Below are 56,108 nucleotides of genomic sequence, written 5' to 3' on the forward strand. Positions count from 1 at the left end.
CTGCCGATCGACGATCCGTCCCCCGCCATCGCCGGTGCGGGTCAGGCACCGGCGATGGTTCATCTTCTACCGATGAACCGCCATCTTCATAAGACAAGCGGATCGCGTTTGATCTGTAACGCGCAGCGTTCAGAACAAACCCGTGAATCCGCTCTGAATCAAAGGTGTAGAGCAGATTCACGACTCAAACCGGGTCGCTTCGCGAACCCGATTTGAGTCGATCTGCTCTAATCGCTCGGCTCCTGGCCTTCCGCCTCTTCAATGCCCTGCAGCACCGCCTCGAAGGGCAGCATCACCGAGCCGTGACGGTTGCGCAGTTCGATAGCCGGCTCCAGAAGCTCGAGCTCGGCCCAGTCGCCCTCGGGCGGCGGTCCCTGGCCGGCAAGCATGGCACGCACCGCTTCCGTGATCGCTCGCGCTTCGGCAAAGCTGCGCCCGGGCAAGATCTCCGAGAGTACTGACACCCCCACCTGGCCCAAAGAGCAGGCGCGCACGGCGTATCCCAGGGCCGTCACCCGGTCCTGCTCAACACGGAGATCAAGGGTCACGGTTGAACCGCACAGCGGTGACCGGCGGAACACCGTCACATCGGCATCCTCGAGCCTGCGGTCCTCCGCCACGCGGCGCCCATGCGCCATGAGCCTTGCGCTATAGAGATCGAGCAGATCGTCATCCATGACGCCTATCATAGGCAAAAAAGAAGCCCCCGGGGAGGGGGCTTCCAACTTCGACAGAGCAGGCGGCTTCAATCAGAAACCAGAGACGACTGCTCCCTGAAAACGCTCTTCGACGAAGGCGCGCACCGGGTCGCTGTGATAGGCCGCCAAGAAGCGCTCGAGCCACTCCGCTTCGAGATCCTCGCCGCGCACGGCGATGATATTCATGTAGGGGCTCTCCTGACCTTCGCGCAGGATGGCGTCTTCATTAGGGTCCAGACCGGCTTCCACGGCATAGTTGGTATTCACCGAGGCGACGTCGACATCCTCCAGCGAACGCGGCAGCTGCGCGGCGTCCAGTTCGATGAACTCGAAGTTCTTCGGGTTCTCGGTGATATCGAGGATCGACGGGGTCAAGCCCGTGTCCTCGCCGAGGGTAAGCAGGCCGGCTGACTGGAGCAGCAGCAGGGAACGGCCGCCATTGGTCGGGTCATTCTGAATGGCAATGCTGGCGCCCTCCGGGACCTCGTCAAAGCTGTCGTAGTTGTTGGAATAGAAGCCCATGGGGAAGACGACGGTCGGACCGGCATTGACCAGGTCGAAGCCGCGGTCACGCACTTGGTTGTCGAGGTAGGGCGCATGCTGGAAGGAGTTGAGGTGCAATTCGCCATCTGCCAGCGCCGTATTGGGCACGACATAGTCGGAGAATTCCAGGATCTCGATGGTGAGGCCCTGCTCTTCGGCGGCCACTTCCGCAACCACTTCCATGATTTCGGCATGTGGTCCGGGCGTGACACCGACACGCAGCGTTTCTGCCTGGGCCGTTCCGGCAAGGCCGAGACCGCCGGCCACTGCGGCAGCAAGTGCAAGATGGTTCAATGACTTAACCATTTAGGATTTCCTTTCTTCCTTTAAGGGGTCAGGCGTCGCGCAAGCGCTTGTTCACACGTCGGGCAAGACGATCACCCGCCGTTTGAACCGCCTGGACGAGAACGATGAGAACCAAGACGACCAGCGCCATGATTTCCGGCATGAAACGCTGATAGCCATAGCGAATGCCGAGGTCGCCAAGCCCGCCGCCACCGACGGCGCCGACCATGGCCGAGTAGCCGATGAGGCTGACGATCGCGAGGGTGAGACCGGCCACGACGCCGGGCAGAGCCTCGGGGATCAGGACCTTGCGGATGATCTGCAGCGGTGTGGCGCCCATGGATTTCGCTGCTTCCACCAGACCCTGATCGACCTCCCGGATTGCCGTCTCGACGATGCGCGCGATGAAAGGCACGGCGGCCACGGTCAGCGGCACAATCGCAGCCGTGGTGCCGATCGAGGTCCCAGCCACCAGGCGCGTGAAGGGGATGATCGCCACCACGAGGATGATGAAGGGGGTCGAACGCGTGGCATTCACGATCAGACCCGCCACCCGGTTGAAGGACACACACTGCAGCAGTTCCCCCCGGCCGCTGGTCGCGAGCAGCACCCCGAGCGGCAGGCCGAACAGCGTACCCAGCAGACTGGCAATGGCCGTCATCTGCAGGGTCTGAAGTGTGGCCTCAACCAGCAGCGCGGAGATCTGCGGGGAGATACCCAAGAGGCTCAACAACGACATTTTCACTCTCCAGAAAACGAATGGCCGCGGCGAGGGTGTCGCCGGCAACGGGCAGGGCAACGATCAGGGTGCCGAAGGCGGCATGACGCACGACATCGACTTGGCCATGCAGGATCGAGACGTCGACGCCCTGGGCCTTGGTGAGGCGAGAGATGACGGGAGATTCCGCGTCCGGGCCCGAGAAGCGCAGGCGCAGGAGCGCGGCTCCGCCAATCGGGTGCTCCGACAAGCGCGTGCGCAGGTGCGGCGGTACGTCATCCCCGGTGGCAGCGGCCAGCAGGCTGCGGGTGATCGGAGCCTGCGGTCGGGTGAAGACGGACTCGACCGGCGCCAGTTCCACAACTGCGCCGTCATCAAGCACGGCCACCCGGTGACAGATCTGCTTGATCACCTGCATCTCGTGCGTGATCAGCACGATGGTGATGCCCAGCTTTTCATTGATATCGCCCAGGAGGGCGAGGATCGAGCGGGTGGTTTCAGGGTCGAGGGCCGACGTTGCTTCGTCGCACAGTACAACCTTGGGCTCGGTGGCCAAGGCCCGCGCGATGCCCACACGCTGCTTCTGACCGCCCGAAAGTTCAGCCGGATAGCGGCCGGCCTTGTCGGCGAGCCCGACGAGCTCGAGCAGTGGTTCGACCTTGGCCCTGATTTCCCGGCGCGACAGGCCTTCGAGTTCCAGCGGCAGCGCCACGTTATCGAAGACGGTGCGCGAGGACAGCAGGTTAAAGTGCTGGAAGATCATGCCGATCTGGCGCCGCGCAGCGCGCAGGCGCCGCGCATCCAGGGCGGACAGGTCGACACCATCAACCTCAACACGCCCACTGCTGGGTCGCTCCAGCAGGTTGATCAGTCGAATGAGCGTGGACTTTCCCGCACCGGAGCGGCCGATCACGCCGAAGATCTCTCCCCGGTCAATCGTCAAGTCGGTCTCGGACAAGGCAGTGACGGCCGCGCTATCCTTTCGGGAAGGATAACGCTTCGACACCGCCTCAAGGCGAATCATCGAAGACATGGAAACCTCATGCTCCCGCCGGCCGACTCACGAGGGGCGGCGCGGACTTCGGACATAGAAAAACAACGCCAAGCGCAGCTACAGGCGCAGCGTATCAGGAACTCAAGGGGAGGGGGGACATCGGTGCATCGCGGTGCTCCTTGCGCTCGTAACGAGGGCGGGACCACGAAGACCTTCGTGGCGCTTTAGCTGTTGATGACGCGGTGCAAGCTGCCCTTCAAATCGCCGCGGGCCGGTAACGCCGGCCAGTCGTTTGTGCGTTGCGCCATAGATAACATTGTTGCGCGCAGCGTCAAGTGCCCTTCGAGACGGCGTGAAACTGCTATGCAGTTGCGCTGAGGCTAACCTGTCGGGGTTGGCTTGTCCGGCGAGACCTCGTCTGTACGCACCAGACCCTCGGCAAGCTTGCTCAACGCCGCTTCATCGAGCGTTTCCACTTGCAGCAGTGCTTCGGCACCGCGCTCCAAAAGGCCGCGATTGCGCTCCAGAACGGAAAGGGTGCGCCCAAACACGCGATCAATAATACCGCGCACCGCTTCGTCGATCTGGCGCGCCGTGGCCTCGCTGTAGCTGCGGTCAAGCAGACCTCCCGGCTGACCGCCCGGTTGGCCGAGATAGCTGCTGCGCTCCCGGTCATAGGCGACATGACCCAGGCTGTCCTCCATGCCGTATCGGGTCACCATCGAGCGGGCAATGTCGGTCGCCTTGGCCAGATCGTCCGCCGCTCCCGTCGAGAGGTGGCCGAAGATCAGCCTCTCGGCGGCGCGTCCGCCGAGCAGCACCGCGATCTTGTTCTCCAGTTCCTCTCGGGTCATCAGGTAACGCTCATCGGTGGGGCGCTGGATGGTGTAGCCCAGTGACCCGATACCGCGCGGGATGATGGAGACCTTGTGTACCTTGTCGCTGCCGGGCAGGGCGAGGGCGACGAGGACATGGCCCATCTCATGGTAGGCCACAACCTTGCGCTCCAAGGGGTTGAGCAGTCGGTTGCGCTTTTCGAGTCCGGCGACGATCCGCTCGATTGCCCCGGTGAAATCGGCGAGGGTAACGGCTTCCGCCCTGCGGCGCGTGGCCAGGAGAGCTGCTTCATTGACCAGATTGGCAAGGTCGGCACCGGTAAAGCCCGTGGTCAGGCCGGCAATCGCCTCTTCATCGACATCCTCCGCCAGCCGGATCTTGCGCAGATGCACCCGCAGGATCTGGGCGCGGCCGGTCTTGTCAGGCCGGTCGACCAGAACCTGCCGGTCGAAGCGCCCGGCCCGCAGCAGGGCCGGGTCCAGAATCTCGGGGCGATTCGTGGCTGAGAGCAGCACGACCCCTTCGCGTGGATCGAAACCGTCGAGTTCGGAGAGCAGCTGATTCAGTGTCTGCTCGCGTTCGTCATGACCGCCGCCAGGATTGAAGGCCCCACGTGCACGGCCCAGGGCATCCAGTTCATCGATGAAGATGATGGCCGGGGCGTGCTTGCGCGCCTGCTCGAATAGGTCGCGCACCCGGGCCGCGCCGACGCCGACGAACATCTCCACAAACTCGGAGCCGTTGATCGAAAAGAAGGGCACCGCCGCTTCGCCTGCAACGGCGCGGGCGAGCAGCGTCTTTCCGGTGCCCGGAGGCCCCACCAGGAGGATGCCCTTGGGAATGCGTGCGCCCAGATGTCCGTAGCGCTCGGGGTTCTGCAGGAATTCGACAATCTCCTGAAGCTCGGCCTTCGCTTCATCCACGCCGGCGACATCGTCGAAGCTCACTTTGACGCCGGTTTCCATGTAGATCTTGGCCTTGCTGCGGCCCACGGACATGAAGCCGCCCATGCCCCCGCCCTGACGCTGTAGAATGCCGCGAAACAGCACCAGCCAGATACCGAAGAAGACGAGAATGGGCAGCAGCCAGGAGAAGATCGAGGCCAGGACCGAGGGACCGGGCGCACCGCGGAAAACAACGCCTTCATTCCTGAGCTGCTCGGCGATAGCAGGATCCACACGGCGCGTGGTGAATCGCTCCTGTCCATCCATGGGGGGATTGATCGTCCCGGTAATTCGATCTTCGGCCACCTCGATATCCTGCAGGCGCCCCTCTTCAAGCAGGACCTCAAACTCGCTGTATGGCATGTCGCGAACGGTGCCGCTTTCGACCAGCAAGCTCTGAAGCAGCATCACCGAGAGCAGGATGAGCATCAGATGCCAGAGCTTGAAAGGCGGCTCGCTTCCCTGCTGTTCTCCGCTCTTCCGTCCTGCATCCTTCTTGTCGGTCACCGTGCTTCTACCTCAATCCAAGGTTTGATTTGCGCGCCGTTCGAGTCTTGCCGATGCCCCAACGTCTCCCGCGACACTGGCAGGGGCCTTGATCCCGGTCAAAATCGGCTCAGCAGAATTCACGCGCAGGCCCCAGGCTAGCGCAACTTGACGCAAGGGGCGCCAGCTTTTCCAATCGCGCAAGAATCCGAAGGAGGAGAGCACCACGATGAGCATGGCACAGCTGCTTCGGCGCAGCGTCGGGGCAGGCGCCGGGCGTCCGGCGGTGGCATACGGAACCCAGGTTCTGCAGGACTACGAAATGCTTGCGGCGCGCGCATCAGCGCTGGCCGCCGGCCTGCGGCGGCGCTTCGTGCTCAAGCCCGGGGACCGCGTGGCGCTCGCCATGAAAAACTGCCCCCAGTACCTGGAAGTGCTCTTTGGACTCTGGTGGGGCGGTTTTGCCGCTGTTCCCATGAATGCAAAGCTGCATCCACGGGAGTTTGCCTACATGCTGGAGCACTGCGGGGCGCGGCTGTGCTTCACAACGAAGGATCTGTCGGCGGCAGTCGGTGGCGTGACCGGCGGCCTGGATGATCTTCTGGAGGTCATAGAAGCCGGGAGTGCGGACTACGAGGCGCTGATCGCTGCTGGTGAGCCGTCGCAGCCCCATCCCTCCGGAAGCGACGATCTGGCCTGGTTGTTCTATACCAGCGGCACCACCGGTCGCCCGAAGGGCGCCATGCTGAGCCACGGCAACCTCCTTGCCATGACGGCCTGCTATCTGGCCGATGTGGACAGCATCGCGCCACAGGACACAATCCTGCACGCCGCCCCCATGTCGCACGGTTCGGGCCTCTACCTGGTGCCTCACGTGGCCGCGGGCGCCTGTAATCTGGTGCCGGAGAGCGGCGGCTTCGATGCCGAGGAGGTGCTGCACCTCTTGCAGCAGTATCGCGGTGTCACCGCCTTCTTCGCACCCACGATGATCCGCCGTCTCGTCGAGCACCCGGCAACGGCATCAGCCGACCTCACCAACCTGAAGACCATCGTCTACGGCGGCGCGCCCATGTACGTGGCCGATGTCGAGCGGGCATTGGGCGTGCTTGGCAACCGCCTGGCGCAGATCTACGGGCAGGGGGAAAGCCCGATGTGTATCACCGCCCTGCCGAAGCATCTCTATGCCGACCGGACGCATCCGCGCTGGCGCGAGCGCATTGCGTCGGCCGGTCAAGCGCAGCTGCTCATGGAAGTGGCCGTGGTCGGGGAAGGGGACCAGCCTCTGCCGCCGGGTGAAAGTGGTGAAGTGATCGTGCGCGGCCCGGCCGTGATGCAAGGCTATTGGGCAAATGCAGAAGCCACTGCGACAACTCTGGCAGGCGGATGGCTGCACACTGGGGATCTGGGCGCCCTGGACGAAGAGGGCTTCCTCACGCTCATGGACCGTTCCAAGGATGTAATCATCTCCGGCGGCAGCAACATCTATCCGCGGGAGGTCGAGGAGGTGTTGCTGCGCCACCCCGGCGTCGCGGAATGCTCGGTGATCGGTGCCGCCGATCCGGACTGGGGTGAGATCACTGTCGCCTTCGTGGTCATGCGCGAGGGCGCGGAGCCTGATCCGCAGGCCCTGGATCGTCTCTGCCTGGACGAGATCGCACGCTTCAAGCGACCCAAGCACTATCGATTCATCGATGCCCTGCCGAAGAGCAACTATGGTAAGATCCTCAAGACCGACCTGCGCAAGATGATGGTCTCCGGGGAGGAGACCTGAGCGCCAGCCCGAACGGAACCCTGTGGCGCTCCTGTAGAGTTGGGCCAACAGTCAGTCGTTGTCGGGAGCCCCGCGGACATGGTGAGCCTGCCGTTCAAGGATCGCAGCGAGGCCGGCCGCCAACTGGCCATCGTCTTGAAAGGGCATGCCCCGGCCAAGCCGGTGGTGCTGGCTCTGCCACGGGGTGGCGTCGCCGTCGCGCTGGAGATTGCGTTGGAACTGGCTGCGCCGCTGGAACTGCTGCTGGTGCGGAAGATCGGAGTCCCCTGGCAACCGGAGTTGGCCGCGGGCGCCCTGGTCGACGCCAATCCTCCGGCGCTGGTCTTGAACGAGGATGTCGTGGCTGGGACGGGGATGAGCCGCAGGGACATTGACGCGGCGGTCGAGCGGGAAACCCAGGAGATCCAGCGCCGCCGTGACCTGTACCTTCAGGGCCGAGCGCCACTCGACCTGAAGGGCCGCAGCGTGATCGTGGTGGACGACGGGCTGGCAACTGGGGCGACGGCGCGCGCCGCTTTGCGGGCGTTACGGGGCAGGGGGCTACAGCGTCTGATTGTTGCCGTGCCGGTCGCCCCAGCGGATACGCTCGAACGACTGAAGGCCGAGGCCGACGAGGTGGTGTGCCTGGCAACGCCGAGCCCCTTCGAAGCCATCGGGCTCTATTACCGCGATTTCCACCAGCTCTCCGACCGGGAGGTCACAGACGCGCTCGCCCGGGCACAGGCCACCTGATTGGGAATGGCCGCCTGGCCTCCCCGGCCCTCACTTCACCTTGCCAAGCGCCTGTGGCCTTGCCACCTTCTGCCAACCAACAGCAGACCGTGGGAGGTCCCAATGCCGCAGCCGATCCAGCTCTACACCTGGCCCACGCCCAACGGGCACAAGGTGCACATTCTGCTCGAAGAGCTGGAGCTGCCGTACACGGTTCACCCCATTGACATCGGCAGCGGCGATCAGTTCGACCCCGCGTTCCTCAAAATCAGCCCGAACAACAAGATGCCGGCCATCGTCGATCCCGAGGGGCCGGACGGCGAGCCGATCTCGCTGTTCGAATCAGGTGCGATCCTGCTCTATCTCGCCCAGAAGCATGGGCGTTTCCTACCCGAGGAACCCGCTTCACGCTACACGGCCCTGCAGTGGCTGATGTGGCAGATGGGTGGGCTGGGTCCCATGCTGGGCCAGGCGCACCACTTCCTGCAGTATGCGCCGGAGCCGATTCCCTACGGCCAGCAACGCTACAGCAAGGAGGCCCAGCGTCTCTATGGCGTGCTGGACAAGCGGCTGGCCGAAGCCCCGTATCTTGCCGGTGAGGAGTACAGCATCGCCGACATGGCTGCCTGGCCCTGGACCCGAACGTCGGAGCGCCAAGGGGTTGAGCGCGAGGCCTATCCGCATTTCTGCGACTGGTTCGATCGCATCGCTGCCCGGCCGGCCGTCCAGCAGGGCATCGAGGTTCTCGCTGACAGGCGGCGCCCGGAAATGAGCGCAAAGGAGAAGGAGATTCTCTTTGGCGCGGCCCAGTACGAGCGGCGGGGCTGACCCATGGCCAAGCCTTTTCCCCTGGAGCAGCAGCACCCCGAAACCCTGGCAGCACAGGCCGGCGGCTATCTCGATCCCGCGACCGGCGCGCCTATTCCGCCGATCCAGCCCGCCACGACTTTCGCGCGCGGCGCCGATCACGGGCCGCCGCCGCTGACCGATTATATCCGCACGCACAGTCCAAGCTGGACCTCGACGGAAGAGTTGCTGGCGCGCCTGGAGGGGGGCGCCGAAGCACTGCTCTTCTCCTCCGGTATGGCAGCGGTCCATGCAGCGGTGATGGGGCTTCGGCCCGGCGACCACATCGTGCTGCAGGAAGCGCTCTACTACGGTGTGCGTGGGTGGATCCGCCGCTTCTGTGACGAGTGGGGGCTTGGACTGACGCTGGTGGATGCCACCGACCTGCCGGCGGTCGAAGCAGCACTGCGCCCGGGCGAAACGCGGCTCGTCTGGATCGAGACACCGAGCAACCCGCTCTGGCGTGTCGTGGACATCTCGGCGGTGGCAGGCCTGGCGCATGCGGCCGGAGCACGGCTCGCCGTCGACAACACCGTGGCCACGCCGGTTTTAACCCGCCCACTGGCGCTCGGTGCCGATCTGGTGATGCACTCGGCGACCAAGTACCTGAACGGTCACGGTGACGTGCTGGCAGGCGCCTTGGTGACCGCCCACCACGACGAGCATTGGGCCCGCATCCGCGAGCACCGCAATCAGACCGGTGCCGTTCTGGGGCCCTTCGAAGCCTGGCTGCTGTTGCGCGGTATGCGCACACTGCCACTGCGGGTGCGCCGCCAGTGCGAGACAGCGGGGATGCTGGCGCAGCGCTTCAACGGCCACCCGGCCCTGGAGGCTGTGCTCTATCCCGGTCTGTCGGACCATCCCGGGCACGCCATTGCCGATCGACAGATGACCGGCGGCTTCGGCGGCATGATGAGCCTGCTGGTGAAAGGCGGCGCCGAGGAGGCAATCGAGGTGGTCAAGGCCTGCCGCCTCGTTCTTCCGGCGACCTCCCTGGGAGGCGTGGAGAGCCTGATCGAGCACCGCGCCACGGTCGAAGGCCCCGACAGCCCGGTGCCGAAAAACCTGCTGCGCCTGTCGATCGGCCTGGAGCATCCGGAGGACCTGGCGGCGGACCTGGAGCAGGCACTGCAGGCCGCCGTCTTCGACCGCAGCACCAGCGCCTGACCGACACGCATCATCTGAAAAATTCACGTTGCCCGAAGGCAAGGAAGGGAGACTCATGACCATCGACCTCTACACCTGGAGCACACCCAACGGGTACAAGGTTTCCATTGCTCTCGAGGAACTGGGGCTGCCCTACAACGTGCACCCCATCAACATCACCAAGGACGAGCAGCTCGCGCCGGACTTCCTGAAGATCAGCCCGAACAACAAGATCCCGGCCATCGTTGATCCGGACGGCCCCGAGGGAAAACCACTGGCGCTCTTCGAATCCGGCGCCATCCTGCTCTACCTCGCTGAGAAAACCGGCCAACTCATGCCGCAGGAGCCGCGGGCCTACTGGGAGGCGATACAGTGGCTGATGTGGCAGATGGGCGGTTTCGGTCCCATGCTCGGACAGGCCCACCACTTCTTGCGCTTCGCCAAGGAGGACGTGCCCTACGCCAAGAACCGCTATTCCAATGAAACGCGTCGGCTCTACGGCGTGCTAGACAAGCGGCTCGGCGAGGCAGAATGGCTGGCTGGAAACAGCTACTCCATGGCCGATATCGCGACCTTCCCCTGGGCGGGCCGCCACGAATGGCAGCAGGTCGATCTCGCCGATTTCCCGAACGTGAAACGCTGGTTCGATGCCATGGCGGCACGCCCAGCGGTTCAGCGGGGCAGGGTGGTGCCCAAGTAGGCCAACCGGATCAGTCTGCCTCCTGCTCCGAGAGCGCCTGAAGCTTGCGGGCCAGGAGGCAGAACTCTTCCACTGAAAGTTCTTCCGCGCGGGCGGTTTCAGCGATTCCGCTGTCCTGCAGCAGCAGGGCGGGGGACACACCCAAGCCCTTCAGGGATTGGCGCAGCATTTTGCGCCGCTGCCCGAAGGCAGCCGCCGTCACACGCTCGAGATCCGACAAGCGGCAGGGCGCCAGGGGCTGCGCGCGTGGCCGCAACAAAACAACGCTGGAGACCACTTTCGGCGGCGGCGTGAAGGCGGATGCGGGGATGTCGAAAACGATGTCGGCCTCGCAGAGCCACTGGGTGAACACGGCCAGACGGCCGTAGGCCTTGCTCCTGGGCGCGGCAACGAGCCGCTCGGCCACCTCCTTCTGAAACATCAAGACCAGTCGATCGAGAACCGCCGGGTCCACAGCAATCTGCTGCAGCCACGCGGTGAGCAGTGCCGTCCCGATGTTGTAGGGCAGGTTGCTCACGATCATGCGCGGCGCGGTGCCCAGGTCCGCTAGCGGCAGCCTGAGCGCATCGGCCTCGATGAGGGACAGCCGCTTGTCCGAAGCCTCGACGAGTGACGCCAGCGCCACCTGGCAGCGCCGGTCCTTCTCGACTGCAATCAGACGCTCTGCGCCTTCAAGGAGCAGGGCCCGTGTCAGTCCGCCGGGACCCGGCCCAACCTCGATGACTGTCGCGCCCTGCATCGGGGCGGCCAGGCGCGTGATGCGGCGGGTCAGGTTGAGGTCGAGGAGAAAGTGCTGTCCGAGGCTCTTGCGGGCAGCAAGTTCATGCTGCGCGATCACTTCGCGCAGCGGCGGCAAGGCAGCGACGGGGTCGGACGTCATTTCCGGTGATTGGTCAGTGATCACAACGGCGACGCCCAATCACGCCCATTCGCTATAGGCGAACATCGATGTTCGCGGCACGCCTCAGGTCGCGCATATAGCGGGCCGACAGCATGTCCAGACGTTCGCGGCGCAGGCTTTCCGCTACCGCGTCCCGATCAAAGTTCCCGCCTTCGATCTCCCGGTCGCAGACAAAAAGGACCATGACGCTCTCTCCGGTAAAGATCGGGGGGCTGGGCACACCCTGCGGTAGGTTCAGCGCCAGCGAGCGCAGTTCATCGGACATGTCCTGCGTGTTGATGAAACCCATGTCCCCGGAGCCCGCGGCCCCAATGTCGGCGGCCAGAGCTTCGGCCGCGGCACAGGAGTCGATGGACACGGTCGCTTCCTCAGCCTGGCGCATCACTGCTTCCTCCTGGCCGGGCTCCGCTTCCCAGGCAATCTGGGTCATTCGCACACGGCCTTCGCCCCCGCCGGTACCGCCCATGGCCCCCTGCCGCCGGTCGATGAGAACCAGGATGTAGTAGCCATTGACCGAAGGAATGGGACCGGCGAGATCGCCGGGCTGCATGTCGGCGATGACGCTGGCGATGTCAGGCGCCAGGCGAGATTGGGACACAAAACCGCGATCACCTCCGGCCGCGGCGGTCGGCGACTGCGAAAACTGGGCGGCAAGCTGCTGGAAGCTGGCGCCCTGCGCGAGCTGGTCGATCAGGCGCTCGGAAAGCTGACGCGCTTCGTTCTCCTCCGCCGTGCCCTGGAAGGGGATGAAGATCTCGGCAAAGCGCGCCTGAACCTCTGCGTCCTGGCCGCTCATGCGGTCGACTGCTTGATCGATCTCTTCCTCGGTCACCTGCACATCAGGAACCACCTGCGCCGTCAGGATCTTGTTCCAGGCCACGCTCGCCCGAAGCTGATCCTGGATCGACTGCAGCGGCGCGCCGTTGCCTTCCAGCATGTTAACGAACTGCTCGGGCGTCATATCGTTACGCTGCGCCATCTGCGCCAGTGCCTGGTCGATCTCCTCCTTAGACACCGAGATGGACAGGCGCTCGGCTTCCTGGCGCTGGAGTTGCTCGTCGATCAACTGCCGCAACACCGGACCGGCGATCTGGTTCAGAGTCTCTTCGCTCTCGGGCAGGCCCGACGCCAGCAGGGCCACGCGAATCCGGCCCTCGAAATCCAGTCGCGAAATCACCTCGTCGTTCACCACGGCGGCCGCGGTGAAAACGTCCTGAGCCGCGGATTGCCGTGGACCCGACAGAGGCCAGACGAGGGCAATCAGCAGGGTGAGGACAAGAATTCTCATATCGGCGTTACCCTTTACATGGTCGCACTACAGCCCACCGGGCCAAGCGCCGGCACTATAAGCGGCTGTTACACCGCGAACAACGCGCGAGGACGTTTCGGGCTGTAAGCAATACAAGCACGGCTAATTGGCGCCCGCGCCGCCGAGATAGCGGAAGGTGATGTTGAAGAGGAAGTTGTAGCCTGGCTCGATTTCCCGATCCCGATAGCGGCGCCGCTCGACCCCGGCGCTGAAATTGAAACACTCGCACTCGAATCCCAGTGCCAGCCCGACGCGCGGCGTGTAGTCCTCGGCCAGGTCCCGGGTGGCATAGGCGGAGGCGTACCATCGACGCGAAAGCTGAGCGTTAATCTGGCCGGAAACCTCTTCGCGGCGACCGAAAAAGCTCTGGTCGCTCAAATCCGGCAAGTCCATGTAGCCTAGCTCGACGTTCAGATAGTCAGGTCCCAGCCGCGCTTCCGCTTCCTGCTGCACAGGGCGCAGGCTACTTTGATCGAGTCTGGCGCGGTAGACGAGATCGATCTCGTCGATGGGGCGCAGGCGCAGGCGGGTGACGAAGTCTGAACGGCGATTGCGCAACCCGCTGTCGTTTGGAAAAGAGTTGTTGCTCTCGAAGCGGTAGCTTTGACCAAGGAACAGTTCGCTGTAGAAGCCCTCGCCGGTGGCAAGCGAGTAGTTCATGCCGTAGTCGACGCGCGAACCGCTATCGACGCGATCTAGGCCCGGATAGCGGTTGACGGAGAAGAGGTTGGTGTCGTCGAAGGTTATGTCGACGCTGTCCTCGTTGGGAATGCGACGATGGTTTCCTCCCGAAGGAGCGGCAACGAACTGCACGATTGGTTCCACGGTCTGCTGGAAGCCGTCGCTCTGGATCAGCCAGGGATAACGCACTTCCAGCGAGGCATGCGGGAAGATTCGTCCGGTGGTGATCTGGTCATCGGGATTGGCGGGGTCCGGGTCGGTGGAACCCGGTTGGTGCCCCTGGGTCCAGTAGCCATCCATCTGCACGGCGGCGCGAAACTTGTAGACCTCGCCGAAGCGACCGATGGCAGGAAGCGTGACGCCGGGCGTCACCGACAGGCGGCCCACCTCTCGTCCCTCCCTCCGGGCAATGGAAAGCAGGCTGGCATCGAGTGTCGGATAGGCGCTGCCCCACTGCGGCTCGCCGGCGTGGCTGAACTCCAGGAGCGGCAGGACGATCGGCTGCCGTTTCTCGGAAAGTTCGTCTGTAAGGATCTGGTAGGCGAAGGCGTTGGCGCCGAAGTAACTCCGCCCATCGAAGCGCTCGGCAAAGGCGTGGCTGTCGTAACGGGAATCATCCACGAAATCGTAGGCTCGAAGATAACTCTGGTCTGTCGAGCGGCGCAGGTCGTAGCCAGCTCGCCAGCGATCCGTCAGGGAGAAACGGCCGCTGGCATCGATGTGGCCGCGAAAACTCTCTTCGCGCCAGCGATCGTTGAAGTCGCGCCGCCGTGAATAGGTACCGCTGACTTCCGTGCGCATTTCGCCATAGGGCAGAAGCTGGCGGTGCTCCAGACTGAGCACGGGCAGACGCCTTTGCATCACCCGGGGCGTGATTGTCACATCCGAGGTTTCGTCGATGACGTGGAAGTAGGGCAGGTTGACGTAGGTACCCTGGTATGAGGTGCTGCCAAGGCTGGGAGAGAGCAGGCCGCTCTGACGCGTCACCGTCCAGTCCGCATGCTGAAAGTAGGGGGTATAGGCAACCGGAATGCCAAACATGTTCAGCCGCGCATTGCGATAGCGCAGGGTCTGAGCTTCCTGGTCGTGAGCGACTTCATCGGCCTCCAGGTGCCAGAGCGGTTGCTCGTCTTTCCCGAAGGTGCAGCGGCTGCAGGGGGTGAAGCGGGCCTTGTTGAAAACCGTCAGATTGCCGTCGGTGCGCACCGCATTCGCCGCCGTCATGCGGCTGCTCTCGCGCAGCAACGCGCGAACCTGGTTGACGAAGGCCTCGTCCAGGTCGCTGGTGACCTCGGCGCGCTCGGCGAAGACGACATCACCGTTGTCGTCGATGATCGCCACATTCCCTTCGGCGAGGATCACGTCGCGCTCGGTGTGATAGACAATCCTGTCGGCCCGAAGGGTCCGCGTGCCGTAGGCCACCTCGACATCGCCCTGCGCGGTGATGGTGCCGGCGTCGCGGTCCTGAATCACCTCCCGGGCACTGAGCAATGCATCAGGCTGCTGCGCCAAGGTAGGTCCGGCCATGAAAAGCACGCCGGCGAGCAGGCATGCAAAACCGGCGCACCACGCACGCACCAAGCATTGCCGGCAGCCCCCGATCAGTCTGCGCATCTTACGTTCCCTGCCTGCAGCCCGCCGCGAATCCCGGCCAGCCGACCCTGCGACCTTTAGCGCGGCGGAGGCCTTAATCCTAGGGCCGATCTCCGACTCTCCTTCAACGGCCTGTCCCATGTTGATCAGACGGCGCAGAGCATCGCGTTGACCCTTTCTGCAGCGCGGGGCAGTCTCGGCCGCATGACGCGCGGGAAGTTCATCACCTTGGAAGGCGGAGAAGGGGCGGGCAAGTCGACCCATTGCCGCGCACTTGCGGCGGCCTTGCGCAGCGCGGGCCTGGAGGTGCTGGAAACACGCGAGCCCGGAGGCAGCCCTGGCGCTGAAGAAATCCGCGAACTGCTGGTGCATGGGGCCGCCGGTCGTTGGGATGCGCAGACGGAAGCGCTGTTGGTCTTTGCCGCACGGCGCGACCACTTCGTCACGCGGATCGAGCCGGCGCTCGCGCAAGGTGCCTGGGTCATCTGCGATCGCTTCGCCGATTCGACCTATGCCTATCAGGGCTATGGGCGTGAACTCCCGCTCGAGCCGCTTCGCGCCCTCTATCGCTTTACCGTCGGCGAGAAGCAGCCGGATCTGACTCTGCTGTTCGACTTGCCGGTGGAGTTGGGCCTGGCGCGAGCGGCAGGCCGCCACGGGGCGGCGGAGCGCTTCGAAGGCCTGACGCACGCCTTCCATGAAAGGGTGCGACAAGGTTTTCTGGCCATGGCCGCCGCGGAACCACTTCGTTTTGCCCGCATCGACGCCACGCAGCCTGTCGAAGCGGTGACGCTGCAGGTGCGGCAGAGCGTTGGTACACGCCTGGGGGTGTCGCTGTGAGTCGTGGCAAGGCCCGCCAGGACAGCTCGGCGGAAGCTCCTGCGCATCCTCGCCAAACGGCTGAGCTGCTGGGCCAGCAGGAGGCGGAGCAGAGGCTGCTGCGCGCCTATCAAAGCGGCCGCCTACCGCACGCCTGGCTGCTCACCGGCCCGCGCGGCATAGGCAAGGCCACCCTGGCCTACCGCTTTGCCCGTTTCCTCTTGAGCCGGGACGAAGCTGCAGCGGCCGGTCCGGCGCTGTTTGAAACCGCGCCTACAGAGAGTCTGCCAGACGGTCTGGCTTTGGCGCCCGACCACCCGGTCTTCCGTCGGGTGGCAGCCCAAAGCCACGCCGATCTGCTCAGCATCGAGCGACGCGCGCGCGACGACGGCAAGCTGAAGCGCGATATCGACGTCGAGTCCATACGCCATCTCAACAGCTTTCTGCACATGACAGCCGCCGAAGGTGGCTGGCGCGTGGGCATAGTCGACACCGCCGACGAGATGAACGTCAACGCGGCCAACGCGCTGCTGAAGGTACTGGAAGAGCCGCCGGCCAATGCTGTGCTGCTTCTCGTCAGCCACGCACCCGGCCGCTTGTTGCCGACCATTCGCTCGCGCTGTCGACGGCTGGCTTTGAAGCCTCTGGAGGGGGCAACGGTGCTGGCGTTGTTGGAGCGGGAACTTCCTGAGGCCGACCCGGGGCAACGCCTGCTGCTGGCGCGCCTGGGCGAGGGCAGTATCGGGCGTGCGCTCGAGCTGGCTGAGGAGGGGGGTGCCGACCTGTACGAGGGTCTGCTGACGGTGCTGGCCGATGCGCCGCGCCTTGACCCCGTGACCAGCCATGCCTTTGCCGAGAGCGTTGCCCGCGATGCCAGCGGCCGGCGGTTGCGCACCCTGTCCGACTTGCTGCTCTGGTGGTTGGGGCGCCTGATTCAGACGGCCGCGCGCGGTCAAGAGAACGAAGCCCTGGTCCCGCAAGAGGAGGGGCTGGCGCAGCGCCTGCTCGCCCGAGGTACGCTTGCGCAGTGGTTGACGCTGTGGGAGAACCTTGAGCGCCTATTTTCCCAGGCTGAACGCGCGAGCCTGGATCGGAAGCAGGTAGTCCTCACCGCCCTGGATCGCCTCGCTGCCGTGACCGCGGCGCGCGCCGTTTGATAGCGCCTTCCTGGAGTTGAACTGCACCGATGTCTGTCCGGACAGATAGCTACTACATCACGACGCCGATCTATTACGTCAACGACGTGCCGCACATCGGCCATGCCTACACGACGCTGGCCTGTGATGTCCTGGCGCGCTTCATGCGCCTCGACGGCAAGGAGGTTTTCTTCCTGACCGGCACCGATGAGCACGGACAGAAGGTGGAGAAGTCGGCGCAGAAGGCCGGGGAGGAGCCCCAGGCCTTCACGGATCGGGTGAGCCAGAACTTCCGCGACCTGGCTGCGGTGATGAACTTTTCCTACGACGACTTCATCCGCACCACCGAGGAGCGCCACCACCGCTCCTGCCAGGCGTTGTGGGAGAAACTGGTGGCCTCCGGCGACATCTATCTGGACAAGTATGCCGGCTGGTACGCAGTTCGTGACGAAGCCTTCTATGGCGAGGACGAGCTGACCAAGACCGAGGATGGCCAGCTGGTGGCGCCCTCCGGCGCCGAGGTGGAGTGGGTGGAGGAACCCTCCTACTTTTTCCGCCTGTCCGACTGGCAAGACCGCCTGCTCGATCACTACGACCGCAACCCGGATTTCATTGGGCCGGACAGCCGCCGCAATGAAGTGGTCTCCTTCGTGAAAGGCGGGCTGCGCGACCTCTCGGTCAGCCGCACCACCTTCAACTGGGGCATCCCCGTGCCGGGCGATCCCGAGCACATCATGTACGTCTGGCTCGATGCGCTGACGAACTACATCACTGCTGCGGGCTATCCCGACACCGACAGCGAAACCTTTCAGCGTTTCTGGCCCGCCAATCTGCACATGGTGGGCAAGGACATTCTGCGATTTCATGCCGTCTATTGGCCGGCCTTCCTCATGGCGGCAGAGGTGCCCTTGCCCCGACGGGTCTTTGCCCATGGCTGGCTGATGAACCGCGGCCAGAAGATGTCGAAATCCATCGGCAATGTGCTGCGCCCCCAGGAACTGGTGGACACCTACGGTCTGGACCCGGTGCGCTACTACCTGCTGCGCGAGGTGCCTTTCGGCTCCGACGGCTATATCAGTCACGAGTCGATGGTGGCCCGCATCAACGGCGACCTGGCCAACGACCTCGGCAACCTGGCGCAACGCGTTCTGTCGATGATCGCCAAGAACTGTGGCAGCGCGGTGCCTCAAGCCGGCGCCCTGCAGGAGGGCGACCAGGCGCTGCTCGACAAGGCCGCGGGCTTGCGTAATCGCCTGCGCGAATTCTACGACCAGCAGGCCTTCCATCGCGGCCTGGAGGCAGCCTGGCAGGTGGTCGGCGATGCCAACCGCTATGTGGACGAGCAGGCCCCCTGGGCCCTGCGTAAAACCGATCCCGCCAGAATGCAGACGGTGCTCTGGGTGCTGGCCGAAACGGTGCGCCGGCTGGCTCTGCTGAACCAGCCCGTCATGCCCGACGCTATGGCGGCGATGCTCGATCAGCTCGCTGTGCCGACCGACGCGCGCGACTTCGACCAGATCGAGGCGGCACTCGTCCCAGGCACGCCCTTGCCGAGGCCCGAGGGCGTCTTTCCGCGCTTCGTGGAGGCTGCGGAGGAGGGCGGGGCGTGATGCTGGTCGATTCCCATTGCCACCTCGACTACCTGGAGCGCGAGGGAGAGTCACTCGAAGAGGTAGTGGCGCGCGCGCAAAGAGCCGGCGTCGGACGCCTGGTCACCATCTCCACCAAGCTCAGCGAGTTCGACACCATCCGCGGCATCGCCGAGCGCTTCGAGGCAGTCTACTGCTCCGTCGGCGTGCATCCGCATGAAGCAGGGGAGGAGGGGGTCGAGGATCCCCAGAGCCTGCTGTCGCGCAGCGAGCACCCCAAGGTGGTCGGAATTGGCGAAACCGGCCTGGACTACTTCTATGAGCACAGTCCGCGCGACGCCCAGCAGCGCTCTTTCCGGACGCATATAGCCGCGGCGCGGGAAAGCGGACTGCCGCTCATCGTGCATGCGCGCGATGCCGATGCCGACACAGTGGCTATCCTGCAAGAAGAGCATGCCCGCGGGCCCTTTCCCGGCGTCATTCACTGCTTCACGGCTGGTCCGGAACTGGCGCAGGCCGCCCTGGAGATCGGCTTCTACATTTCCCTGGCTGGCGTGGTGACCTTCAAGAAGGCCGAGGCGCTGCGCGAAACCGTGCAGCAGGTGCCCGTGGAGCGCCTGCTCGTGGAGACGGATGCACCTTATCTCGCTCCGGTGCCCAAGCGCGGAAAGCGCAACGAGCCGGCCTACGTGGTGCACACGGCGGAGAAGATGGCTGAGCTCATGGGCGTATCAGGGGAGGAATTGGCCGAAGCGACAACGGCAAACTTTTTCCGCCTCTTCTCCAAGGTGCCGGCGCCGCAATGAAGGTGACGGTCCTGGGCTGCGGTGGTTCCGCTGGCGTGCCGCTGGCGGAGGGCTCGCCCGGCGGTCACTGGGGACGCTGCGATCCAGAGCACCCGCGCAACCGGCGCCGACGGTGCTCGATCCTGGTGGAATCACAGGGCAGGGCGGTCCTGATCGACACCTCGCCGGATCTGCGCCTCCAGTTGCTGGACAATGCGGTGGAGCAGGTCGACGCGGTGCTCCTGACCCACGCCCATGCGGATCACCTGCACGGCCTGGATGAGTTGCGGTCCATGGCAAACAGGCGCAAGGCCTCCATCCCGGCTTACATTTCCCAGCGCGATCACGCCCAGATCACCGCGCGCTTCGACTATGCCTTCGCGTCGAGTCATACGGCCAGCCGCCTTTATCCGGCGATCTACGACGATCGGACGGTGGACGATGGATCCTTCGATCTGCTCGGGCTGTCGGCCCAGGCCTTTGCGCAGAATCACGGCAATGTCATCAGCACCGGATATCGCATCGGATCAATGGCTTACTCGACCGATGCCAAGGAATTGGATGAAGCTGCCTTTGCGGCCTTGCGCGGCATCGACCTCTGGATCGTTGACTGTCTACGCTATAGAGAACACCCGACCCATTCGCATTTTGAGCAGACGCTGCGCTGGATCGAGCGGGTCAAGCCGAAGCGCGCGCTTTTGACCCACCTCAATCATGAAATGGATTATAAAACCCTGCGCGCAGCCTGTCCGCCGGGGGTCGAACCGGCCTACGATGGGCTGATTGCAGAGATTGCGGATTAGGGCGATGCAGCGGGAACTCAAGCAGTTCAGTTTTACCGACCTGACGGTCCCGGCTTCACCGAACTGGTTTCTAGCCTGTCCGCCGCAGTCCGGTCTGGCCGCCTGCAAGATGGAGGCACCGGTCTATCCCATGCCCATGACGGAACTGCAGGCGCGCTTTTTCGAGGTGGCCAGTGCCGAAGCCCGCGTTGCGCTCATCGCTGATCAGTCAGTTCACAATCGCTATCGGTTCACCCAGAAGAGTAGGCTCTTCAAGTTCGTCGATGAGATCACCGTGGAGTTCGTTGAACTCACAGCGGATACCTCCAGCCTTTACCTTCTCGGCCGCTCACGGGTCGGTTGGTGGGACATGGGGGTGAACGCTCGGCGGGTCCGGCGCTGGTTGCGCAAACTGGGCCGTCGCTGATCGGCAAGAGCCAGCCTCTACCAGATCGACTGGCGTCTCCGAGCTATCGTCCTCACCCGTTCGTTCTTTCCATAATATACATTATGCGTTTTTAACGTTCGGCAGATAGCACCATCGGTAACCGCGCGCTCACTCCCCGTTCGGTTCCAGTAATTCCTCCACACCCACACCATAATCCTCGCGCATCGCCTCGACCCGCTCGGCGTTGTTTTCCAGCCAAAGATCGAACTGAGCGATCAGCTTAGGATGCTTGGTGGTCGAGACATGATAGGTGCCACGGTCGTAAGGCAGATCGTCGCGAAACACCAACCGGTCTGCCGGCAGGCCGTTCTCCGCGGCCACATGCTTCGCCACGGCGACGTTGGCGTAAGCCGCATCGATCCGGCCGGCAAAAAGCTGGCGCAGCACTGGCACAAGATCGGTGCTCTCGATCAGCTCCAAGGAACCGCTTTCCAGGTGATCGAGCCAGGCCCAGGGCGTGAAACCGAGGACGGTTCCGATGAGCTGTACGTCGTCGGCTCCGTCCTGCGCTTCGGTCACGAGGTTGCCGTCGATGTAGGTCATGGCTGGGGCGCTGTAGCTGATGGTCCAGCCCTGTTTGCGATCTTCCGCCCAACGGGGATTGTCCGGGTATTTCAAATCTATGCGGCCGGAGAGCAGCCCGCTGTAGAGCCGGGTGATTGGCAGCGGCCTGTAGATCAGCTCGTATCCATGATCCGCCGCAAAGGCATCCAGCACGGCCCGGCCAAATCCGGCGTATTCGCCATTCTCGTCGCGGCCGTAGGCCGGCAGGTAGTTCAGTTCCTCGACGCCCACGATCAATGGTGAGCCCTTGTCCTGTGCCGCGACCAAGCCGGGCACAGCGACCACGGTCGCCAGAATGCACAGGAAACGCTTAACAGAGTCCATCCCCACACGAGTCCCCTTCCCTGCCGCTCGACCTGGAACCAGGCGAGCTGAATAACGAAGTAAGCGCTGCGGCCGTTCAGACAAGTTTGTAATGCGCTTCCATTGGCGTGCATGCCTCGCCATTGATTGGCAGCATGTCTTGCGGGCAAGCGGACATCACAGCAATACAATCCATCTCGGCGCGCATATCGACATAATCACCGGCCTTCGATACAGGCGCTTCAAAGGCAACATTCCCAGCGGCATCGACCGGAATATTCATCCAGAGGTTCAAGGGGCCAGGACACTCCGGCGCGCGCTGGCCAATGGCACGCATCGCCGCATGCAGGTTGTCGGTGCAATTCTCGTGATAGTCCCGGCACCCCAATCCGGCGTAGCGATGACTGTCGCATGCAGCGATCAGCGTGTCATGAATCCCTGGTGAGGTGTCTTGCGTCAGGGTGAGAATGGGCCGTCGCCGGTTGGTGACAAGGGCGTCTCCGGCCTTGGGAAAGATCCGGCCCAGACCGGCTCGCAGGTGCTCCATTGAGAGGAACTCCAGAGGATCCTCGGCACTGAAAGCCCAGAAGTCCACGACCTGGCTGCCATGGGTGTTGATGATCCGCAACGTCTGTCCCCGGACGAGCCGCTGTGCCCTGCCCCGGCGCGGTGGAATGCGCTCAAGTGCGTCCATGCCCTGTCTCCTCGCTCTCTTCTCAAATCGCCGCTTTGGGAAACTTACGGCGTCCAGCAGCTGTCTTAGCTAAGTGTGGCAGAGGATTACAGACAACACCCTATGTAAAGCGGGCCTGCTTTGTGCACTGCTGCTCCTTCCCGACGAGAGACCGGCGATGGGGCAGGACACGCCGGCAGCGCAAGTCCGGCTGGAACTTCGGGGCGGCGATCGTTTGAGCGGGCATGTCCTGGCCGAGGACGACGAAGTCATTACTATTCTCACCAGTTTCGGCGCGGAAGTGGCCGTTCCCCACGAAGAGATCACGGCGGCCGAGTGGCTGGACGAGGCCCCGCCCGAGCCTGTGCATACCGACCCAACGCAGGCATCACGGCTGGCGGAACCGGAAGAGCCAATCGAGATCACCGGCGAGATGGAGTTGGGCGCGGCACTGGTAGCCTCGGCCCGGGATCGCCGCGACTACCTCTCCCGACTCGACCTCACTTTCCGGCGCGGCGGCGACCACCTTCGTCTGCGCGGACTGGTGGATATTCAGGAAGCCGACGACGTTGCGTTGCGCAATCGCCAGAGTGCTGCCGTTTCCTTTCAGAAGGAACTGACGGCGCCCTGGTTCACGACGCTGTCCGGGCGCTGGCTGCGGGACACGACAACAGGGCTCAGTCACCGCACGACTGCTTTCGCACAAGCAGGCCGGACTATCTTTGACAATGACCTGCACAGTCTCACGGCAAAGGCCGGGCCAGGTTTCGCTGAAGAGCATCGCACGGATGGAACCGATTGGATCACGCCCCTGCTGGCATGGGGAATCGAGTACGAATTCTACTTCACCGGTTTCTGGGAGCGCTTCTCCCTGCGCCACGAGCAGGAGGGCAGCGTCGATCCCCGGGGCAGTCCCTTGCGTCTGCTGCTGGAAAGTGACACCGCTCTGCGCTATCGCATCACGGACGACCTCTATATCGCGTTGAGCGGCACCGTCGATCTCGACAGCCTGTCCCCGGACACGGCACGGACCTTGGATCGAAGGCTGCAGCTGCGCCTGGGCTATGCCTGGTAGGCGTTGCTGTCCTTGCGGGCCAAGGCTTAACGATTAAACTTGCCGCATGTCTGAGCCCCCTTCCCCGCACAAGCCCGCAATTGATCGCCTGCTCGCGGTTATGGCGCGACTGCGCGATCCCCAGGATGGCTGCCCCTGGGACGTGGCCCAGACATTCGAGACCATTGCGCCCTTCACCATCGAGGAAGCCTATGAGGTCCACGATGCCATCGAGCGTGGTGACCGGGCGGCGCTGTGTGACGAGCTGGGCGACCTGCTGCTCCAGGTCGTTTTTCATGCCCGCATGGCGGAGGAAGAAGGCAGCTTCGACTTCGATGACGTTGCCGAAGCGATCGAGCGCAAGATGCTGGATCGCCACCCCCACGTGTTCGGAGATAGGACTTACGAAACGCCCAGGGCCCAGAAGCTGGGATGGGAAGCGATCAAGGCACAGGAACGCGCCGCCAAGGGAGAGAAGGGCGTCCTCGACGGTGTGCCGCCTGCCCTGCCCGCGCTGCTGCGCGCCTGGAAACTGCAGCGCCGTGCAGCCCGAGTGGGCTTTGACTGGCCAACCGTGGAGCCGGTGCTGGCAAAGGTGAGGGAAGAGCTGGACGAACTCGAGGCCGAACTCGCCGGCACCGTCGACAGAACGCGCGTCGAGGAAGAGCTGGGCGACTTGCTGTTTTCCATTGTCAACCTGGCACGGCACCTCGACGTCGAGCCGGAAACGGCTCTGCGCCGCGGGAATGCGAAGTTCGAACGGCGCTTCCGCCAGGTGGAAGCCGAAGTGGCGGACGCCGGCGCGCCCCCGTCGGCATGCTCTTTGGAGCAGCTTGAAGCGGCCTGGCAGAACGCCAAGAGTCGCGAAGCATCAACTGACCCGTCCAAGGATACAAAAGGAGATAGACAGGGATGATCACGCAAACCGACCCTTCCAGCCTCACGGTCTTCATCACCGGTGCAACCGCCGGCTTCGGAGCCGCCGCCGTGCGCCGCTACGCAAAGGCGGGCGCAAAGGTGATTGCCACCGGCCGCCGGCAGGACCGCCTTGACGCGCTGCGGGACGAGCTGGGCGCCAATGTGCACGTCAGCCGCCTCGACATTCGCGACAAGGCGGACATTGATCGCTGCCTGGATGGACTTCCCGACGGGTTCAAGGACATCGATGTCCTGGTGAACAACGCCGGCCTGGCCTTGGGGCTCGAGCCGGCGCATAAGGCCATCCTCGACGACTGGACCACGATGATCGAGACCAACGTGACGGGGCTTGTCTATGCCACCCGCGCCATTCTGCCGGGCATGGTGGCGCGTGACCGAGGCCATGTGGTGAACATCAGCTCCGTGGCGGCCAACTACCCCTACCCCGGCGGCAATGTCTACGGAGCGACCAAGGCTTTCGTGAAGCAGTTCTCGCTCAACCTGCGCGCCGATCTTTTGGGCAAGCAGGTGCGGGTGACCAACATCGAGCCGGGCATGGCCGAGACCGAGTTCTCAGAGGTGCGCTTCAAGGGCGACAAGGGCCAGGCCTCCAAACCCTATCAGGGCCTGCAGCCCATGACGGCAGACGACATCGCCGAGGCAATCTTCTGGGTCACCACCCTGCCCCGGCACGTGAACATCAATCGATTGGAGATGATGCCTGTGATGCAGGCCTTCTCGCCCTTCTCGGTGCACCGCGAAAGCGAGTAGCTCTATTCGCCCAGCAGCGTCGTCTGCAGGGCATCCCAGTGCGCCGCATCCGCTGCCAGGAGCAGCCCCGGCGCGCGATAATCCCTGGCCGTGTAGGGCCGCCCGTTCAGGAGGCGGCCCTGCCCGCCGGCCTCTTCGAGGATCAACACACCCGGACAGTGGTCCCAGGGTTTGGTCTTGGTGAAGAGTGCGAAGTCGCTGTCGCCTGTCGTCAGGCGCAAATACTCCTGGCCCGCGCAGCGCAAGCTCTTGAGGCGCCCCACTTTCGACTCGTTGCGGGACAAGAGGCGAGCCACCTGGGGATCGCTTGTCGAACCGAAGTGCAGCGTCCCGTGCAAAGCGGCTCCCGCCCTGCCGAGAGTCGAGCGCAGGCGTTCGCCGTTCAGGTAGGCCCCCTCCCCTTGCTCGGCGATGGCCATGCGCTCGCCGACCGGATCGTAGATCCAGCCACCAAGTGTTTCGGTGCCCCGGGTCAGAGCTACCATAACCGCAAAGGTCGCGCTGCCGCGTGCGAAGTTACCCGTTCCGTCAATTGGGTCGATGATCCAGACATAGCGATCGCCCTCCAGGCGATCGAGCACCGTGGGGTCGTCTTCGACCGCCTCTTCGCCCACGACCAGTGAGTCGGGCAGGAAATCGGGCAGGCGCCGCTCGAGTTGCCGTTCCACTGCAATATCCGCAACGGTCACCAGGTCACCTGCCGCCTTGCGGCGCACATCCTCATCAGCCAGGGCGCGAAAGCGCGGCATGGCCTCTTCCGCGGCCACTTCGCGCAAGACCGCACCAATGCGCTCAAAATCCGGAAGCATCACCAATCCGCTTACAGTGGTCGAGTTCAATCAGGCTTTGATACACAAAGGGCCGCGGGTTTCCCCGCGGCCCCAGTGTTCGCTTTGAACGGTCCGAGTGACGGGGCTTAGAAGCCCATGCCACCCATGCCGCCCATACCACCCATGCCGCCCATATCGGGGGCACCGCCGCCGGCGCCGTCCTTCGGCTCCGGCTTCTCGGCAATCATGGCCTCGGTGGTGATCATCAGGCCGGCGACCGAAGCCGCGTCCTGCAGGGCCGTGCGCACGACCTTGGTCGGGTCGATGATGCCAGCCTTCACGAGGTTGGTATACTCGCCGTTCTGGGCGTCGTAGCCCCACTCGACGTCAGTGCTCTCCAGCAGCTTGCCAGCGACCACAGCGCCGTCAGTACCGGCGTTCTCGGCGATCTGACGGACCGGAGCCTGGATGGCACGGCGCACGATCTCCACGCCCACCTTCTGGTCGGCATTCTCGACGGAGACGCTCTCCAGTGCCTTCAGCGCGTACAGCAGTGCCGTACCGCCGCCCGGGACGATGCCTTCCTCGACCGCCGCGCGGGTGGCGTGGAGGGCGTCGTCAACGCGGTCCTTCTTTTCCTTCACCTCGACCTCGGAGCCGCCGCCGACGCGGATCACCGCAACGCCGCCGGCGAGCTTCGCCAGCCGCTCCTGCAGCTTCTCACGGTCGTAGTCGGAGGTGGTCTCCTCGATCTGCGCCTTGATCTGGGCGACCCGAGCTTCGATGTCCTGCTTCTGGCCCGCACCATCGACGATGGTGGTCTCTTCCTTGGTGATGTCGATCTTCTTCGCTTCACCAAGCATGTCGAGAGTGACGTTTTCGAGCTTAATGCCGATGTCCTCGCTCACGACCTGACCGCCGGTCAGAACAGCGATGTCCTCGAGCATGGCCTTGCGGCGATCGCCGAAGCCCGGAGCCTTCACGGCCGCGACCTTCAGGCCGCCGCGCAGCTTGTTGACCACCAGGGTCGCCAGGGCTTCGCCCTCGACATCCTCGGAGATGATCAGCAGCGGACGAGACGACTGAACCACGGCCTCGAGCACCGGCAACATGGCCTGCAGGTTCGAGAGCTTCTTCTCGTGCAGCAGGATGTAGGGGTTCTCGAGCTCGCAGATCATCTTCTCGGAGTTGGTCACGAAGTACGGCGAGAGGTAGCCGCGATCGAACTGCATGCCCTCGACGACTTCGAGCTCGGTCTCGAGGCTCTTGGCCTCCTCGACGGTGATGACACCCTCGTTGCCGACCTTCTGCATGGCCTCTGCGATCATCTCGCCGACCGTACGATCGCCGTTGGCGGAGATGGTGCCAACCTGAGCAACTTCCTCCGGCTTGGAGATCTTGCGCGAACGGCTGCGCAGATCCTCGACCACCACGGCCACGGCAGCATCGATGCCGCGCTTCAGGTCCATGGGGTTCATGCCGGCGGCCACCGACTTGGAGCCTTCGCGCACGATGGCCTGGGCCAGAACGGTCGCGGTCGTCGTGCCGTCGCCGGCGGTGTCGTTGGTCCGGGAAGCGACCTCACGCACCATTTGGGCGCCCATGTTCTCGAACTTGTCGGAAAGTTCGATCTCCTTGGCGACCGTCACACCGTCCTTGGTGATGCGCGGGGCGCCGAAGGACTTATCGAGAACCACGTTGCGGCCCTTGGGACCCAGGGTCACCTTCACTGCGTCGGCGAGGGTATCCACGCCGCGCAGCATGCGCTGACGCGCATCCGTGCTAAATTTAACTTCTTTCGCAGCCATGCGTTCGCTCCTTGCTGCTGGAATTCTTCAATGATCGAGGGCGCTTCGCGCTTACACTCAGGCGAGCACACCCATGATGTCGGACTCGCGCATGATCAGCAGCGTCTTGCCGTCGATCTTCACTTCGGTACCGGACCACTTTCCGTAGAGGACGGTGTCGCCTTCCTTGACGTCAAGCGGGTTAACCTTGCCGTCATCGCCCCGGGCACCCGGGCCCACGGCAACGATCTTGCCCTGCTGCGGCTTTTCCTTGGCGGTGTCCGGGATGATGATGCCGCCGGCGGTCTTCTCTTCGGCGTCAAGCGCCTCCACCACCACGCGGTCGTGCAACGGGCGGAACTTCATTCTCGTCCTGCTCCCTTTATCCGGAGGTCTGTATCTATTGTCGGGGACGGAGCCCCTTCTGGCACTCACCTGTCGTGAGTGCTAACGATCCCGGAGATAGGCAGTCGGACCGGCGAAGTCAACCTTAGTGAACAGCCGTACCGCCGGGACGTGGTTGCGATGTCAGGGCGTCGCGATGTCAGGGCGTCGTGATGTCGGGCTTCGCGATGCTGGTCAGTGTTCCGCGGGAACGGAGGGACCCGACCCGTCCTCCTGCATGGGCAGGCGGTCGAAGCGTGCGCGCTCGATGGGAGAGAGGCTGACACGCAGCCACGTGTGGCCGTCGCCTTCTTCCCGGTCCAGGACCTGGCCATGCTGATAGAGCCAGGCCAGCGTCTTGCCGTCGGCCGCGTCCACTTCCAGTTCCAGGACTTCATGGTCGCGCTGCAGCCCCTGACGCACCGCTTTGAGCAAGTCAGGCAGGCCTTCGCCGGTGAGCGCGGATACGGCCACCAGATGGTCTTCGCGCGCGCACTGCGCCTGCAATGCAGCGCGCGCCTCGGGCTCCAGAAGATCGATCTTGTTGAAGACCTCGATGACCGGCCGTTCACCGGACTCGCCCGGACCGAGTCCGAGATCGTGCATGATCGCGTCCACCGACGCCTTCTGCTCTTCATGCTCCGGATCGCTTACATCGCGCACGTGCACGATGACATCAGCAGAGATCACTTCCTCCAGCGTGGCCCGGAAGGCCGCGACCAGATGCACCGGCAGATCGGTGATGAAGCCGACTGTATCCGAGAGAATGATGGTCTCGCCCGACGCCAGCTCCAGCCGCCGCATGGTGGGGTCGAGCGTGGCGAAGAGCATATCTTCGGCCATGACGTCGGCCCGGGTCAGCGTGTTGAAGAGCGTGGATTTTCCGGCGTTGGTGTAGCCCACCAAAGCCACGACCGGATAGGGCACCTTCTGTCGTGCGCTGCGATGCAGGCCGCGCGTGCGCTTGACCTGTTCGAGATCCTTCTTCAGCCGGAGGATCTTCTCATCCAACATGCGCCGGTCGAGTTCGATTTGGCGTTCACCCGGACCGCCCATGAAGGCGCCACCGCTGCGCTGACGCTCCAAGTGAGTCCAGGAGCGCACCAGACGCGAACGCTGATAGGTCAGCGCTGCGAGATCGACTTGCAGTCGCCCTTCCTTGGTCCGGGCGCGTGCCCCGAAGATCTCCAGGATCAGGCCCGTGCGGTCGATGACCTTGCGATCCAGTGCGCGCTCCAGATTGCGCTGCTGGCCAGGGGAGAGCGTGCAGTCGAAAACCACGAGATCGGCTTCCGTCCCCTCGGCCTGGGACGCCAAGCGCTCGACGACCCCTCCGCCAACAAAGGTCGCCGGATAGGGGCGGTCGATCGGGGCGATATCCGTGCCCACAACCTCCAGCCCGATGGCCTGGGCGAGGCCGATGGCCTCCTGCAAGCGGGCATCGGCCGAACGCTCCGATTGCCCAGGCCCAGGCTTCACTGCTGGATGCAGCACCAGGGCGCGCCCCGCACTCCCTTCGGTAGTAGGGGTGGTCGCGCTCTGCTTAGAAGTCTCTTGCGTCAGTCCTCGGCTCCTTCCTTGTCGGTGACCTCGAACAGCTGAATCGGTGCCGATGGCATGATCGTGGAGATCGCATGCTTGTAGACGAGCTGCGAGTGCGCGTCGCGACGCAGCAGCACGCAGAAATTATCAAACCAAGTGACAATACCCTGCAGCTTCACCCCATTGACCAAGAAAATCGTGACCGGAATCTTGTTCTTGCGGATGTGGTTGAGGAAGACATCTTGTACGTTTTGCGACTTTTCACCGGCCATTGCGTTAGACCCTCTTCTTTCTCTTTCGCTTCATTATTGGCGCTTCGTTATTCGTATGGGCCATTCGAACCAAGCGCAGCAATGCCTGGTCGGCTCCAATCCATTTCGCTGGCGCATCGGCCGCCATCATGCCGGATGCATCGCTTCTCCGGAAAACCTTGCCTGGGACGCCGTCTCCACCAACGCCAACAACGCTGAGAAGTCCGGCAGGTGCGCCGCCACACGCACCCCCGCGAACTCGCCATCGGCGGGTGCTTCCTGGCGCAACAGCACGCCCGTGCAGCCGGCATTGGCCGCACATAGCAGATCGACATCGGTATCGCCGATAAACCACACAGCAGAGGTGGGTTCCACCTGCATCGAACGCAAGGCCATCCGGACCGGTTCTGCGTCAGGCTTGTCCCGGGTGGCATCGTTGGCCCCCACGACGGCACCAAAGTAGTCGGACCAAGCCAATGCCTCGACTTCCCGCCGTAAATAGGGCCCAGCCTTGTTGCTGACCACCCCCATCGGCACGGACAACTGCGCCAAGGTTGCAAGGCAGGCCTGCGCGCCCGGCAGGCTTCGCAGGCCTTCCAGATGCCGTTGCGCGAAGCTGTCGTAGAAAATCGTCATCGCCTCGTCGGCCTGCGCGCCGAACAGCTTGGGGAAGGCTTCGCGCGCCGACTCGCGCACGCGCTCGCGTGCTTCCTGCAAGGTCCAGGGGGTCATGCCGAACGCGAGAAACGTGTCCTTCAGGGCCAGATGAATTGTGCCCCAACTATCGATCAGGGTGTTATCCCAGTCGAAGAGGATCGCCGCAGGCGCCGGCAATGTGGCTTGCGCTTCCGTCAAGCCGCCTGCTCCTGCTTTTGACGAGTGGCCGGATCGGCGGTTACGTAGTCGATGTAGAGCTGACGCAGGCGCATGGTCAGCATGCCGGGGTGCCCGTTGCCCACCGGCTTGCCGTCGATCTCGACGATGGGCATGACCAGATTGGTGCTCGATGTGAGAAAGGCTTCGCGCGCGGCATAAGCCTCCTCCACCGTGAACGGCCGCTCCTCGAACTCCATGCCGGCAGCTTTTGCCGCCTCGATCAGGGAGTGCCGCGTTATGCCGCTCAGGATCAAGTGATCGGCCTTGCGCGTGACCAGCTTGCCGTCGGCCGTGACGATCCAGGCGTTGGTGGCCGAGCCCTCACTGACCGTACCATCGCCTTCCACCAGCCATGCTTCCGCCGCGCCGGCCTCCACCGCCTCCTGCTTTGCCAGGCAATTGGGCAAGAGTGATATGGACTTGATGTCCCGCCTTTGCCACCGGATGTCGGGCGTGGTGATGACCTTGATGCCCTTCTCCAACTGCTCAGGCGTGTGCGGCTTGGTCTGCCGCACGGTCATCACCAGCGCGGGTTTGGCCGCTTTCGGAAACTTGTGGTCTCGCGGCGCCACGCCGCGCGTCACCTGCATGTAGAGAAAGCCGTAGGTCAGTTGGTTGCGGCGCATCACCTCGGCGCTGATCATCTTTAGCACCTGGCGCGACTTCGGCATAGCGATGCGCAACTCAGAAAGTGAGCGCTCCAGCCGGTCCAGATGCGCTTCCTCATCGATCAGCTGCGAGTAAAACACGGGAACGACTTCATATACGCCGTCCGCAAACTGATAGCCGCGATCCTCGATGTGAACCGCAGCATCGCGATGCGGAACGAAGCGACCGTTGACGTAGGCAATGCGCGGCATGGTCATCCCTTTGGTAAACAATGGTCCGTGGGTACAGGCGCAGAATAGCTTTCGGTCAGAAGAATTCCAGCTTAACGGAAAAGAGGCGCTCAACCTTTTTCACCGCGCCCGGCTTGGCGAAGAGCACGACCAGATCGCCCGCCTGGATCACCGTTCCGCCGCGTGGCACCACGAAGGCTCCGTTGCGCACCAGCGCTCCGATCACCACCCCTTCGGGCAGCCCAGCCTCGCGAATGCTGCTGCCTGCAAGCCCCGATGTTTCAAGCACCTCGGCCTCGATCACCTCCCCCACGCCGTCGGCCAGGGAATGGGCGGCCCGGATTCTCCCACGCCGCACATGCTGCAGGATGGTGGAAACGGTGATCGCTCTTGGGCTGACAACCGTGTCCACACCCAGTCCGGGCAGGAGCTGGGCGTAGGAGGTGGAGTTGATCAGGGTGATCGCGCGGCCACAGCCCTGCTTCTTGGCAAGCAGCGCGGCCAGGATGTTCACCTCGTCTTCATTGGTGACAGTGATGACCGTTTCGGCAGTACCGACGTTGGCTTCCGCCAGAATATCCTGCTCCAGCGCGTCTCCATGGATCACGACTGAACGTCGTAGGGTCTGAGCCACGCGCTCCGCGCGCACCTTGTCGAACTCGATGACCTTCAGCTGCACGTAGCTGTGCCGCTCCTCAATGGAGCGCGCCAGTTCCAGACCGATATTGCCGCCACCGATCAACACCAGGCGCCGCGCCTCCTTCTCGGCATAGCCGAAGGAGAGCATCGCGCGCTCCAGGTGCGCGGTCTCACACATGAAGTAAACGTCGTCGCCGGGCTGCAGCTCGTCGTCACCGCCCGGCGCGATAACACTGTCGCCGCGTCTGATGGTGACCAGGTAGATGTGCAGGTCGGGAAACAGGTCAGTCAGTTGCCGCAGTGGCGTGGAGATGATCGGCGTTTCCTCGCGGACGTGCACGCCCACGAGCGTTACCTTGCCGCCTGCCAGGGTGATCGCATCGAAAGCGCCGGGAATCATCAACCGGCGTTCGATCGCACGCGAAACCTCGACCTCGGGCGAGATGATCACGTCTATCGGCAAGTTCGATGCCGAGAAAAGATCGGACCATAAGGGATTGAGATAACTTTGGTTTCTTATGCGTGCGATCTTCGTCGGCACTTCGAACAGCGAGTGGCCAACCTGACAGGCAACCATATTGACTTCGTCCGCATAGGTCACCGCGATCAGCATGTCCGCGTCCTGGGCCCCTGCCCGTTCCAGCACGTCCGGGTGCGAGGCGAAGCCCACCACGCCGTTGACATCCAGCAGGTCGGTAATCTTCTGGATAAGCTCCGGCGACTGGTCGACGACTGTGACGTCCGCCGATTCTCCAGCCAGATAGCGGGCGATATTGAAGCCGACCTGCCCTGCCCCGCAGATGATGAATTTCATGCGGCCCTACCGTTCCGAGGTCGAGATGCCCAGCAGGCGCAGTTTGCGATGCAGCGCGGAGCGCTCCATTCCAACGAACGCTGCCGTGCGCGAGATGTTGCCGCCGAAGCGGTTGACCTGGGCGTCGAGGTACTGCTTTTCGAAGCGCTCGCGAGCCTGGCGTAGCGGCAGCGCCAGAAGGTCGGCGGCACCATTGCCGCTGAGCGCCGGCGTCTGCGAGGTGATTTCCGGCGGGAGCATGTCCGCGCCGATCGGATCCCCGGGCCCGCCGGGCGCCATGATCAACAGCCAGTCGACCACGTTGCGCAACTGACGGACATTCCCTGGCCAGTCGTAGCTCTGCAGCCCCACCAGGGCATCCTCCCCCAGCTTGCGCGACGGCATGCCTGCGTTGTTCGCCGCGCGCTGCATGAAGTGCGCGACAAGGTCCGGGATATCCTCGCGGCGCTCTCGCAAGGCAGGCACGCGGATGGGCACGACATTCAAGCGGTAGAAGAGATCTTCGCGGAAACGCCCTTCCTCGATCAGGCTGGCCAGATCGCGATTGGTCGAAGCCACTACCCGCACGTCGACCTCCACGCGCCGCGCGCCGCCGACGCGCGTGAAGCTCTGGTCCTGCAAAACGCGCACGATCTTGCCCTGGGTCTCGAGCGGCATGTCCGCGACTTCATCCAGGAGCAGCGTGCCACCATGGGCCCGCTCGAACGTCCCGATCTTGGCCACGCGTCCCTGCTCACCGCCCTGCTCGACGCCGAAGAGTTCGCTTTCAAGACGGTCCGGATGCAAGGTGGCACAGTTGAGCGCCATGAAGGGACCGCTGCTGCGGCGTGAGTTCTGATGGATCAGGCGCGCAACCACCTCCTTGCCGGTGCCGGCTGCACCGGTGATCAGCACGCGGCTGCCGGTCGGCGCCACCTTCGTGACGGCCTGGCGCAGATGCGTGACCGCCGCGCTCTGCCCCAGGAGGTCGGTCTCAGGCGCCACCCGCAGGCGCAGTTCCTCGTTCTCAGCCCGCAGCCGCGCCGCCTCGATGGCACGCTCCACCACCAGGAGCAGGCGATCGGCCTTGAAGGGCTTCTCGATGAAGTCGTAAGCGCCGAGCTTGATCGCCTTGACCGCGGTTTCAATGTTGCCGTGGCCCGAAATCATGACCACGGGGACGCCGGCATGGTCGCGCTTGATGCGTTGCAGGATTTCCAAGCCGTCCATGCGGGAATTCTGCAGCCAGATATCCAGGATCACGAGATGAGGCCTGCGATCGCGCAAGCCATCCAGGGCTTCATCGGCATTGGCCGCGCCGCGCGTGGCGTGCCCCTCATCCTCCAGGACGCCGGAGATCAACAGGCGAATATCCGCTTCATCGTCAACGATCAGTATGTCGTGCGCCATTTCACCCTGCTCATTCGAATCCCGGATCCCGCAATTGAAAGGCGGCCATCCCGGTCAGTCCCTCAACCTGTTGCCTGCCGTTGACCCGCGGCGGTTTCGGACTCATCAGCCTCCTCAGCACCCGGCGTCCTGAGAAACTGCAGGACCACTCGCGCACCCTTGCCCTCGTGACGGTCGCTGAGCGCCAAGGTGCCTCCGTGATCCTCCATGATCTTTTTCACAATGGCCAGTCCCAGCCCCGTGCCCTTCTCCCGCGTGGTCATATAGGGCTCGGTTAGCCGCTCGCGCTCCTGCGCCGGCAGCCCACGACCGTTGTCCTCGATTTCCACTTCGACGCCTTCGGGGAGGCTGTGCAGCCGAACTTCCACAAGCCCCGGGTCGGGCGTTTCTCCGTTCTGCTCCTGGATGTGCTGGCGGGATTCTACGGAATCGGCGGCGTTCTGCAGAAGATTGGTAAGCGCCTGCCGGATCTGACCGGAATCCACCTGGAGGTAGATAGGTGCAGCAGGCGGTTCGTACTCGAAGCGGATGCCTTGGCGGGCCGCTCCCGCTTGCAGTTCTACCGACTGCGCCACGAGATGGCCCAGATCCTGGCGCGCCATCACGGGGGTGGGCATCCGGGCGAAGGATGAGAATTCATCGACCATGCGCCCGATATCGCCGACCTGGCGCACGATGGTATCCGTGCAGGCCTCGAAAACCTCGCGGTCGCTCTCGAGCTGTTTCAAATAGCGCCGTTTCAGGCGTTCGGCGGAGAGCTGAATGGGGGTGAGCGGGTTCTTGATTTCATGAGCGATGCGCCGCGCCACGTCGGCCCAGGCCGCCTTGCGCTGCGCGGACAGCAGTTCCGTGACGTCATCGAACGTCAGAACGAAACCGAGCAATCCGCCCTCGCCCACTTCCGCCAGCACCCGCACCAGGAAGGTGCGATTGTAGCCATCGCGCCGTGAAAGCGTGATCTGGCGCTCATGCGCGCGACCGGGGCGCCGCTCGGCCGTGTCCAGTAGGTCGCGCAGGTCGCGCGAGAGGTTGCCAATCCGCCGCCCCTTGAGTTGGCCTTCTTCAAGAGACAAAAGCTCGCAGGCGGAGCGGTTGACCAGGGTGACCCGGCGTTCTTCATTGAGGCCGATGACGCCGGCGGAAACACCGGCAAGCACCGTTTCGATGAAGCGCCGCCGCGCCTCGATCTGCCGATTGGCTTCCAGAAGCTCATCCTGCTGGCGCTCCAGGTCGCTGGTCATCCGATTGAAGGTCAGGCCCAAGGTGCCGATCTCGTCGCCGGGGTCGATGCCGTGCACGCGCACATGCAGATCGCCCGCCCCCACGCGCTCGGCCGCGGTCACCAGTCTTGCGATGGGCTGGCTCAGCCGGTCGGCGAAGGCAAGACCAACCCAGGAGGCGGCGAGCAATAGCAGTACAGCGATCAGGAAGAAGATCAGGGCGAAGGTGATGATGAGCCCCGTGCGCTCTCCCTCGATCTCTTCATAGACCTGGACGGCCGCCGAAGTCCGCTCCATGTGGCCGACGACGCGTGGATCGATGACCCGACCCACGAGCAGGTAGGTGTCGACATAGATATCAAGCTTCACCAAAGCTTTCAGCCGATCGCCATAATCTCCTGATAAGACGACGACACTTCCCCGCTCAGCCCGGTCGAGAGCAGCTTCCGGCAGGTCCGGGCGGACGTCGAGCAGAGACCCAAGGCCGACGCGGGCAATGACCCGACCGGAACGCTGGAATACCACCGCTTCCGTCAGCCCGCGCAGCGCCGCCTGATTGCCCAGCACCCGGGCAAACTGGTTCGGGTCGACGGTGACCAGGCGTCCCGAGCGGCTCACGCCATTGGCCACTGCGAGAATGTCCGCGTTGATGGTCCGGCGATGTTCCTGCTCGTAGGCTTCGGCCACAGCCAGCGATTCCTTGATCGCCGTGCTGACGCGATCGCTGAACCAGGACTGCAGGCCGAAATCGAACAGCAGCACGGCGAGCAGGGCGATGAAGAAGCTGGGCAGCACCGACACCAGTGCGAAGAGGCCGACCAGCCGGGTGTGCAGCCTAGCTCCAGCTGCGTCGCGACGACGTTCGGCCCAGAGCCGCAGCAGGCGCCGCGTGATCAGCGCCCCGAAGCAGACGAGCAGGATCAGGTCGAGCACCAGCAGTGCGAAAATACCGCGCGGCTCCTGCGCCCAGGGCAGGCGACCGGTCATGGCCAGGAACGTCGCCCCACCCGTCACCATGGCCGCGAGCAGCAGCACGATCGCCAGCGGACGGCCCAGCCGCTCCCAGCGGGAGGGACGGAGACTGGAGCTGCTCTGCAGCGCGCTCATGGGTCAATCACCAGGAACAACAACGGGCTCGCGCTTCTCGGCTTCCTCGAACGCCCCCTCACCGGGGCCTTCGCAACAGTTCGCACTATGCCAGCCTGTGGCAGAACGGCCACGCCTATTTTACGCCGCGAACCACCTCGATACCGAGTTCGCGGATCTTCTTGCGCAGGGTGTTGCGGTTGAGGCCGAGAACGTCGGCAGCCTTGAGCTGATTGCCCTGGGTCGCGGCCAGCGTAAGCTCCAGCAAGGGCTTCTCCACCTCGCGCAGCACCCGGTCGTAGAGCCCGCGCGCAGGCAGGCCGCCGGCGTGCGCCTCGAAGTACTCGGTCAACAAGCGTTCCACGGTCTGGCCCAGCGACCCGTCGCCTGCAGCGGTCTCCCGCGGCTCCTCAGCCGCTTCGCTCAGTTCGGCGCGGACGATGTCGACGCCAATCACCTCCTGGCTGTAGAGCGCGCCGAGCCTGCGAACCAGATTCTCGAGCTCCCGCACATTGCCGGGCCAGCGGTAGCGCTTCAGATGGTCCAGTGCCGCGCCATCGAGCTGCTTCGACGGCAGGCCTTCCCGCTGAATCTCGTTTAGGAAGTGCCGCACCAGTTCCGGCACGTCCTCCGCGCGTTCGCGCAGCGGCGGCAGGCGCACCGGCACCACGTTCAGGCGATAGTAGAGATCCTCGCGGAACTGGCCGCTGCGCACCATCTGGCGCAGATCCCTGTGCGTGGCCGCCACGATGCGCACATCGGCGCGGATCGGTGCCCGCCCGCCCACGGTGGTAAACTCGCCTTCCTGCAGCACGCGCAGCAGTCGGGTCTGCGCTTCCAGTGGCATGTCGCCAATCTCGTCCAGGAAGAGCGTGCCGCCGGCGGCCTGCTCGAAGCGTCCGGCGTAGCGCTGGCCGGCGCCCGTAAAAGCGCCGCGTTCGTGGCCAAACAGCTCGCTTTCGATCAGTTCCCGCGGGATCGCCGCCATGTTCAGCGCAACAAAGGGCCCGTGCCGGCGCTTGCCGTAGTCGTGCAGCGCCCGGGCCACCAGTTCCTTGCCGGTGCCGGACTCGCCGTGAACGATGGTGGTGAGATCGGTGGTCATCAGTCGCGCCAGGACGCGATAGACATCCTGCATGGCCGGAGAGCGGCCGATAAGCGGCAGCTGCTCCTCATCGGCTGCCGCGTCCTGGCCGTCCGCCTGTTCCTGGCCGTCCGACAGCGCGCGTTCCACCACCTGCAGCAGCTCTCGCAGGTCGAAGGGTTTGGGCAGATACTCGAAGGCGCCGCGCTCCGTGGCCTTCACGGCGGTGAGCAAGGTGTTCTGCGCACTCATCACCAGGATGCGCAGGCGCGGGCGCAGCCGCTTGATGCGCGGAATGAGGTCCAGCCCACTTTCATCCGGCATCACCACGTCGGTGATCACCAGATCGCCCTCGCCTTCCTGCACCCACTGCCAGAGCGTGGCTGCGTTTCCCGTAGCGCGCACCAGATAGTCTTCCCGCCCAAGCGCCTGGGACAGCACGGTGCGGATGGCCCGATCGTCGTCGGCGACCAGAATGGTGCCCTTGCTCATCCCTCCCCCTCACTCAGCCTTGGGCAGCATCAAGTTGAAGAGCGTGCGCCGCGGCTCGCTCTCGAACTCGATGACGCCCCCGTGGTCGTCGACAATTTTCGCGACCAGCGCCAGCCCCAGACCCTTGCCCTGTGCCTTATTGCCGATGAATGGCTCGAACAGGTGCGATTGCAGGCTTTCGGAAATACCCGGGCCGTTGTCCCTGATGCTGACCACCAGCGGCAGGTCGATCCGGCTGGCGGCGCCGGGTACCGCCAGGCGCACACCCTGCTGGTAGCGGGTCGACAGTTTGATCTCGGCGTTCGCGGTTTCGGCCGTCGCTTCGGCAGCATTCTTGACGAGATTGAGAATCGCCTGAATCAGCAGATCGCGATTGCCATACACCGGTGGCAGCGAAGGGTCATAGTCCTCAATGAAGCGCACATGCCGCCCGGCACCGTGTTCCACGATCCGGCGCACCCGGCCGAGCACTTCATGGATGTTGACCGCCGTGCGCTCCACGGGGCGGTTATCGGAGAAGGTTTCCATGCGGCCGACCAACGCCACGATGCGGTCGGTCTCCTCGCAGATGAGGCGCGTCAGCGTGCGTTCAGAGTCATCCGCCGACAGTTCGAGCAGCTGGGCAGCACCACGAATGCCGGACAAGGGGTTCTTCACCTCATGCGCCAGCATGGCCGCCACAGCGGTGATGGAGCGCGCCGCGTTGCGGTGGACCTGCTGGTGCTCCATGCGCCGGGCCATGGTGCGCTCTTCCAGGGCCACCACGATGCAATCCGGCCGCTCGGGCAGCGGCGTGACTTCGGCTGACACCACATGCAAGCCGATGCGCGGGCTTTCGAGGGTGACGTCGAACTCAAACACGCTATAGCCGGCCCGGCGCACTTGGTCGATCAGGGCGCAGAGCGGGCTGTCATCCGGGAGAAAATACCCCAGGCTGCGCGTGCGCAGGACAGCGCTCGACACGCCGAGAAACTGTTCGGCGGCGAGATTGGCGTAGAGAAAGCTGTTCTTAGCGTCGAGCAGGAAGACGGGTTTGCCCAGTGCGGAGAGCACGGCGGCGGCGTCGGGTAGATCGGCCGCAGTGTCCTGTACTGGGGACACACCTTCGCGTATCGAATTGCTCTGTTGCGGGCCCATCAGGCTGCCAGCGCCTCCGCCTCTTGCATGAAGAGCTGACTGATCGCCTGACGCACCTTGGCGGGATCGGGCTCCCGGTTGACGGCAACACGGAAGTCATTGGCACCGCGCAGTCCCTGCGCGTACCAGCTCAGATGCTTGCGCGCCATGCGCACACCACTGGCTTCGCCGTAGTGCGAGAGCATCGCGTCATAGTGTTCGAGAACCAGGTGACCGCGCTCCGTCGGCGTTGGTTCGGGCGAACTCTGCTCCTGGCGAAGGTAGTCGATCACCTGGCGCAGCAACCACGGCCGACCGCAAGCAGCCCGCCCGATCATCACGCCGTCGGCGCCGGAGCGCCGCAAGGCTTCGACGGCGCCCGGCCCGTCGCCGATGTCGCCATTAACCACCAGGGGCAAAGAGGTCGCCGCGCGGACAGCGGCCACTGCATCCCAGTCGGCCGAGCCGCCATACAGCTGGCAGCGGGTGCGGCCGTGAACCGTGATCATCTGGATACCAGCCTGCTCGGCAATGCGCGCCAAGGAGGGTGCGTTGCGATTGGCATCATCCCAGCCAAGCCGCATCTTCAAGGTCACGGGCAGGGACACCGCGCGCACCACGGCCTCCAGGATGCGGCCGGCCAGCGCCTCGTCGCGCATCATCGCGGAGCCGGCCTGCTTGTTCACCACCTTCTTCACCGGGCAGCCAAAATTGATGTCGATGATGGCCGCACCCCGGTCGGCGTTGAGACGCGCCGCCTCGGCCATGACTTCCGGCTCGCAGCCGGCAAGCTGCACCGCCATGGGGAACTCTTCAGCGCAGTTGCTGGTCATCTTCATTGAGCGCTTGGTGGCGCGAATCATGGCCTCACTGGCGATCATCTCGGAGACCACCAACCCAGCCCCGGCGCGTTTGACCAACCTGCGGAAGGGCAAGTCGGTCACGCCCGACATGGGTGCCAGGATCACCGGATCTTCAAGCGTCACCGATCCCAATGATATGCTCATATTCGCGCCAAAGCCCGTCTCTGCACAAAGAATAGGCGGTTTCATAAGCCGGCGCGGGCGGCCTGTACAGTGTCCAGCATGCCCTCGCAGGAAACGGGCGTGTGCTAACCGAGCAGCACGTCGGTGACGAATTTAACGCCAGGGTAGGCCAGAGTAAGGAGCAGGTAGGCCAGCAGAACGACGCGCCCGGCCCTGCGCCCCCGCAACCCGCTGCGCGCCTGCAGCCACAAGAGGATCAGGATCAACAGGAAGGCCAGCACCGAAAGCAGGGTTTTGTGATCGATCGCCAGAGCCGGCGTCGACGCGAAGTATCGCAAGGCCCATCCGGTCAGAAGGTCGGCACCCAGCACCACTTCCGCCGCCAGCAAAAGACGAAACTGCAGCCTCTCCCCCTCGGCAATGGACGGCAGGCGGGCGCTGAAAACGCCGACCTGCTTTTGCTTCAGGCGCCGCTCCTGCAGGAAAACCGCCGCACCGGCGACGGCGGCCAGGGTCGCGAGGGCGTAGGTGGCCACGGCGGCGCTGATGTGCAGCAGCAGCCAGCCTTCCGGCAGGCCGACCACCCGGACCTGGCCTTCCCAGCCTGCCGTGGCCGTGGCCAGGAGACCCAGCAGCAGCAGATAAGGCAGCAGTAGGGAGCCGAGCCGCCAGGCCTCGCGCGACAGCAGGCAGAGCAGCGCGAAGAAGAGCAGCGTGGTCGTGATCGACAACCACAGCGCCAGTCCCAGGCTGCTGTCCCAGGCACCGACGAAGGCCCGCACGGCAAAAAGAGCGGACCCGGCCACGGCCAGCCCGAGAACGGCCCAGAAAAGGCTGTCGCGCCGCGGGGTCGGGCGCCAGGGCAGCAGCGCTGCAGCCGGCGCCAGGGCGGCAAGGGCAAACAGAGACAACAGCGGCTTGTCGAGCATGCCGCACTTATAGCACCTCTTGGCCGGCACGACAGGGCACACTACTGTCGCCGGCGCACGACGCGGCTGACTCGAAGGATGGCATGAAACAGACTGTGGCATTGGTGGTTGCAGCCGGGCGCGGCAGCCGCTTTGGGAGTGTTGCGCCGAAACAGTATGCACGCCTGGGGAGATCACCCTTGCTACGGCACTGCCTCGAACGGCTCTGTGCCCACCCCGCAGTGGATGCGGTGCGCGCGGTGATTCATAGCGAGGATCGTGCGGCCTATGAGGCCGCCGCTGCCGGCCTGCGAATGCTGGAGCCTGTAGAGGGGGGTGCCACGCGGCAGGACTCGGTCCGACTGGGCCTGGAGAGCCTCACAGAACACGCGCCCGACCAGGTTCTGATCCATGACGGCGCCCGTCCCTTCCCCGCCACTGCGCTGATCGACCGGGTCCTGTTCGCGCTCGAAAGCCACAGCGGCGCAGTGCCAGCCCTGCCGGTGGTCGACACCCTCAAGCAACGCCAAGATTCGTTCCTGATCGGCGGGCCCGACCGCGAATCGCTGCTACGGGTGCAGACGCCCCAGGCCTTCCGCTTCGCGCCCATACTTGCCGCCCACCGAGCGGCGCGGACAAGCAACCTGACCGACGATGCCGCGGTTGCGGAAGCGAATGGGCTCGCGGTGGCTTGGGTCGAGGGCAGCGAGGAGAACTTCAAGGTGACGACCCGCGAGGACCTGCACCGTGCGGAACAGATGCTCGGACAGCAGTGGGAAAGCCGCAGCGGCATGGGATTCGACGTCCACCGCTTTGGCCCCGGCGATCATGTCATGCTTTGCGGCGTGGCCGTGCCCCATACACAAGGCCTCGTCGGACACTCTGATGCGGATGTCGGACTTCACGCACTCACCGATGCGCTTTTGGCAAGCATCGCCGCTGGCGACATCGGCCAGCACTTCCCTCCCTCCGATCCGCAATGGAGCGGGGCCGCCTCGGACAGCTTCCTGGGTCATGCCCTGGCACTGCTGCACGAGTGCGGCGGCCAACTCCGGCACGTGGACGTGACGCTGATCTGCGAGCGTCCCAAGATCGGCCCCTATCGCGAGGCCATGCGCGCCCGGCTCGGCGAAATCCTGGGGCTGTCGCTGGATCGCATCAGCATCAAGGCCACCACGACCGAGGGCTTGGGCTTTACGGGCCGCCGCGAAGGCATCGCAGCCCAAGCGATTGCCAGTGTAGTCCTGCCGCTATGAAGCAGTTGGCTTTTCTGCTCGCCACCTGGTTCGGCAGCGGCCGCCTGCCCGGCCCCGCCGGAACCTGGGGCTCGCTTGCTGCACTTCCCCCGGCAGCAGCCCTGGTCTGGCTTGGCGGGCCCTGGCTCCTCGCACTGGCCACCTTGGCGATCGCAGCGGCTGGCTGGTGGTCCAGTGAAGTCTACATCCGCACCACACAGCGGGAGGACCCGGGTGAAGTGGTGATCGACGAGGTGGCCGGTCAGTGGATGCCCCTGGTCGTGCTCCCCTTCGACCCCTGGGCCTGGCTGGTGGCCTTTCTTGCCTTCCGGCTGTTCGACATTCTCAAGCCCTGGCCGGTAAGCTGGGCCGACCGGCGCCTGCCCGGCGGGTTGGGCGTCATGGCCGACGATCTGCTCGCAGGCCTCTATGCCGCAGTGCTAATCGGGGTTTTTTGGCCGTACCTGGAGATATAATTCATGTATTCACACGAGTTACTGGACATAACAGAGAAGTTGGTTGAAGAGCTCCGGCAGCGCGGACAGCAGATAACCACTGTTGAATCCTGCACCGGTGGTTTGCTGGCCGGGCTGCTCACCACCGTTCCCGGAACCTCGGATGTCTTCGACCGCGGCTTTGTCACCTATTCCAATGACGCCAAACAGGAGATGGTGGGCGTTCCCGAGGCACTGCTCCGCGAACACGGAGCAGTCAGCCGGGAGGTCGCGGAGGCCATGGCCAGTGGCGCCCTGGATCGCTCACCAGCGGACTTTGCCATTTCGATCACCGGTATCGCCGGGCCCACCGGCGCAACTGCGGCCAAGCCGGTCGGGCTTGTGCACTTCGGCCTTGCAGGTCGCGGCGGACTGCTTCTCCACCGGCAGGAGCACTTCTCCGGCGACCGAACCGCCATCCGCCTGGCAAGCGTCGAGGTGGCCCTGGAACTGTTGAATGCGGGGCTTGCTTAAGTGTCCCTACCCCCTCCGCCGAGTGCGCGTCTGACTGTTATTGGTGTTACCGACCTCCTGCTGGTCGTGATCGTTGTGCTTGGAGGCCTGCGTCTGCTGCTGCCCTTGCTGGGCGGCATAGCCGCGCCCGATCCCCTCTCCGGTGACGCGCTTCGTTCCGGCCTGCTGCCGCTGTTGCTCTCCATTCTGGCCCAGTCGGGCATGACGCTGGCGGCGCTGTATCTGGTGGTCATCCGCATGCGCGGCCTGACCTGGCAGGATCTGGGATTGGTGGCACCGCCTCCCGGCTGGCTGACGCGCGGTGTCCTGCTTGCACTGGTGGCGGTGCCCCTGGTGGGACTGGTCAATCTCACGGTCCAAAGGATTCTGGATCAGCCGATCGACAACCCACAGATCGAACTCTTGTCCCCGGTCGCCATTTCACTGTCCAACTATCTGGTCATGCTGGTGTTGGCAGCCGGGTTGGTGCCCCTCGTCGAGGAGTTGGCGTTCCGCGGTCTCTTGCAGGGGTGGCTGCGTGAACGCTTCGGACCGCAGGCGGCCATGGCGGTATCCGCTCTGGTCTTTGCCTCGATGCACGGCATACCCAGCCTCATCCCAGCACTTCTGGTGGTCGGCGGGCTTCTGGCCTGGCTCTACGAGCGCAGCGGATCGCTCTGGCCGTCCATCGCCATGCACGCGGCCTTCAATGCCATCATGACCACGCTGCTCTATCTCGCCCTGCAGGCCGGCGCTTTCGCAGAGTGATCCTGGCACGGCTCAAAGAACCGCTCAACCGCCGCGCAGCGCGTCCAGCTGTTCCGGCGTGTCCACATCCGTGAGGACGGCGTCGTCCGGCATCGGCACTTCCGCGACCTGGTCCGGGTAGTTGCCAAGCAGCGGACGGGCTCCCAGGTCACCGGAGATCTCCATGACCTCCGCAAAGTAGCGCCGGGCGAAAAGCACCGGATTGCCGCGGCGTCCCTGGCGCATGGGCAGACAGATCGAGCGGCCTTCCACCGGCGAGAAGGCGGCGATCAATCGGTCGATCACCTCGGCAGTGACCTTCGGCATATCACCCAACAGGACGACAGCGCCGTCGCAATCGTCAGGCAGTGCCGCCAGACCGCGGTGCAGGGAGGTGCTGAGGCCGTGGGCATAGTCCGGATTGTGTATCGTGCGGACCTTCTCGGGCGCCAGCACGCTCTCCACCGCTTCATGCTCATGGCCGGTCACGACCAGCACCGAATCAGCCTGGGAGGCCTTGGCCGCGCGCACGGCGTGGAGCACCAGAGGAGAGCCCTCGATCTCCTCCAGTAGTTTGTTGCGCTCGCCCATCCGACTTGAGCGTCCGGCCGCGAGCACGATGGTGGCGATACGCGGCGCGCGTGGGGCACTTCTGTCCTCCACGGCTTCGGCACGGGGCAAGGGTCGGGCGCCGCTTTCCTTGAGCAGCCCGCCGGCACCCATGCGCATGATGTCTTCGCGGCGCACCGGCACATCGGCCACCACCCGCTGCAGCACCCAGTCGAAGCCGTTCAGCTTCGGCGACCGCGCGCAGCCTGGCAGGCCCAGCACCGGAACCTCGCCGATCCGCGCCATGAGCATAAGATTGCCCGGATCCACCGGCATGCCGAAATGCTCGATCTCGCCGCCGGCCTTTACGATACCGCTGGGCACGACATCGCGGCGGTCGACGATGGCGGAAGCGCCGGAGACCAGCACCAGCTCCGCGCCCTCTCCCACCTTGCGTGCCACCGCCTGCGCCACAGCAGCGCTGTCGTGGGCACAGCGGCTTTCCTTGAGGGATTCAATGCCGAGCGCCGCCAGACGCTGCTTGATCGCCTCGTGAGTCTTGTCGAGCAGTGCTTCCTTCTGCCCCGGAAGCGAGGTCTGGACCAGGGCCACCTTTTTGCGCTGAAAAGCCGCGACCCGCAGGAGTCTGCCAGGGTCTGCTGCCACCTCCAGGCAACGCGCCAGCGCCGGCTTGGGCGCAGAAAAGGGGATGATCTTCACCGTGGCCAGCATCTGCTTCGGCTCAACCACCTCAAAGGGAGCGAGTGCAGCCAGGGTGATCGCCTCGTCTTCGAGATTGAAGGCATCCAGGCGCGCCCGGTCGTAGACCAGCAGGCCGCGCCGCGCCGCCAGGATATTGCATCGTCCGGTAAAAGCGGCCGAGGTTCGGGTGCCGGTTCCCGCCATGGCCTCGGCCAGTCGCTGGGCCGCGGCGTCCTCGTGGACATCCTCTTCTTCCAGACGTGCGGCTATGACCGTTTCCACGCGCGCCTGCTGCAGCGCACGAATATCCTCGGCGTCGAGCCGGCGGCCCTTCTTGAAGTTGAGGGAGCCCAGCCGCAGGGAATGCGCCAGTATGGTGCCCTCGGCTTCGGCAACGGCCGTTTCCTCGAACCTCATCCCCTACGCTCCCCTTTCACCAGCGGTGGCGCGCGGCGCAGCGCTGCGGTCATCTCCGCCAGCACCGACACCGCGATTTCTGCCGGGCTACGCGCACCGATCGCCAGTCCGGCCGGTCCGTGAATGCGAGCAAACGCTGCGTCATCGAGGCCTTCGGCACGCAGACGCTCCAGGCGCCGGGCATGGGTTCGTGTCGAGCCGAGCGCGCCGACGTAGAAGGCGGGAGAGACCAGTGCCTTGATGAGCGCCGGATCATCCAGCTTTGGGTCGTGCGTGAGCGTCACCACCGCACTGCGCTCATCCGGCCGAAAGACCTCGAGGGCGTCATCCGGCCACTCGGTGACCATCTCCACATCCGGAAAACGCTCTTCGGTCGCCCAGGCGCGCCGGGGATCGATCACGGTTACTGCGTAGCCGGCCAGCCGTGCCATGGGCACCAGGGCCTGCGAGATGTGCACCGCCCCGACAATTGCCAGGCGCAGCGGTGGCAGGAAGACCTGAACGAAATGGCGCCCATCCTCCAACAGACCGCTGCGGTCCTGTCGCAGCCGTTCCGCTGCGGCTTCCCGAAGTTCAGGCGTGGCCTCCAGATCGCCTTGCACACGATCGCCCTCGATCAAAAGCTGTCGGCCGCTTTCAATCTCGGTGACGAGCGCCACGGGTGCCTTGCGGCGTCGGGCGTTCAACAGGTCGTCGAGAACTGCGCGCTTCACCGGTCACTCTCCCAGGCGTTCGACGAAAACCTCTACCTTTCCGCCGCAGGCAAGGCCCACTTCCCAGGCCATCTCATCGCTGACGCCGAAGTCGAGCAGGCGCGGCTTGCCGTCCTCCAGCGCAGCGCGCGCCTCGGAGACCACAGCCCCTTCGATGCAGCCACCGGACACCGATCCGACCATGTTGCCCTGCCGGTCCACCAGCAGCTGGCTACCGACCGGTCGGGGCGAAGAGCCCCAGGTGGAAACCACCGTTGCCAGGGCGACTTCCCGTCCCTCATCCAACCAGGCTGCCGCCTGGCCTAGCACCTCGTCGCTGCCAGCCCAGGCCATGGCGTCGGTATGAGGGACACTCTCACTCGTGCTCATGCGCTCTTCTCCCCAAGCCAATGGTCACGGCCCTCGAGGCGCCGTGCCGGCTCCCGGCTCAGCACAGCGGTGAGAGCACCCAGACTCTCCAGATTATGCACCGGCCGGAAATCGTCCACATGCGGCATCATGGCGCGGGCGCCCTGTGACCTCGGCTCGTAACCATCCCAACGCAACAAGGGATTGAGCCAGATCAGACGCCGGCAGGACTTGTGCAGTCGCTCCATCTGGCGCGCCAGGCCGTCACCGCCTTCACGATCCAGGCCGTCGGTGATCAACAGCACCACGGCGCCCTGCCCCAGCACCCGGCGCGACCAGTTGCGATTGAACTCTTCGAGACAGGCACCGATGCGGGTACCACCGGACCAATCCTGTGCCGCTTCGCCCACCTGCTCCAGCGCCACGTCCACATCCCGTTCGCGCAGGAAGCGGGTGACGTTGGTCAGTCGGGTGCCGAAGAGGAAGGAGTAGACCCGGTCGCGATCGCTGGTGATCGCATGCATGAAGTGCAAAAAGAGCCGGGCATAGCGGCTCATGGAACCGGAGATGTCGCAGAGCACGACCAGTGGCGGATGTCGCGTGCGGCGCTTGCGCCACTCAAAGGGAATGACGTCTCCCCCGCTGCGCAAGGCCCCGCGCAGGGAGGCGCGCAGGTCGGCACGGCCGGGATTGGGGCTGGGGCGGAAGCGGCGGGTCGGAAGTGCCATGATCGGGAGCGTCAGGCGCTTGATCGCCTCCTTGGCGGCTTCCAGCTCCGCCGCGGTCATCTTCTCGAAGTCCTGCTTGCCCAGGGTCTCGCGCTCGGACCAGGTCATGATCGCGTCGAGTTCGACCTCGTCCTCGCCGGACTGCTCTTTCTGGCCGCGCGCCTGCTGCAGCGCTTCGGCCACGCGCCGGTTGATCTCCTGGCCCTTCTCCGGCTCCTGCTCCACCTTGAGGTCCGGCAGGAGCAGGGCCCGCAGGCGGTCGAGCAGCTTGGGATTGCGCCAGAAAAGATGGAAGGTCTGCTCGAAGACCTCTTCCTGATCGTGCCGGTTGACGAAGACCGCGTGCAGCGCCCAGTAGAAGTCGTCCCGTCGTGCCAGACCGACCGCACGAACAGCCTCGATCGCTGCCAGCACCTTGCCCGGCCCAACCGGCAGGCCGGCCGCACGCAGGGTCCTTGCGAAGTAGACCAGGTTCTCCGCCAGGCGGCCCTCGGCAGCGTCCCGGTCAATCCGCTCGGCCTGGGAGTCGTAGTGCAGCTTGCGTGCTGCTTCGGCGAAGGGATCGCTTTGACTGTCCGTCATCGCGTTGGCCTATTTGTCGGCCAGCGCAACCTCGCGCTTGACGTCTTCAAGCAGGCGCGCGGCCTCGCTGCCTTCGATCTTCGCAATGTCGTCCTGGTACTTCAGCAGAACGCCAAGGGTGTCATCCACCGCCGCCGGGTCGAGCGCCACCTTGTTGAGCTGGATCAGGGCTTCCGCCCAGTCGATGGTCTCGGCAATTCCGGGGAGCTTGAAAAGGTCGTGCTGGCGCAGACCCTGCACAAAGCTCACGACCTCGCGGGCCAGTTCGGCCGACACGTTGGGTGCCTTGACCCGAAGAATCTCCAGTTCCCGCTGGGAGTCCGGATAGCCGACCCAGTGATAGAGGCAGCGCCGCTTCAGGGCGTCGTGGATCTCCCGGGTGCGGTTGGAGGTGATGATCACAATCGGCGGTTCCGGCGCCTTGATCGACCCCAGTTCCGGGATGGTGATCTGGAAGTCGGAAAGCACCTCGAGCAGGAAGGCCTCGAAGGGCTCGTCCGCCCGGTCCAGCTCGTCGATCAGCAGGACCGGCGGGCCGGCCGGATCGGGCTTGAGCGCCTGCAGCAGCGGGCGTTCGATGAGAAACCGTTCGGAGAAGATATCGGCGGTGAGCGCCTCGCGATCCTGCTGTCCCGCTGCTTCGGCCAGACGGATCTCCACCATCTGCCGAGGGTAGTTCCACTCATAGACCGCGCTGGAGAGATCGAGGCCCTCGTAGCACTGCAGCCGGATCAGGCGCCGGCCCAGGGCCCGGGAGAGCACCTTGGCGATCTCGGTCTTGCCGACGCCGGCTTCGCCCTCCAGGAACAGCGGCCGCCCCAGGCGCAAGGCGAGGTGCACCACCGTCGCCAGACTGCGGTCGCTGACATAGTCGGCGCTGCGCAGCAGCTCGGCTACGCCATCAACATCCTGGGGAAGCTTCCGGTCTTCGTTATCCAACGGCACGCGTGACTCCTTAGCAGGGCAGGTAGTGGGGTTTGGAGCGCAGCTCCCGAGCGTAGATCTGCCCGACCGCCTCAACGCTCACCCCTTCGGCCTGCGCCTTATCTTGGTAAACCTGACGGCGCTGATCGTTGATCCGTTCCACAACGCTGCGCACGCTGTTGTCGATGGCGCGCATGTAGCCGTTCGGCAACTCGCAGGCCTGTCCGTCCCGGCGGAGATCTTCAGCCGACTGGGCGGCAGCCGGAAGGGGAGTCATGAGCGCCACGGCGGTTACGGCGGCAAACGCCAAGGCGGTGAAGCGATATCTGGCCATCATCGGACCCTCATCTGGTCTTGTTTTCCTGCGTTTCCAAGAGACGACATCAGAAGATATCGGGGTTGGACTGGATATCCTCACGCGCGCTCTCCTCCAGCCGCACCCGGACATCCGCATCCAGGCGGACATTCAGGTTGATGGTGATGGGGTCGCGCGGCGCCTCCACCCTGACGGAGGGTTCGCAGGCGCTCAAGACGACGGCGAATGCCAACAGCCCGGCGGGCAGAAGGCGGGGGTGCAATGGTGTGGCTGTCAGCACGCTGGTGCCCTTCCGTTGGTGGTGCCGCTTCGCAAAGATCGCACGTGATTGTGGTTTCCGCAGGGCTATCGCACAAGCCTCCAGAGTTCGTCCATCACGCCCCGCTGGATCCGCTGGCTTTCGGCCAGAGCCTCGAGCAGCGGCGCAGCATCGGTTTCCAGCGTAATGTTGAGGTCGAAGGGATGGCCATCGAGCACGTCGGGGTTGGCGCCCAGCAGGTGCAGGCGTACCTCGGTGTTGCCCACGGGCGGCTTGTGCAAGCCGATCTCCAGTTCGTCGTAGTGGAAGTTCTCCAGGGCATCGAACATCAGCGAAACGGCTTCCCCGCCGGCCGCGAGGGCCGAGCGGGCGTCAGGGGAGGTAAAGGCAATGATCCCCCCGCCCTCCCCCTCTATCTGCCCCTGGTCGATGGAGAAGGTGCCATTGGCAAGCGTTAGCGGCACCGCGCCCGAAACTCGCCCCTCTCCACTGAGCTCATCCAGGCCAATCAGGGCCAGGAGGCTTTCAAGATCCAGGGATTCGAGCTCGACCCGGCCGCGATAGGTCTGGGCGGAGGTTTCGGCGCTGGCTTCCACCAGTCGCATCTGACCGCCAGCGAAGTCCGCCTGGGCGTACTGAACGCTCAGGTCCGGAATGCCGCCAGTACTCGGTGCAACAGCCAGGATCGCCTCCAGATTGGTGACCGGAGAAATGCCGGTGTCGATGCGGGCGACGCGCAGGCGCTGGGCCTCGCCCGTTCGTGGGGGCTGCAGGCCAACCAGGCGGAAATCGCTGTCGATGCCCTGCAAGCGGGTGGTGCCGTAGGTGAGGTTGAGGTCCTCGATGCGCAGGCGCAGATCGCCGTCGAAGCCGGCGGACGACCAGGTCAGCCTGCTGCCAGCCCGCAGACGGCCAGCGGCATCTGTGATCTCCGCCGTGTAGGGGCCAAGCGCGGCGGGCTGCAGGCCGCCCGGCGCAAAGGTGACCGGGCCCAGCGCGAGTTGGGCCTGCCCTCGTCCGGACTCGACGTCATGGCGCCCGTCGATGGACAGAGAGAGGTCCCCGTCCAGCCCTCCGGCCCGGGCGACAAAGGAGAAATTCCGCTCGAGCCGGGCGGTCAGATCGAGCGGCGGGAAGAGCGCTGGCACGGCATCAGAGTAGAGGCGCCCGCGCTCCAGGATCAGAAGCGGCTCGTTCTCATCCAGCGGCAAGGCCAGCCGCAGGTCCGCGAGCGTCATCTGGTGCGATGCCAGATAAAGGCCGCCGCTCTCCAGAGTGGCGCGCGCGTCCTGCAGACCGTCGGCGGACAGGGCGGTCTCGAAGCGGAAATCGAGCGCCTGCAGTTCGAGGTCGCCGACGCCCTCGGCCGTGGGGCGCAGCGTGAGCGGCTCTGCCTGGCCCGAGAGCAACAGGGTGCCCTGCAGGTTCTCCCCAAGCTGGAACCAGCCCTCGGCCTGTTCCAGCGACAGAGAAACCTGCTCCAACTCCGCCAGCGCCGGGGGGACGAGCCGGTCGGCGCGCAGGGAAGCGATCCGACTCAGCGAGACCGTCAAATCCTCCGCGCGCATGTCATAGCGGGCTTCCAGCGGCAGGGAGAGGGTCAGGTCCTCCGCCGCGACCGGCTCCACAGCCAAGCCCTGCGCGGTCGCGTCCAGGTCCAGTGCCAGGGAAAGAACCTCTCCTTCTGCCTCCAGGCGCCCCGTCCCGTCGGCTTGCAAGCGCTCGGCATAGGGCGTGGCGGGTCCGGAGAGGCTGAACGCGGTGAGTTCGACCTGCCCGCCGTCCAGGCCCTGCAGCGGCCAGGGCAGGCTGGCGCTGAGCGCGGCTTCGGCGCGGCTGCCGTCCGGCAGGCTCAGCGCCAGGTGCAGCGCAGAGCGAAGGGGCGCATCGCCGGCAAGCCGGAGCAGCGGTCCCGCCTCACCGGCCTCCAGACGCAGACTGCCGCCACCGGCCAGCCGCTCGGCCAGGAGCGGCGGCATGTTTTCCAGCAGGGTGGGATCGATGCCGGTGAGCGTCAGCTCCAGCGGCCGTGCCAGGGCGAGTTCGCTGGCGCTGCCCTGGCGCGCGGCGCGCAGCTGCCCCTCCAGGCGCTCCACCTCGCCCCAGCCGGGCAGTTGGAGGCCCTCGGCTGTGACATCGAAGTCGCCCGCCACCTCGCGGGAGGCCAGCCAAAGGGTCCAGTCGGCGGGCGGCAGGGCGTCGAGATAGGGGATGGCGGGCAGGGTCAGCTCGCCGCTGGCGCCCAGGTCGAGCCGTCCCGCTTCGGGGCGGGGCGCATCAGCAGGCAGGAAGGCCGCCAGGGCAGCGGCCTCGCCCTCCAGCCCAAGCGCAAAACTGAGAGGCTGCCCCGCGGTAAGGTCATGGCCCTGCAGGCTGAGCTGGGCCGTGCTTCCGCGTGCCGGCCAGTCGAGCGCCGTCGTGAGGTCAAGCCTTTGGGGTCGCAGGGCCACGAGGTCGCTGTTCAACGTCCCCTTGCCCGTCAGGCCGTCGGGGCCGCTGAGTGCGAACTGCAACGCCAGGGCATGCCTCTCGCCCGCCTCCGCTTCGCCGCTCGGCTCCAGGCTGCCGGCGAGGTCGACGGCCAGCGGACCGGCCGGTGTCCTCAGCGCCAGGTGGCTGTCCTGCAGCTCGACGCGCGGCAGTGGCGGTGGGTGCTGCGGCAGGGGCGAGCGCCAGTCGTCCTCGGCAGCGCCATCCTCCTCTCCGCCCTCCCCGAGCAGGCTTTGCAGCTCCCCCAGCAGGGGCCGTTCGCCGGTGAGGTCGAGGGTCAGGTGCAGGCCCGTGATCCGGGCCTCGCGCAGCTCGCCGCGCAGCAGGTGCCGGGGCGAGAAGTGCAGTTCGAGCCGTTCGACCCGCGCGTCTTCCAGGCGCAGGTCGGTGAGCACCAGCCGCTCGAGGCCGATTTCCACCCCGCCAAGCTCGCCCTCGACGCCCTGGGCCTGGCGCCACTGCTCGAAGGCCTGCAGCGCCAACTGCGTACGGAAAATCACCGCCGCTCCCGCCAGCAACAGCAGCAGGAGCAGGATGATCAGACCAAGAAGGGCGGTGAGCCGGAGGGCGCGCATAGCGCGGTTAAACCTAAGTCACTTCGCGCGCTTTGGGAATTGCGTTCCCTCCCGCCGCGTTCAGGCCGCCACTCAGGCCGCCCGAGACACCAGGCTCCTCGATCACCCGGCCATGGCGTGGGCGGCCGAGGCCAGGAGGTCCTTGCCGAAGCTGCGCTGGTAGTACTCGGCAACGATGGGGCGCTCGATCTCGTCGCACTTGTTGAGGAAGGTGAGGCGGAAGGCAAAGCCGATGTCGCCGAAAATGCTGGCGTTCTCCGCCCAGGTCAGCACCGTGCGCGGGCTCATCACCGTGGAGATGTCGCCGTTGATAAAGCCGGCGCGGGTCAGGTCGGCCACGGCGACCATCGCCTTGATGGTCTGGCGGCCCTGCTCGCTGGCGTAGTCCGGCAGCTTGGAGAGCACGATCTCCTCTTCCTGCTCATGCGGCAGGTAGTTGAGGGTGGCGACGATGTTCCAGCGGTCCATCTGGCCCTGGTTGATCTGCTGCGTGCCGTGATAGAGGCCGGTGGTGTCGCCCAGGCCGACGGTGTTGGCCGTGGCGAAGAGGCGGAAGGCCCGGTGCGGGCGGATCACCTTGTTCTGGTCCAGCAGGGTCAGCTTGCCCTGCACCTCCAGCACGCGCTGGATCACGAACATCACGTCGGCGCGCCCGGCGTCGTACTCGTCGAAGACCAGCGCCACGGGATGCTGCAGCGCCCAGGGCAGCAGCCCCTCTCGGAACTCGGTGACCTGCTTGCCGTCCTTCAGCACGATGGCGTCCTTGCCGATCAGGTCGATGCGGCTGACGTGGCTGTCCAGGTTGATGCGGATGCAGGGCCAGTTGAGCCGGGCCGCCACCTGTTCGATGTGGGTGGACTTGCCGGTGCCGTGGTAGCCCTGGATCATCACACGCCGGTTGTGGGCGAAGCCGGCGAGGATGGCCAGCGTGGTGTCGCGGTCGAAGCGGTAGCTGTCGTCCAGGTCGGGCACATACTCGCAGCTCTGGCTATAGGCCGGAGCCTTCATGTCGCTGTCGATGCCGAAGGCCTCGCGCACCGAAACCTCGGTGTCGGGCAGACCGGTGGGCATTCCCTCGGCGTTCTGCGTTTCTTGTGCCATGGACAACTCGAATCCTCGCTTATTGGATAACAGGCGTTGGGTGTCAGGTCGTAGGTAGTGCAGCAGACCTCAAGCGTGAAGCGCTTTCAGCGTAGCGTAGGCCTGCGTCACGCGCTTGAGTCGCTCTTCGGCCCGCCGGTCGCCGCCGGTGGCGTCGGGGTGCAGGCGCTTGGCCAGCTCGCGGTAGCGCCGGCGGATCGCGGCCAGGTCGCTGCCCGGCGGCAGGCCCAGCTCGTCCAGCGCCCGCTCCGCCTCGCCGCGGCGCGCGCCTTCCTTGCCTCCGCCGGCATCGGACTTGCGGCGGCGGAAGTCTTCGTTCTTGAAGCCGGAGAAGTCGCGCGCCTTGCGCTCGGCCTCGCGCCAGGCCTGGGAGGCGCGGCCGAGCTGCCAGGTGGGCCGGTCCCAAGTGTGGGCGCGCCGCCGGTCGGCCTCGATCTCCGCCTCGCTCATGCCCTGGTGATAGTTCCAGTCGGCATTGTAGGCGCGCACATGCTCAAGACAGAACCAGAGATACTCGCGCAGCCGCCCGGGCGCCGCCGGCGCGCGATAACGCCCCGCCTCCGCACAGCCCGCCTGCATGCAAGGCTGCCAGCCCTCCGCGCCCAGGGCGCCGGGGCGAGCCTGAAATTCCGTCTGCGACATGGCGGCGAGTATGGAAAGGCGGGAGGGTGGATGCAAGGTGTGGTGTGGGGGAAGGGAGCGCGAACTATCCGGGCTTCACCGCAGCGAAAAGTCTTCATGAGCCAAAGTAAGGTTCGGATTGTAGGCGGGGTCCTTGTCCAGTTTTTCGCCCCAGGTGCGGCGCATGTGCTCGGCTTCGGCGCGGGCGCGGGCGCGTTTGGCTGCGGTATCGTCTGCGCCGCGGGAGATCGATTCGTGGTGATAGAGTTCGGCGTAGGGGGTCCAGATGTTGCGATAGCCAGCTTCGCGCACCTTGAGGCAGAGATCGACGTCGTTGAAAGAGATCGGCAGATTCTCTTCATCTAGTCCCCTCACCTCCTCAAAGACCGCGCGGCGGACCAGCAGGCAGGCAGCGGTCACAGCGGAGAGATTATGCGCCAAGTGCAGGCGGGTGAAGTAGCCAGGCGCGTTGCGGCTGAAGTATTTGTGGGCGTGGCCCGCCACACCGCCAATGCCCAGGATCACGCCGCCGTGCTGAACACTGTCATTGGGATAGTAAAGCTTGGCGCCGACGCAGCCAATCTCCGGCCGGCAAGCCTGGCGCACCATCTCGTCCAGCCAGCCAGCGTTGATCGGCTCGATGTCGTTGTTGACCAGCCCCAAAATCTCGCCGTGGGCGGCCCGTACGCCGAAGTTGTTGATGGCCGAGTAGTTGAAGGGCCTGTTCCAGGGCAGCACCCGCACCCGCGTGTCCCGCTCCGAAACCTCATGCATGTAGCCGAGCGTCTCAGTGCAGCGGCTTTGATTGTCGAGGATCAAGAGTTCGAAGTTGGAATAGTCGGTGCGTTCGAGGATGGCATCGACACAGGGCTGGAGGATCTCCACACGGTCCCGGGTGGGAATCAGCAGGCTGACCAGCGGTGTGGGCTGTGGTAGCGGCCAGCGCACGCGGTAAGTGTTGGGGAAGTGCCCCGCCTCCACCTCGGCCTCGGGCGCCTGCGCACTCACCGCGTCGCGCACCGCCGCCAAGCCTGCACGCCCAGTATAGTCCTTCTGGCCGCTGTTCAGCGCCGTGGAGCCCTCCTCCGCGCGCCAATGGTAGAGCACCCAAGGAAGATGCAATATCTGCTCGGTCTTGAGCCGCCCCGTGACTCTCAGCGCCAGATCGTGATCCTGGGCACCCTCGAAGCCCTCGCGGAAGCCGCCCAGCTCGCGCACCAGCGCCGTGCGGTAGACGCCCAGGTGGGAGATGTAGTTCTGGGCCAGCAGCAGGTCGGGGTTCCAGTCCGGCTTGAAGTGCGGGTCGAAGCGCTCGCCCTCGGCGTTGAGCTTGTCCTCGTCGCTGTAGAGCAGGCCGGCGTCGGGTCGCCGCTGAAGCGCTTCGACCACCCGAAAGAGCGCGTCAGCTGAGAGGCGGTCGTCGTGATCAAGCAGCGCCACGAACTCGCCGCGGGCCATATCAAGAGCGGTGTTGCTGGCAGCACAGATATGCCCGTTGCGTTCTCGACAGACAACTTCGATGCGCGGATCGTTCTCGGCGTAGTCGGCCAGAAGCGATCGCACCTCCGGATCGCCCGAAGCATCGTCGGCGATGCAAAGTTGCCAGTGTGGATAGTACTGCGCCAGCACCGACTCCAGGCACTCACGCAACCAAGAGATGCAGGGG

54 protein-coding genes (1 of these 54 running past the window's edge) are annotated in these 56,108 nt (G+C 64.8%); 19 read left to right on the forward strand and 35 right to left on the reverse strand.

Annotated elements, in window-relative coordinates; genetic code table 11:
- A partial coding sequence (locus ABZ720_RS00005; RefSeq protein WP_366552506.1) for a hypothetical protein occupies window positions 1-216 on the forward strand: 216 nt, incomplete at its 5' end.
- An 11-nt stretch (window positions 217-227) separates the two neighbouring features.
- Here ABZ720_RS00005 and ABZ720_RS00010 read toward each other — a convergent pair.
- From ABZ720_RS00010 to ftsH, 5 genes are all read right to left on the reverse strand, one after another.
- The gene (locus ABZ720_RS00010) at window positions 228-677 is read right to left on the reverse strand and encodes an iron-sulfur cluster assembly scaffold protein (RefSeq protein WP_366552508.1); all 450 of its coding nucleotides are present in this window, start codon (window positions 675-677) and stop codon (window positions 228-230) included.
- Between the two features lie 72 nt (window positions 678-749).
- Window positions 750-1,547: a MetQ/NlpA family ABC transporter substrate-binding protein gene (locus ABZ720_RS00015; RefSeq protein WP_366552511.1), complete on the reverse strand. Its 798-nt coding sequence runs from the start codon at window positions 1,545-1,547 to the stop codon at window positions 750-752.
- A 28-nt stretch (window positions 1,548-1,575) separates the two neighbouring features.
- Window positions 1,576-2,265, reverse strand: a complete 690-nt coding sequence (locus ABZ720_RS00020; protein WP_366552513.1) for a methionine ABC transporter permease — start codon at window positions 2,263-2,265, stop codon at window positions 1,576-1,578.
- Window positions 2,210-3,268, reverse strand: a complete 1,059-nt coding sequence (locus tag ABZ720_RS00025) for a methionine ABC transporter ATP-binding protein (protein WP_366553513.1) — start codon at window positions 3,266-3,268, stop codon at window positions 2,210-2,212. The genes ABZ720_RS00020 and ABZ720_RS00025 overlap by 56 nt, the downstream gene beginning before the upstream one ends.
- A 350-nt stretch (window positions 3,269-3,618) precedes the next feature.
- A complete protein-coding gene (ftsH, locus tag ABZ720_RS00030) occupies window positions 3,619-5,526 on the reverse strand; it encodes an ATP-dependent zinc metalloprotease FtsH (RefSeq protein WP_438264057.1) in 1,908 nt (635 codons plus the stop codon).
- Window positions 5,527-5,734: 208 nt separating this feature from the next.
- Between ftsH and ABZ720_RS00035 the strand changes: the two genes are divergently transcribed.
- The 5 genes from ABZ720_RS00035 to ABZ720_RS00055 all read left to right on the forward strand — a co-directional run bounded on the left by ABZ720_RS00035 (window position 5,735) and on the right by ABZ720_RS00055 (window position 10,679).
- Window positions 5,735-7,276, forward strand: coding sequence for an AMP-binding protein (locus ABZ720_RS00035; protein WP_366552515.1), 1,542 nt, complete (start codon window positions 5,735-5,737; stop codon window positions 7,274-7,276).
- Window positions 7,277-7,354: 78 nt separating this feature from the next.
- Window positions 7,355-8,008 (forward strand): phosphoribosyltransferase, encoded by a 654-nt coding sequence (locus ABZ720_RS00040; protein ID WP_366552517.1) that lies wholly within the window; start codon window positions 7,355-7,357, stop codon window positions 8,006-8,008.
- Window positions 8,009-8,110: 102 nt separating this feature from the next.
- Window positions 8,111-8,815, forward strand: coding sequence for a glutathione S-transferase N-terminal domain-containing protein (locus tag ABZ720_RS00045; protein ID WP_366552519.1), 705 nt, complete (start codon window positions 8,111-8,113; stop codon window positions 8,813-8,815).
- Window positions 8,816-8,818: 3 nt separating this feature from the next.
- Complete coding sequence (locus tag ABZ720_RS00050; RefSeq protein ID WP_366552521.1) at window positions 8,819-10,000, forward strand: trans-sulfuration enzyme family protein; 1,182 nt, start codon at window positions 8,819-8,821, stop codon at window positions 9,998-10,000.
- Window positions 10,001-10,055: 55 nt separating this feature from the next.
- Window positions 10,056-10,679: a glutathione S-transferase family protein gene (locus tag ABZ720_RS00055; protein WP_366552523.1), complete on the forward strand. Its 624-nt coding sequence runs from the start codon at window positions 10,056-10,058 to the stop codon at window positions 10,677-10,679.
- A 10-nt stretch (window positions 10,680-10,689) separates the two neighbouring features.
- On the opposite strand, the gene rsmA is transcribed toward ABZ720_RS00055, so the two are convergent.
- The 3 genes from rsmA to ABZ720_RS00070 form a co-directional block, all read right to left on the reverse strand.
- Window positions 10,690-11,580: a 16S rRNA (adenine(1518)-N(6)/adenine(1519)-N(6))-dimethyltransferase RsmA gene (gene rsmA, locus ABZ720_RS00060; protein ID WP_438264069.1), complete on the reverse strand. Its 891-nt coding sequence runs from the start codon at window positions 11,578-11,580 to the stop codon at window positions 10,690-10,692.
- Window positions 11,581-11,611: 31 nt separating this feature from the next.
- Window positions 11,612-12,868, reverse strand: coding sequence for a peptidylprolyl isomerase (locus tag ABZ720_RS00065; protein ID WP_366552527.1), 1,257 nt, complete (start codon window positions 12,866-12,868; stop codon window positions 11,612-11,614).
- 123 nt (window positions 12,869-12,991) lie between these two features.
- Window positions 12,992-15,184 carry an LPS-assembly protein LptD gene (locus ABZ720_RS00070; protein WP_366552529.1) on the reverse strand — a complete coding sequence of 731 codons (2,193 nt, stop codon included), beginning with the start codon at window positions 15,182-15,184 and terminating at the stop codon, window positions 12,992-12,994.
- Between the two features lie 183 nt (window positions 15,185-15,367).
- Here ABZ720_RS00070 and tmk point away from each other — a divergent pair, with 183 nt between their 5' ends.
- From tmk to ABZ720_RS00100, 6 genes are read left to right on the forward strand one after another with little or no spacing between them, the layout of a single operon-like run.
- A complete protein-coding gene (gene tmk, locus ABZ720_RS00075; protein WP_366552531.1) occupies window positions 15,368-16,003 on the forward strand; it encodes a dTMP kinase in 636 nt (211 codons plus the stop codon).
- Entirely contained in the window at window positions 16,000-17,139 is a 1,140-nt protein-coding gene (locus tag ABZ720_RS00080) for a DNA polymerase III subunit delta' (RefSeq protein WP_366552533.1), read from the forward strand. Before tmk ends, ABZ720_RS00080 begins: the two co-directional genes overlap by 4 nt.
- 29 nt (window positions 17,140-17,168) lie before the next feature.
- A complete protein-coding gene (gene metG / locus ABZ720_RS00085; RefSeq protein ID WP_366552535.1) occupies window positions 17,169-18,728 on the forward strand; it encodes a methionine--tRNA ligase in 1,560 nt (519 codons plus the stop codon).
- Window positions 18,728-19,513 carry a TatD family hydrolase gene (locus ABZ720_RS00090; protein WP_366552537.1) on the forward strand — a complete coding sequence of 262 codons (786 nt, stop codon included), beginning with the start codon at window positions 18,728-18,730 and terminating at the stop codon, window positions 19,511-19,513. Before metG ends, ABZ720_RS00090 begins: the two co-directional genes overlap by 1 nt.
- Window positions 19,510-20,295 carry an MBL fold metallo-hydrolase gene (locus tag ABZ720_RS00095; RefSeq protein WP_366552539.1) on the forward strand — a complete coding sequence of 262 codons (786 nt, stop codon included), beginning with the start codon at window positions 19,510-19,512 and terminating at the stop codon, window positions 20,293-20,295. The genes ABZ720_RS00090 and ABZ720_RS00095 overlap by 4 nt, the downstream gene beginning before the upstream one ends.
- A 4-nt stretch (window positions 20,296-20,299) precedes the next feature.
- Window positions 20,300-20,701, forward strand: a complete 402-nt coding sequence (locus ABZ720_RS00100; RefSeq protein WP_366552541.1) for a DUF1499 domain-containing protein — start codon at window positions 20,300-20,302, stop codon at window positions 20,699-20,701.
- A gap of 129 nt (window positions 20,702-20,830) precedes the next feature.
- Here the strand turns inward: ABZ720_RS00100 and ABZ720_RS00105 are convergent, their stop codons facing one another.
- Together ABZ720_RS00105 and ABZ720_RS00110 are read right to left on the reverse strand one after the other, a co-directional pair.
- Window positions 20,831-21,610, reverse strand: coding sequence for a substrate-binding periplasmic protein (locus ABZ720_RS00105; RefSeq protein WP_366552543.1), 780 nt, complete (start codon window positions 21,608-21,610; stop codon window positions 20,831-20,833).
- Between the two features lie 76 nt (window positions 21,611-21,686).
- Entirely contained in the window at window positions 21,687-22,283 is a 597-nt protein-coding gene (locus tag ABZ720_RS00110) for a DUF1989 domain-containing protein (RefSeq protein ID WP_366552545.1), read from the reverse strand.
- A 157-nt stretch (window positions 22,284-22,440) separates the two neighbouring features.
- Between ABZ720_RS00110 and ABZ720_RS00115 the strand changes: the two genes are divergently transcribed.
- From ABZ720_RS00115 to ABZ720_RS00125, 3 genes are read left to right on the forward strand one after another with little or no spacing between them, the layout of a single operon-like run.
- A complete protein-coding gene (locus ABZ720_RS00115) occupies window positions 22,441-23,337 on the forward strand; it encodes a DUF481 domain-containing protein (protein WP_366552547.1) in 897 nt (298 codons plus the stop codon).
- A gap of 46 nt (window positions 23,338-23,383) precedes the next feature.
- Entirely contained in the window at window positions 23,384-24,232 is an 849-nt protein-coding gene (mazG, locus tag ABZ720_RS00120) for a nucleoside triphosphate pyrophosphohydrolase (protein ID WP_366552549.1), read from the forward strand.
- Entirely contained in the window at window positions 24,229-25,005 is a 777-nt protein-coding gene (locus ABZ720_RS00125; RefSeq protein WP_366552551.1) for an SDR family oxidoreductase, read from the forward strand. The genes mazG and ABZ720_RS00125 overlap by 4 nt, the downstream gene beginning before the upstream one ends.
- 2 nt (window positions 25,006-25,007) lie before the next feature.
- On the opposite strand, the gene ABZ720_RS00130 is transcribed toward ABZ720_RS00125, so the two are convergent.
- From ABZ720_RS00130 to ccsA, 14 genes are all read right to left on the reverse strand, one after another.
- On the reverse strand, window positions 25,008-25,814 hold the full coding sequence (locus ABZ720_RS00130) for an inositol monophosphatase family protein (protein WP_366552553.1): 807 nt from the start codon (window positions 25,812-25,814) through the stop codon (window positions 25,008-25,010).
- A 107-nt stretch (window positions 25,815-25,921) separates the two neighbouring features.
- Window positions 25,922-27,583: a chaperonin GroEL gene (gene groL, locus ABZ720_RS00135; RefSeq protein ID WP_366552555.1), complete on the reverse strand. Its 1,662-nt coding sequence runs from the start codon at window positions 27,581-27,583 to the stop codon at window positions 25,922-25,924.
- A 57-nt stretch (window positions 27,584-27,640) separates the two neighbouring features.
- On the reverse strand, window positions 27,641-27,928 hold the full coding sequence (gene groES, locus ABZ720_RS00140; RefSeq protein WP_366552557.1) for a co-chaperone GroES: 288 nt from the start codon (window positions 27,926-27,928) through the stop codon (window positions 27,641-27,643).
- A 213-nt stretch (window positions 27,929-28,141) separates the two neighbouring features.
- Entirely contained in the window at window positions 28,142-29,425 is a 1,284-nt protein-coding gene (hflX, locus tag ABZ720_RS00145; protein WP_366552559.1) for a GTPase HflX, read from the reverse strand.
- An 80-nt stretch (window positions 29,426-29,505) separates the two neighbouring features.
- Complete coding sequence (gene hfq / locus ABZ720_RS00150; protein WP_275822358.1) at window positions 29,506-29,760, reverse strand: RNA chaperone Hfq; 255 nt, start codon at window positions 29,758-29,760, stop codon at window positions 29,506-29,508.
- 126 nt (window positions 29,761-29,886) lie between these two features.
- Window positions 29,887-30,594, reverse strand: a complete 708-nt coding sequence (locus ABZ720_RS00155; protein ID WP_366552562.1) for an HAD family hydrolase — start codon at window positions 30,592-30,594, stop codon at window positions 29,887-29,889.
- The gene (locus tag ABZ720_RS00160; RefSeq protein WP_366552564.1) at window positions 30,591-31,475 is read right to left on the reverse strand and encodes a D-amino-acid transaminase; all 885 of its coding nucleotides are present in this window, start codon (window positions 31,473-31,475) and stop codon (window positions 30,591-30,593) included. The genes ABZ720_RS00155 and ABZ720_RS00160 overlap by 4 nt, the downstream gene beginning before the upstream one ends.
- A gap of 55 nt (window positions 31,476-31,530) precedes the next feature.
- Entirely contained in the window at window positions 31,531-32,907 is a 1,377-nt protein-coding gene (gene trkA / locus ABZ720_RS00165) for a Trk system potassium transporter TrkA (protein WP_366552566.1), read from the reverse strand.
- 6 nt (window positions 32,908-32,913) lie between these two features.
- Window positions 32,914-34,296 (reverse strand): nitrogen assimilation response regulator NtrX, encoded by a 1,383-nt coding sequence (ntrX, locus tag ABZ720_RS00170; RefSeq protein ID WP_366552569.1) that lies wholly within the window; start codon window positions 34,294-34,296, stop codon window positions 32,914-32,916.
- A gap of 62 nt (window positions 34,297-34,358) precedes the next feature.
- Window positions 34,359-36,623 carry a sensor histidine kinase NtrY-like gene (locus ABZ720_RS00175; RefSeq protein WP_366552571.1) on the reverse strand — a complete coding sequence of 755 codons (2,265 nt, stop codon included), beginning with the start codon at window positions 36,621-36,623 and terminating at the stop codon, window positions 34,359-34,361.
- 115 nt (window positions 36,624-36,738) lie between these two features.
- Window positions 36,739-38,178, reverse strand: coding sequence for a nitrogen regulation protein NR(I) (ntrC, locus tag ABZ720_RS00180; protein ID WP_366552573.1), 1,440 nt, complete (start codon window positions 38,176-38,178; stop codon window positions 36,739-36,741).
- A gap of 9 nt (window positions 38,179-38,187) precedes the next feature.
- The gene (locus ABZ720_RS00185) at window positions 38,188-39,315 is read right to left on the reverse strand and encodes a two-component system sensor histidine kinase NtrB (protein WP_366552575.1); all 1,128 of its coding nucleotides are present in this window, start codon (window positions 39,313-39,315) and stop codon (window positions 38,188-38,190) included.
- Window positions 39,315-40,301, reverse strand: coding sequence for a tRNA dihydrouridine synthase DusB (dusB, locus tag ABZ720_RS00190; RefSeq protein ID WP_366552577.1), 987 nt, complete (start codon window positions 40,299-40,301; stop codon window positions 39,315-39,317). Before dusB ends, ABZ720_RS00185 begins: the two co-directional genes overlap by 1 nt.
- A gap of 104 nt (window positions 40,302-40,405) precedes the next feature.
- Window positions 40,406-41,209: a cytochrome c biogenesis protein CcsA gene (gene ccsA / locus ABZ720_RS00195; protein WP_366552580.1), complete on the reverse strand. Its 804-nt coding sequence runs from the start codon at window positions 41,207-41,209 to the stop codon at window positions 40,406-40,408.
- 83 nt (window positions 41,210-41,292) lie between these two features.
- On the opposite strand from ccsA, the gene ABZ720_RS00200 reads away from it, so the two are divergent.
- From ABZ720_RS00200 to ABZ720_RS00215, 4 genes are read left to right on the forward strand one after another with little or no spacing between them, the layout of a single operon-like run.
- Window positions 41,293-42,444 (forward strand): bifunctional 2-C-methyl-D-erythritol 4-phosphate cytidylyltransferase/2-C-methyl-D-erythritol 2,4-cyclodiphosphate synthase, encoded by a 1,152-nt coding sequence (locus ABZ720_RS00200; RefSeq protein ID WP_366552582.1) that lies wholly within the window; start codon window positions 41,293-41,295, stop codon window positions 42,442-42,444.
- Window positions 42,441-42,899: a phosphatidylglycerophosphatase A family protein gene (locus ABZ720_RS00205; protein WP_366552584.1), complete on the forward strand. Its 459-nt coding sequence runs from the start codon at window positions 42,441-42,443 to the stop codon at window positions 42,897-42,899. The genes ABZ720_RS00200 and ABZ720_RS00205 overlap by 4 nt, the downstream gene beginning before the upstream one ends.
- A gap of 3 nt (window positions 42,900-42,902) precedes the next feature.
- A complete protein-coding gene (locus tag ABZ720_RS00210; RefSeq protein WP_366552586.1) occupies window positions 42,903-43,391 on the forward strand; it encodes a CinA family protein in 489 nt (162 codons plus the stop codon).
- A complete protein-coding gene (locus ABZ720_RS00215; RefSeq protein ID WP_366552588.1) occupies window positions 43,392-44,138 on the forward strand; it encodes a CPBP family intramembrane glutamic endopeptidase in 747 nt (248 codons plus the stop codon).
- A 24-nt stretch (window positions 44,139-44,162) separates the two neighbouring features.
- Here ABZ720_RS00215 and ABZ720_RS00220 read toward each other — a convergent pair whose 3' ends face one another.
- The 11 genes from ABZ720_RS00220 to ABZ720_RS00270 all read right to left on the reverse strand — a co-directional run.
- On the reverse strand, window positions 44,163-45,785 hold the full coding sequence (locus tag ABZ720_RS00220) for an NTP transferase domain-containing protein (RefSeq protein ID WP_366552590.1): 1,623 nt from the start codon (window positions 45,783-45,785) through the stop codon (window positions 44,163-44,165).
- The gene (locus ABZ720_RS00225; protein ID WP_366552592.1) at window positions 45,782-46,498 is read right to left on the reverse strand and encodes an XdhC family protein; all 717 of its coding nucleotides are present in this window, start codon (window positions 46,496-46,498) and stop codon (window positions 45,782-45,784) included. The genes ABZ720_RS00220 and ABZ720_RS00225 overlap by 4 nt, the downstream gene beginning before the upstream one ends.
- 3 nt (window positions 46,499-46,501) lie before the next feature.
- The gene (locus ABZ720_RS00230) at window positions 46,502-46,831 is read right to left on the reverse strand and encodes an XdhC family protein (RefSeq protein ID WP_438264070.1); all 330 of its coding nucleotides are present in this window, start codon (window positions 46,829-46,831) and stop codon (window positions 46,502-46,504) included.
- 32 nt (window positions 46,832-46,863) lie between these two features.
- Entirely contained in the window at window positions 46,864-48,156 is a 1,293-nt protein-coding gene (locus ABZ720_RS00235) for a vWA domain-containing protein (protein ID WP_366552596.1), read from the reverse strand.
- Between the two features lie 9 nt (window positions 48,157-48,165).
- Window positions 48,166-49,101, reverse strand: coding sequence for an AAA family ATPase (locus tag ABZ720_RS00240; protein WP_438264058.1), 936 nt, complete (start codon window positions 49,099-49,101; stop codon window positions 48,166-48,168).
- 10 nt (window positions 49,102-49,111) lie between these two features.
- The gene (locus ABZ720_RS00245) at window positions 49,112-49,417 is read right to left on the reverse strand and encodes a DUF1318 domain-containing protein (protein ID WP_366552598.1); all 306 of its coding nucleotides are present in this window, start codon (window positions 49,415-49,417) and stop codon (window positions 49,112-49,114) included.
- A 46-nt stretch (window positions 49,418-49,463) separates the two neighbouring features.
- Window positions 49,464-49,676, reverse strand: a complete 213-nt coding sequence (locus ABZ720_RS00250; RefSeq protein WP_275822319.1) for a YnbE family lipoprotein — start codon at window positions 49,674-49,676, stop codon at window positions 49,464-49,466.
- Window positions 49,677-49,741: 65 nt separating this feature from the next.
- On the reverse strand, window positions 49,742-52,720 hold the full coding sequence (locus tag ABZ720_RS00255; protein WP_366552600.1) for an intermembrane phospholipid transport protein YdbH family protein: 2,979 nt from the start codon (window positions 52,718-52,720) through the stop codon (window positions 49,742-49,744).
- A 102-nt stretch (window positions 52,721-52,822) separates the two neighbouring features.
- On the reverse strand, window positions 52,823-53,821 hold the full coding sequence (gene cobS, locus ABZ720_RS00260) for a cobaltochelatase subunit CobS (RefSeq protein WP_366552602.1): 999 nt from the start codon (window positions 53,819-53,821) through the stop codon (window positions 52,823-52,825).
- Between the two features lie 69 nt (window positions 53,822-53,890).
- Window positions 53,891-54,400, reverse strand: coding sequence for a J domain-containing protein (locus ABZ720_RS00265; protein WP_366552604.1), 510 nt, complete (start codon window positions 54,398-54,400; stop codon window positions 53,891-53,893).
- A gap of 138 nt (window positions 54,401-54,538) precedes the next feature.
- Window positions 54,539-56,108, reverse strand: partial view of a glycosyltransferase family 2 protein gene (locus tag ABZ720_RS00270; RefSeq protein WP_366552606.1) — the 3' portion only. Its footprint extends 407 nt past the window's final position; the window shows 1,570 of its 1,977 coding nt (coding positions 408-1,977); the start codon falls outside the window, past its right edge; its stop codon occupies window positions 54,539-54,541.

The organism is Aquibaculum sediminis (assembly GCF_040712085.1).
Classification (GTDB): Bacteria; Pseudomonadota; Alphaproteobacteria; order Kiloniellales; family DSM-21159; genus Aquibaculum; species Aquibaculum sediminis.

Excerpts from the sequence above, each read along its gene's own strand:
- tmk (WP_366552531.1), top strand. The coding sequence starts at position 15,368 with ATGACGCGCGGGAAGTTCATCACCTTGGAAGGCGGAGAAGGGGCGGGC.
- ABZ720_RS00040 (WP_366552517.1), top strand. The coding sequence starts at position 7,355 with ATGGTGAGCCTGCCGTTCAAGGATCGCAGCGAGGCCGGCCGCCAACTG.
- ABZ720_RS00245 (WP_366552598.1), bottom strand. The coding sequence starts at position 49,417 with ATGATGGCCAGATATCGCTTCACCGCCTTGGCGTTTGCCGCCGTAACC.
- trkA (WP_366552566.1), bottom strand. The coding sequence starts at position 32,907 with ATGAAATTCATCATCTGCGGGGCAGGGCAGGTCGGCTTCAATATCGCC.
- ccsA (WP_366552580.1), bottom strand. The coding sequence starts at position 41,209 with ATGCTCGACAAGCCGCTGTTGTCTCTGTTTGCCCTTGCCGCCCTGGCG.
- ABZ720_RS00230 (WP_438264070.1), bottom strand. The coding sequence starts at position 46,831 with ATGGCCTGGGCTGGCAGCGACGAGGTGCTAGGCCAGGCGGCAGCCTGG.
- ABZ720_RS00160 (WP_366552564.1), bottom strand. The coding sequence starts at position 31,475 with ATGCCGCGCATTGCCTACGTCAACGGTCGCTTCGTTCCGCATCGCGAT.
- ABZ720_RS00055 (WP_366552523.1), top strand. The coding sequence starts at position 10,056 with ATGACCATCGACCTCTACACCTGGAGCACACCCAACGGGTACAAGGTT.
- ABZ720_RS00070 (WP_366552529.1), bottom strand. The coding sequence starts at position 15,184 with ATGCGCAGACTGATCGGGGGCTGCCGGCAATGCTTGGTGCGTGCGTGG.
- ABZ720_RS00025 (WP_366553513.1), bottom strand. The coding sequence starts at position 3,268 with ATGATTCGCCTTGAGGCGGTGTCGAAGCGTTATCCTTCCCGAAAGGAT.
- dusB (WP_366552577.1), bottom strand. The coding sequence starts at position 40,301 with ATGAGCATATCATTGGGATCGGTGACGCTTGAAGATCCGGTGATCCTG.
- ABZ720_RS00095 (WP_366552539.1), top strand. The coding sequence starts at position 19,510 with ATGAAGGTGACGGTCCTGGGCTGCGGTGGTTCCGCTGGCGTGCCGCTG.
- ABZ720_RS00185 (WP_366552575.1), bottom strand. The coding sequence starts at position 39,315 with ATGGGCCCGCAACAGAGCAATTCGATACGCGAAGGTGTGTCCCCAGTA.
- ABZ720_RS00220 (WP_366552590.1), bottom strand. The coding sequence starts at position 45,785 with ATGAGGTTCGAGGAAACGGCCGTTGCCGAAGCCGAGGGCACCATACTG.
- ntrX (WP_366552569.1), bottom strand. The coding sequence starts at position 34,296 with ATGGCGCACGACATACTGATCGTTGACGATGAAGCGGATATTCGCCTG.
- hfq (WP_275822358.1), bottom strand. The coding sequence starts at position 29,760 with ATGGCCGGTGAAAAGTCGCAAAACGTACAAGATGTCTTCCTCAACCAC.
- ABZ720_RS00045 (WP_366552519.1), top strand. The coding sequence starts at position 8,111 with ATGCCGCAGCCGATCCAGCTCTACACCTGGCCCACGCCCAACGGGCAC.
- groL (WP_366552555.1), bottom strand. The coding sequence starts at position 27,583 with ATGGCTGCGAAAGAAGTTAAATTTAGCACGGATGCGCGTCAGCGCATG.
- cobS (WP_366552602.1), bottom strand. The coding sequence starts at position 53,821 with ATGGCACAAGAAACGCAGAACGCCGAGGGAATGCCCACCGGTCTGCCC.
- ABZ720_RS00265 (WP_366552604.1), bottom strand. The coding sequence starts at position 54,400 with ATGCAGGCGGGCTGTGCGGAGGCGGGGCGTTATCGCGCGCCGGCGGCG.
- ABZ720_RS00205 (WP_366552584.1), top strand. The coding sequence starts at position 42,441 with ATGAAGCAGTTGGCTTTTCTGCTCGCCACCTGGTTCGGCAGCGGCCGC.
- ABZ720_RS00110 (WP_366552545.1), bottom strand. The coding sequence starts at position 22,283 with ATGGACGCACTTGAGCGCATTCCACCGCGCCGGGGCAGGGCACAGCGG.
- ABZ720_RS00065 (WP_366552527.1), bottom strand. The coding sequence starts at position 12,868 with ATGAGAATTCTTGTCCTCACCCTGCTGATTGCCCTCGTCTGGCCTCTG.
- ABZ720_RS00255 (WP_366552600.1), bottom strand. The coding sequence starts at position 52,720 with ATGCGCGCCCTCCGGCTCACCGCCCTTCTTGGTCTGATCATCCTGCTC.
- ABZ720_RS00015 (WP_366552511.1), bottom strand. The coding sequence starts at position 1,547 with ATGGTTAAGTCATTGAACCATCTTGCACTTGCTGCCGCAGTGGCCGGC.
- ABZ720_RS00200 (WP_366552582.1), top strand. The coding sequence starts at position 41,293 with ATGAAACAGACTGTGGCATTGGTGGTTGCAGCCGGGCGCGGCAGCCGC.
- ABZ720_RS00035 (WP_366552515.1), top strand. The coding sequence starts at position 5,735 with ATGAGCATGGCACAGCTGCTTCGGCGCAGCGTCGGGGCAGGCGCCGGG.
- ABZ720_RS00210 (WP_366552586.1), top strand. The coding sequence starts at position 42,903 with ATGTATTCACACGAGTTACTGGACATAACAGAGAAGTTGGTTGAAGAG.
- mazG (WP_366552549.1), top strand. The coding sequence starts at position 23,384 with ATGTCTGAGCCCCCTTCCCCGCACAAGCCCGCAATTGATCGCCTGCTC.
- ABZ720_RS00130 (WP_366552553.1), bottom strand. The coding sequence starts at position 25,814 with ATGCTTCCGGATTTTGAGCGCATTGGTGCGGTCTTGCGCGAAGTGGCC.
- groES (WP_366552557.1), bottom strand. The coding sequence starts at position 27,928 with ATGAAGTTCCGCCCGTTGCACGACCGCGTGGTGGTGGAGGCGCTTGAC.
- ABZ720_RS00090 (WP_366552537.1), top strand. The coding sequence starts at position 18,728 with ATGCTGGTCGATTCCCATTGCCACCTCGACTACCTGGAGCGCGAGGGA.
- ABZ720_RS00235 (WP_366552596.1), bottom strand. The coding sequence starts at position 48,156 with ATGACGGACAGTCAAAGCGATCCCTTCGCCGAAGCAGCACGCAAGCTG.
- ABZ720_RS00050 (WP_366552521.1), top strand. The coding sequence starts at position 8,819 with ATGGCCAAGCCTTTTCCCCTGGAGCAGCAGCACCCCGAAACCCTGGCA.
- ABZ720_RS00020 (WP_366552513.1), bottom strand. The coding sequence starts at position 2,265 with ATGTCGTTGTTGAGCCTCTTGGGTATCTCCCCGCAGATCTCCGCGCTG.
- ABZ720_RS00125 (WP_366552551.1), top strand. The coding sequence starts at position 24,229 with ATGATCACGCAAACCGACCCTTCCAGCCTCACGGTCTTCATCACCGGT.
- ntrC (WP_366552573.1), bottom strand. The coding sequence starts at position 38,178 with ATGAGCAAGGGCACCATTCTGGTCGCCGACGACGATCGGGCCATCCGC.
- ABZ720_RS00105 (WP_366552543.1), bottom strand. The coding sequence starts at position 21,610 with ATGGACTCTGTTAAGCGTTTCCTGTGCATTCTGGCGACCGTGGTCGCT.
- ABZ720_RS00100 (WP_366552541.1), top strand. The coding sequence starts at position 20,300 with ATGCAGCGGGAACTCAAGCAGTTCAGTTTTACCGACCTGACGGTCCCG.
- ABZ720_RS00010 (WP_366552508.1), bottom strand. The coding sequence starts at position 677 with ATGGATGACGATCTGCTCGATCTCTATAGCGCAAGGCTCATGGCGCAT.
- ABZ720_RS00175 (WP_366552571.1), bottom strand. The coding sequence starts at position 36,623 with ATGAGCGCGCTGCAGAGCAGCTCCAGTCTCCGTCCCTCCCGCTGGGAG.
- ABZ720_RS00115 (WP_366552547.1), top strand. The coding sequence starts at position 22,441 with ATGGGGCAGGACACGCCGGCAGCGCAAGTCCGGCTGGAACTTCGGGGC.
- metG (WP_366552535.1), top strand. The coding sequence starts at position 17,169 with ATGTCTGTCCGGACAGATAGCTACTACATCACGACGCCGATCTATTAC.